General features: G+C 72.2%; 50 protein-coding genes (2 of these 50 cut by a window edge). 26 read left to right on the top strand and 24 right to left on the bottom strand.

The window, feature by feature from the left end:
- From M5362_RS07855 to M5362_RS07845, 3 genes are all read right to left on the bottom strand, one after another.
- Window positions 1-394, bottom strand: the 5' portion of a protein-coding gene (locus M5362_RS07855) for a trypsin-like peptidase domain-containing protein (RefSeq protein ID WP_260226608.1). It extends 2609 nt beyond the left edge of the window; only the first 394 of its 3003 coding nucleotides appear in the window; it begins with the start codon at window positions 392-394; its stop codon lies beyond the left edge, outside the window.
- 7 nt (window positions 395-401) lie between these two features.
- Window positions 402-713 carry a trypco2 family protein gene (locus M5362_RS07850; RefSeq protein ID WP_260226607.1) on the bottom strand — a complete coding sequence of 104 codons (312 nt, stop codon included), beginning with the start codon at window positions 711-713 and terminating at the stop codon, window positions 402-404.
- A 226-nt stretch (window positions 714-939) separates the two neighbouring features.
- Window positions 940-1215: a hypothetical protein gene (locus M5362_RS07845; RefSeq protein ID WP_260226606.1), complete on the bottom strand. Its 276-nt coding sequence runs from the start codon at window positions 1213-1215 to the stop codon at window positions 940-942.
- A gap of 148 nt (window positions 1216-1363) precedes the next feature.
- On the opposite strand from M5362_RS07845, the gene M5362_RS07840 reads away from it, so the two are divergent.
- Both M5362_RS07840 and M5362_RS07835 read left to right on the top strand, forming a co-directional pair.
- Window positions 1364-1723, top strand: a complete 360-nt coding sequence (locus tag M5362_RS07840; RefSeq protein ID WP_260226605.1) for an arsenate reductase family protein — start codon at window positions 1364-1366, stop codon at window positions 1721-1723.
- A gap of 92 nt (window positions 1724-1815) precedes the next feature.
- On the top strand, window positions 1816-2442 hold the full coding sequence (locus tag M5362_RS07835) for a septal ring lytic transglycosylase RlpA family protein (protein ID WP_260226604.1): 627 nt from the start codon (window positions 1816-1818) through the stop codon (window positions 2440-2442).
- Window positions 2443-2469: 27 nt separating this feature from the next.
- Here the strand turns inward: M5362_RS07835 and M5362_RS07830 are convergent, their stop codons facing one another.
- Window positions 2470-3390, bottom strand: coding sequence for a Gfo/Idh/MocA family protein (locus tag M5362_RS07830; RefSeq protein ID WP_260226603.1), 921 nt, complete (start codon window positions 3388-3390; stop codon window positions 2470-2472).
- 191 nt (window positions 3391-3581) lie between these two features.
- On the opposite strand from M5362_RS07830, the gene M5362_RS07825 reads away from it, so the two are divergent.
- The 4 genes from M5362_RS07825 (at window position 3582) to M5362_RS07810 (ending at window position 8252) form a co-directional block, all read left to right on the top strand.
- Window positions 3582-5003 carry a hypothetical protein gene (locus tag M5362_RS07825; RefSeq protein WP_374214422.1) on the top strand — a complete coding sequence of 474 codons (1422 nt, stop codon included), beginning with the start codon at window positions 3582-3584 and terminating at the stop codon, window positions 5001-5003.
- Window positions 5000-6142 carry a hypothetical protein gene (locus M5362_RS07820; RefSeq protein WP_260226602.1) on the top strand — a complete coding sequence of 381 codons (1143 nt, stop codon included), beginning with the start codon at window positions 5000-5002 and terminating at the stop codon, window positions 6140-6142. The genes M5362_RS07825 and M5362_RS07820 overlap by 4 nt, the downstream gene beginning before the upstream one ends.
- A gap of 132 nt (window positions 6143-6274) precedes the next feature.
- Entirely contained in the window at window positions 6275-7306 is a 1032-nt protein-coding gene (glnII, locus tag M5362_RS07815) for a glutamine synthetase (RefSeq protein WP_260226601.1), read from the top strand.
- 388 nt (window positions 7307-7694) lie between these two features.
- Window positions 7695-8252: a winged helix-turn-helix domain-containing protein gene (locus M5362_RS07810; RefSeq protein ID WP_260226600.1), complete on the top strand. Its 558-nt coding sequence runs from the start codon at window positions 7695-7697 to the stop codon at window positions 8250-8252.
- Here the strand turns inward: M5362_RS07810 and M5362_RS07805 are convergent, their stop codons facing one another.
- Both M5362_RS07805 and M5362_RS07800 read right to left on the bottom strand, forming a co-directional pair.
- Window positions 8253-9710, bottom strand: a complete 1458-nt coding sequence (locus M5362_RS07805) for a PepSY domain-containing protein (protein ID WP_260226599.1) — start codon at window positions 9708-9710, stop codon at window positions 8253-8255.
- A gap of 45 nt (window positions 9711-9755) precedes the next feature.
- Window positions 9756-10325, bottom strand: coding sequence for a hypothetical protein (locus M5362_RS07800; protein ID WP_260226598.1), 570 nt, complete (start codon window positions 10323-10325; stop codon window positions 9756-9758).
- Between the two features lie 197 nt (window positions 10326-10522).
- On the opposite strand from M5362_RS07800, the gene M5362_RS07795 reads away from it, so the two are divergent.
- Together M5362_RS07795 and M5362_RS07790 are read left to right on the top strand one after the other, a co-directional pair.
- A complete protein-coding gene (locus tag M5362_RS07795; RefSeq protein WP_260226597.1) occupies window positions 10523-11590 on the top strand; it encodes an NAD-dependent epimerase/dehydratase family protein in 1068 nt (355 codons plus the stop codon).
- 79 nt (window positions 11591-11669) lie between these two features.
- Complete coding sequence (locus M5362_RS07790) at window positions 11670-13223, top strand: DUF1996 domain-containing protein (RefSeq protein WP_260226596.1); 1554 nt, start codon at window positions 11670-11672, stop codon at window positions 13221-13223.
- Here M5362_RS07790 and M5362_RS07785 read toward each other — a convergent pair.
- Window positions 13220-13678, bottom strand: coding sequence for a hypothetical protein (locus M5362_RS07785; RefSeq protein ID WP_260226595.1), 459 nt, complete (start codon window positions 13676-13678; stop codon window positions 13220-13222). The genes M5362_RS07790 and M5362_RS07785 overlap by 4 nt on opposite strands.
- A 113-nt stretch (window positions 13679-13791) precedes the next feature.
- Here M5362_RS07785 and M5362_RS07780 point away from each other — a divergent pair, with 113 nt between their 5' ends.
- From M5362_RS07780 to M5362_RS07765, 4 genes are all read left to right on the top strand, one after another.
- The gene (locus M5362_RS07780; protein WP_260226594.1) at window positions 13792-14592 is read left to right on the top strand and encodes a tyrosine-protein phosphatase; all 801 of its coding nucleotides are present in this window, start codon (window positions 13792-13794) and stop codon (window positions 14590-14592) included.
- A gap of 60 nt (window positions 14593-14652) precedes the next feature.
- On the top strand, window positions 14653-16593 hold the full coding sequence (locus M5362_RS07775; RefSeq protein WP_261365736.1) for a hypothetical protein: 1941 nt from the start codon (window positions 14653-14655) through the stop codon (window positions 16591-16593).
- A gap of 137 nt (window positions 16594-16730) precedes the next feature.
- Entirely contained in the window at window positions 16731-17615 is an 885-nt protein-coding gene (locus tag M5362_RS07770; RefSeq protein ID WP_260226592.1) for a metal-dependent hydrolase, read from the top strand.
- Window positions 17612-18670, top strand: coding sequence for a PDR/VanB family oxidoreductase (locus tag M5362_RS07765; RefSeq protein WP_260226656.1), 1059 nt, complete (start codon window positions 17612-17614; stop codon window positions 18668-18670). Before M5362_RS07770 ends, M5362_RS07765 begins: the two co-directional genes overlap by 4 nt.
- A gap of 43 nt (window positions 18671-18713) precedes the next feature.
- Here M5362_RS07765 and M5362_RS07760 read toward each other — a convergent pair whose 3' ends face one another.
- The gene (locus tag M5362_RS07760) at window positions 18714-18980 is read right to left on the bottom strand and encodes a hypothetical protein (RefSeq protein ID WP_260226591.1); all 267 of its coding nucleotides are present in this window, start codon (window positions 18978-18980) and stop codon (window positions 18714-18716) included.
- A 38-nt stretch (window positions 18981-19018) separates the two neighbouring features.
- On the opposite strand from M5362_RS07760, the gene M5362_RS07755 reads away from it, so the two are divergent.
- On the top strand, window positions 19019-19741 hold the full coding sequence (locus tag M5362_RS07755; protein WP_260226590.1) for a TetR/AcrR family transcriptional regulator: 723 nt from the start codon (window positions 19019-19021) through the stop codon (window positions 19739-19741).
- On the opposite strand, the gene M5362_RS07750 is transcribed toward M5362_RS07755, so the two are convergent.
- Window positions 19726-20058, bottom strand: coding sequence for a 5-carboxymethyl-2-hydroxymuconate Delta-isomerase (locus M5362_RS07750; protein ID WP_260226589.1), 333 nt, complete (start codon window positions 20056-20058; stop codon window positions 19726-19728). The two genes, M5362_RS07755 and M5362_RS07750, sit on opposite strands and share 16 nt — an antisense overlap.
- A 51-nt stretch (window positions 20059-20109) precedes the next feature.
- On the opposite strand from M5362_RS07750, the gene M5362_RS07745 reads away from it, so the two are divergent.
- Window positions 20110-20628 carry a GNAT family N-acetyltransferase gene (locus tag M5362_RS07745; RefSeq protein ID WP_260226588.1) on the top strand — a complete coding sequence of 173 codons (519 nt, stop codon included), beginning with the start codon at window positions 20110-20112 and terminating at the stop codon, window positions 20626-20628.
- On the opposite strand, the gene pulA is transcribed toward M5362_RS07745, so the two are convergent.
- The 7 genes from pulA to M5362_RS07710 form a co-directional block, all read right to left on the bottom strand.
- Window positions 20615-25972 (bottom strand): pullulanase-type alpha-1,6-glucosidase, encoded by a 5358-nt coding sequence (gene pulA / locus M5362_RS07740; RefSeq protein WP_260226587.1) that lies wholly within the window; start codon window positions 25970-25972, stop codon window positions 20615-20617. The genes M5362_RS07745 and pulA overlap by 14 nt on opposite strands.
- A 67-nt stretch (window positions 25973-26039) precedes the next feature.
- Window positions 26040-27740, bottom strand: a complete 1701-nt coding sequence (locus tag M5362_RS07735; RefSeq protein WP_260226586.1) for a carbohydrate-binding module family 20 domain-containing protein — start codon at window positions 27738-27740, stop codon at window positions 26040-26042.
- 123 nt (window positions 27741-27863) lie between these two features.
- A complete protein-coding gene (locus M5362_RS07730; RefSeq protein ID WP_260226585.1) occupies window positions 27864-28949 on the bottom strand; it encodes a LacI family DNA-binding transcriptional regulator in 1086 nt (361 codons plus the stop codon).
- Window positions 28937-30604, bottom strand: a complete 1668-nt coding sequence (locus M5362_RS07725; RefSeq protein ID WP_260226584.1) for a glycoside hydrolase family 13 protein — start codon at window positions 30602-30604, stop codon at window positions 28937-28939. The genes M5362_RS07730 and M5362_RS07725 overlap by 13 nt, the downstream gene beginning before the upstream one ends.
- 50 nt (window positions 30605-30654) lie before the next feature.
- The gene (locus M5362_RS07720; RefSeq protein ID WP_260226655.1) at window positions 30655-31509 is read right to left on the bottom strand and encodes a sugar ABC transporter permease; all 855 of its coding nucleotides are present in this window, start codon (window positions 31507-31509) and stop codon (window positions 30655-30657) included.
- Entirely contained in the window at window positions 31503-32513 is a 1011-nt protein-coding gene (locus M5362_RS07715) for a carbohydrate ABC transporter permease (protein WP_260226583.1), read from the bottom strand. The genes M5362_RS07720 and M5362_RS07715 overlap by 7 nt, the downstream gene beginning before the upstream one ends.
- Window positions 32514-32533: 20 nt before the next feature.
- Window positions 32534-33811 (bottom strand): extracellular solute-binding protein, encoded by a 1278-nt coding sequence (locus M5362_RS07710; RefSeq protein WP_260226582.1) that lies wholly within the window; start codon window positions 33809-33811, stop codon window positions 32534-32536.
- A 346-nt stretch (window positions 33812-34157) separates the two neighbouring features.
- On the opposite strand from M5362_RS07710, the gene M5362_RS07705 reads away from it, so the two are divergent.
- The 3 genes from M5362_RS07705 (at window position 34158) to M5362_RS07695 (ending at window position 37883) form a co-directional block, all read left to right on the top strand.
- Window positions 34158-35834, top strand: coding sequence for a glycoside hydrolase family 13 protein (locus tag M5362_RS07705; protein WP_260226581.1), 1677 nt, complete (start codon window positions 34158-34160; stop codon window positions 35832-35834).
- A 25-nt stretch (window positions 35835-35859) separates the two neighbouring features.
- Window positions 35860-36888 carry a LacI family DNA-binding transcriptional regulator gene (locus M5362_RS07700; RefSeq protein ID WP_260226580.1) on the top strand — a complete coding sequence of 343 codons (1029 nt, stop codon included), beginning with the start codon at window positions 35860-35862 and terminating at the stop codon, window positions 36886-36888.
- Window positions 36889-36980: 92 nt separating this feature from the next.
- Window positions 36981-37883 (top strand): phosphatase PAP2 family protein, encoded by a 903-nt coding sequence (locus M5362_RS07695; RefSeq protein WP_260226579.1) that lies wholly within the window; start codon window positions 36981-36983, stop codon window positions 37881-37883.
- Here M5362_RS07695 and M5362_RS07690 read toward each other — a convergent pair.
- On the bottom strand, window positions 37880-39454 hold the full coding sequence (locus M5362_RS07690; protein ID WP_260226578.1) for an amidohydrolase: 1575 nt from the start codon (window positions 39452-39454) through the stop codon (window positions 37880-37882). The genes M5362_RS07695 and M5362_RS07690 overlap by 4 nt on opposite strands.
- Window positions 39358-40926, bottom strand: coding sequence for an APC family permease (locus M5362_RS07685; protein ID WP_260226577.1), 1569 nt, complete (start codon window positions 40924-40926; stop codon window positions 39358-39360). The genes M5362_RS07690 and M5362_RS07685 overlap by 97 nt, the downstream gene beginning before the upstream one ends.
- Before the next feature lie 105 nt (window positions 40927-41031).
- On the opposite strand from M5362_RS07685, the gene M5362_RS07680 reads away from it, so the two are divergent.
- Window positions 41032-41646 carry a TetR/AcrR family transcriptional regulator gene (locus tag M5362_RS07680; RefSeq protein WP_260226576.1) on the top strand — a complete coding sequence of 205 codons (615 nt, stop codon included), beginning with the start codon at window positions 41032-41034 and terminating at the stop codon, window positions 41644-41646.
- A 103-nt stretch (window positions 41647-41749) separates the two neighbouring features.
- Here the strand turns inward: M5362_RS07680 and M5362_RS07675 are convergent, their stop codons facing one another.
- Entirely contained in the window at window positions 41750-44737 is a 2988-nt protein-coding gene (locus M5362_RS07675) for a bifunctional [glutamine synthetase] adenylyltransferase/[glutamine synthetase]-adenylyl-L-tyrosine phosphorylase (protein ID WP_260226575.1), read from the bottom strand.
- Between the two features lie 269 nt (window positions 44738-45006).
- On the opposite strand from M5362_RS07675, the gene M5362_RS07670 reads away from it, so the two are divergent.
- Genes M5362_RS07670 through M5362_RS07660 form a run of 3 tightly spaced genes read left to right on the top strand, consistent with a single transcriptional unit; the run spans window position 45007 to window position 48133 of the window.
- Window positions 45007-47130 (top strand): PIG-L family deacetylase, encoded by a 2124-nt coding sequence (locus tag M5362_RS07670; RefSeq protein ID WP_308354861.1) that lies wholly within the window; start codon window positions 45007-45009, stop codon window positions 47128-47130.
- 60 nt (window positions 47131-47190) lie between these two features.
- Window positions 47191-47691 (top strand): pyridoxamine 5'-phosphate oxidase family protein, encoded by a 501-nt coding sequence (locus M5362_RS07665; protein WP_260226573.1) that lies wholly within the window; start codon window positions 47191-47193, stop codon window positions 47689-47691.
- Between the two features lie 10 nt (window positions 47692-47701).
- Window positions 47702-48133 (top strand): VOC family protein, encoded by a 432-nt coding sequence (locus M5362_RS07660; RefSeq protein ID WP_260226572.1) that lies wholly within the window; start codon window positions 47702-47704, stop codon window positions 48131-48133.
- A 21-nt stretch (window positions 48134-48154) separates the two neighbouring features.
- Here the strand turns inward: M5362_RS07660 and M5362_RS07655 are convergent, their stop codons facing one another.
- The 3 genes from M5362_RS07655 to M5362_RS07645 form a co-directional block, all read right to left on the bottom strand.
- Window positions 48155-48655: a GNAT family N-acetyltransferase gene (locus tag M5362_RS07655; RefSeq protein ID WP_260226571.1), complete on the bottom strand. Its 501-nt coding sequence runs from the start codon at window positions 48653-48655 to the stop codon at window positions 48155-48157.
- 68 nt (window positions 48656-48723) lie between these two features.
- Entirely contained in the window at window positions 48724-49506 is a 783-nt protein-coding gene (locus tag M5362_RS07650) for a sulfite exporter TauE/SafE family protein (protein WP_260226570.1), read from the bottom strand.
- A gap of 236 nt (window positions 49507-49742) precedes the next feature.
- Complete coding sequence (locus M5362_RS07645; RefSeq protein ID WP_260226569.1) at window positions 49743-51104, bottom strand: glutamine synthetase family protein; 1362 nt, start codon at window positions 51102-51104, stop codon at window positions 49743-49745.
- A gap of 225 nt (window positions 51105-51329) precedes the next feature.
- On the opposite strand from M5362_RS07645, the gene M5362_RS07640 reads away from it, so the two are divergent.
- From M5362_RS07640 to M5362_RS07625, 4 genes are all read left to right on the top strand, one after another.
- Window positions 51330-51710: a hypothetical protein gene (locus M5362_RS07640; protein ID WP_260226568.1), complete on the top strand. Its 381-nt coding sequence runs from the start codon at window positions 51330-51332 to the stop codon at window positions 51708-51710.
- Window positions 51711-51789: 79 nt separating this feature from the next.
- The gene (locus tag M5362_RS07635; protein WP_260226567.1) at window positions 51790-52443 is read left to right on the top strand and encodes a DUF3105 domain-containing protein; all 654 of its coding nucleotides are present in this window, start codon (window positions 51790-51792) and stop codon (window positions 52441-52443) included.
- Between the two features lie 2 nt (window positions 52444-52445).
- The gene (locus tag M5362_RS07630; RefSeq protein ID WP_260226654.1) at window positions 52446-53081 is read left to right on the top strand and encodes a DUF305 domain-containing protein; all 636 of its coding nucleotides are present in this window, start codon (window positions 52446-52448) and stop codon (window positions 53079-53081) included.
- 129 nt (window positions 53082-53210) lie between these two features.
- Window positions 53211-53630 carry a CBS domain-containing protein gene (locus M5362_RS07625; RefSeq protein ID WP_260226566.1) on the top strand — a complete coding sequence of 140 codons (420 nt, stop codon included), beginning with the start codon at window positions 53211-53213 and terminating at the stop codon, window positions 53628-53630.
- 24 nt (window positions 53631-53654) lie between these two features.
- Here the strand turns inward: M5362_RS07625 and M5362_RS07620 are convergent, their stop codons facing one another.
- A complete protein-coding gene (locus M5362_RS07620; protein WP_260226565.1) occupies window positions 53655-54509 on the bottom strand; it encodes an alpha/beta fold hydrolase in 855 nt (284 codons plus the stop codon).
- On the bottom strand, window positions 54506-55339 hold the full coding sequence (locus M5362_RS07615; RefSeq protein WP_260226564.1) for a DUF998 domain-containing protein: 834 nt from the start codon (window positions 55337-55339) through the stop codon (window positions 54506-54508). The genes M5362_RS07620 and M5362_RS07615 overlap by 4 nt, the downstream gene beginning before the upstream one ends.
- A 185-nt stretch (window positions 55340-55524) precedes the next feature.
- On the opposite strand from M5362_RS07615, the gene M5362_RS07610 reads away from it, so the two are divergent.
- Window positions 55525-56380: the 5' portion of a DUF4190 domain-containing protein gene (locus tag M5362_RS07610; RefSeq protein WP_260226563.1), read on the top strand. 17 nt of this gene lie beyond the right edge of the window; the window shows 856 of its 873 coding nt (coding positions 1-856); its start codon is at window positions 55525-55527; the stop codon falls past the right edge of the window.

Raw genomic sequence — 56380 nt, 5'->3', positions numbered from 1 at the left:
ACTGTCCGCCGTCGGGTCGGCGGCGCTGTTTCCACAGCGGGAAGCCGGCGGCGTGCACGGCGACGATCGCGTGGTGGTCCGAGGTGATGCGGCCGAACCGCGCGGGCTCGACGGCGGGGGCGTCCGGCGGCGGTACGAAGGTCAGGACGGCCACGTCGCTGCCGGGGTCGTGCCAGGCCACGATCGCGGACGCCTCCCACTGTCCGGGCCGGTCCACGTCGAAGCGGACCCGGGTCCCGGCGGTGGCGGTCACCACGTGCGCGGCGGTGAGCACCGTGGTGGCGGTGACCCGGTAGCCCGAGCCGCGCCGACGGCCGGCCGGCGTGACGACGATGACCTCGGCGATGCGGTGCGGGTCGAGTCCTCCGGCGGTGTGCCGGGTGGTGTCGGGCATGGTGCGATCAGTCCTCGCCGAGCAGTTCGTCACCGGAGATCAGCACCGAGCGGTCCGGTGCGTCGGGGTGCACGGGCTTCAGGGAGAGGGTGAGCCGCTGGGTGGCGGTGGTGGCCTGCCGCGCGGAGGCTCCAGCGTCGAAGACCCAGAACCGCACCTTCACCCCGGGCTCCCGGCTGCGCTCCACGCCGACGGTCAGCTCCAGCTCGATCTGCTCCGCCTGGAACCGCAGGTCGGTGCCTTCGCCCTCCGCCATGGCCCGGCTCAGGTCCTGGCGCAGTTGTGCGATGACGTCCGCCAACTCGACCGCGTTGTCCACCCGTATGACCCCCGTCGTCCCCCGTCGCCCCGGGCGGCCGTTCCTCCCGGGCCCGAACGGCCTTACGTCTGCCCGCAGATCATATCGGCGGGCGGTCGGTGGCAGGCCGGCTCGCCGGATCGCCGGCTCCCAAGTGACTGCGCCGTTGCCCCGGTTGCGGACGGGCCGCCGCCCCGGCATCGGGGTGACGGCCCGTCCGGTCAGGGCGGCGGGATCGGGTCCGGGGTCAGCGGCCGTACCGGATCAGGGCGCGGACCATGTGGCAGGTGGTGTCGGAGGGCGGGTGGATGCCGAGGAGTTCGGCCGTGGTGCGTATCTTCGCGTTGCCGGCCTTCGCGGGGTCGTGGACACCCGCGTCGAGGAGGACGATCGCGAGGCGCATGGCCTTCAGGCGGCGGTTGTGGGTGATGTACCACTCGCGGGGCCGGCCCGCGGGGAGCGGCTGCTTCCGAAGGGGCTTCCAGGGTTCGAGGGACGGCTTCCGGATCACGGCGACGGCCATGGGCGACCTCCTGACGAACGGTGGGTGCGGGCCCTCCCCGGGACCCTCACCTTCATCTACGATTTTACTGCCCCCCACTGACAATCGCCCCTGGCCAGAGCCGGTTTGGGGGGTGGTGGAACGGCGGCGAGGGGGTACCGTGACGGGCATGGAGATCTGGATCAACCCCGCCTGTTCCAAGTGCCGCAGCGCGATCGGTCTGCTCGACGCGGAGGGTGCCCAGTACACCGTGCGCCGCTACCTGGAGGACGTGCCGACCCCGGACGAGATCCGGGCCGTCCTGGAGCGGCTCGGTCTCGAGCCGTGGGACATCACGCGGACCGGGGAGGCCGTCGCCAAGGAGCTGGAGCTGAAGGACTGGCCCCGGGACGAGGCGCACCGGGACCGCTGGGTGGAGGCGCTCGCCGCGCACCCGAAGCTCATCCAGCGGCCGATCATCACCGCGGAGGACGGCACGGCCGTGGTGGGGCGGACCGAGGAGGCCGTCCGGGACGCCCTGTCACGCTGACGGGTCCCGTTCCCGCGTGAGCGTTGAGCAGAACCGGCCTGCTCCGCGTATCTGACGCCACAGGAACCGACAGGAAACGAACGGAGCCTCACGTGTCTCGCAGGAAAACGCTCAGCCGGAAGAAGAAGATCGCGCTGATCGCAGGTGCCCTCGTGCTCGCCGGGGGGACGGCGGTGGTGGTGACCGGTACGAGCCAGGCGTCCGTGGCCTGCGACGGCCTGACGCAGGCGCTCGCGAACAACGAGCGGTTCATCGCGGACCAGCGTGCCAACCCGGACGCGCAGTCGCAGGCAAGGATCGCCAACCGCGAGGCGGTGATCGCCCAGATCCGGGTCCAGCAGGCGGCTTCGGGGTGCGGGGGCGATGTGGCCGCCCCGGCGCCCCCGGCCACGCAGCCGGCGCCAACCCAGGCGCAGCCCGCCCCGCCTGCCCAGCCCGCCCCGCCCGCGGGTGGCGGCGACGGCGCCGCCGGGGAGGTCGTCTGCGCCGGTTCGACCGTCACGCTCTCCGGCGAGGCGGGTGCCCCGGCCGCGTCCAGCAACCAGTTCCCGCTCGGTACCCGCCTCAAGGTGACCAACCTCGACAACGCCAAGTCGACCACCGTGGAGGTCACCTCCACCTCCGGCAGCTGCGCCCTGCTCAACAACGAGGCCTTCGAGCAGGTCCGCGAACCCGGCAAGTTCCTCATCCGTAAGGCCCGGATCGAGCGCGTGGGCTGAGGCGCTCCGCCCTAGGGGGGCGGGCCTTCAGGCGGCGGGCTCCTGACCCGGGCCCGCCGCCTGCTCCGCCAGGGTCAGGATCTCCGTGAGCCGCGCGCCGAAGCGGGCGTCGCAGGGGTGCGGCACGCCGGTCCTGGCCGACTCGACGAGGGCGTCCACCGCGCGGGCGAACGCCTCGCCCGCGCCGTCCCACGACGGCATGGCCGCCCGCCCCCGCTCTCCGTACAGGGTCAGCGCGGCCTCCGCCGCCTTCGGCGGCGCGCCCAGTGTGAGCGTCGCCGTGCTGCTCGCACCCGAGGTGTGGCGCAGGACCAGGTGGTGCGTGTCCGCCGGGCCCCGTACGGCCGTCACGTCGGTGACGTCGCCGAGCACCGGCAGGTAGACGGAGAGCAGGTGCGGGCCGACATCCCACAGGCCGCCCTTCGCGCGCCGCCAGGGCGAATCGGCGTACGCGCTCGTGGAACCGGGGGCGTAGAGCGAGCCCAGCCAGTGCGCCTCGCCCAGGAACCAGCCGCCCGCCGCGGCCTGTTCGTCGATCCACCGGGACGTGGGCTCGGCGAAACGGAGGGTGCAGAAGACGACGGAGGCGACCTCGGCCAGCTCGGCCGCGCCGGCGACGTCCCTGGCGGCCTCGACCGTCGTGGCCACCGGCTTGTCCAGGAGCAGGTGACAGCCCATGGCCGCCGCCCGCAGGGCGAGCGGGGCCTGGACGTCCGGGGGCAGGGCGAAGGCGATGGCGTCGCACGCCTCGAACAGCTCCTCGACGTCGCCGTACGCGGTCGTCCCGCACGCGGCCGCGAGCTCGGCCGCCGCCTCGGGCCGTCTGCCCCACACCCCGACGAAGTCGATGCCCTCGTGCGCGGCGAGCGCGGGCGCGTGGGTCCGCGCGGCCCAGGGTCCGGTGCCGAGCAGTCCGATACGGGGCTTGCCGCCCAGGTGCGTGGTCATGCCCCCAGTCTGCCGGTCCCCACCGACACCGGGCACTCCGAATCCACTGGCGGGGCCGGGGCGCCCGTTGTTACGTTGCCTCCGCCGGCCGCGGGACTCCGGCGCGACTTCCGGGACCTGCCTTTGAAGCAACGTTTTCGCTGTTCGCGCCCCCATTCCCCGGCCGGCGCCCATGCCACCGCGAGGAAGCCATGACCACGCCGACGGAGACGCACTCCGACCTCATCGCCGCCGAGGACGTCCTGCTCTTCGTCAACGCGGCCGTGACCGCCACCGGCCAGCGGGAGTTCCGCTCCTCGGCCGGCGAGCAGCGGTTGTCGCTCGCTTTTCTGCACGCGTACGTACGGGTCAACTACCGCCCCCTGTACGCAGCCGCGCTCGCGCTCGACATCAACGACCACAACGCGGCCACGATCGTCGAGCAGCTGCTGCGCACCGCCGACGAGGCCGGCGGGGCGGAGGCGAAGCGGGCCGAGGGACGGCTGATCGCCGCCCGGCTCGCCTCGCTGCCCCCGCAACGGGTCTACCGGCTCTTCCGTGCCCTGCGCGCCGCCAAGGTCAACAACCGCCGCACGCGCGCGATCGTCCGCGACTGGCTGGCCGGCCGCGCCGACCTCGGCCACGACGCCGTGAAGTACCGCACCGGTCTGAAGACCGCCGCCCGCCATGCCCATCTGCCCTTCGCCGGGACCGAGTCGGGGGACTTCCTCTTCGCGCCCGGCCGCCGGGTCCGCTACCAGCACCCGTACCTGGACGCGTACCGCCGCGCGCACTACGAGCAGGGGGCGCTGTACGAGCTGCCGTTCACCGTCGCCGAGGGGTTCGCGGCGAGGCACGGCGTGTCGCGAGCGGTGTTCCTGGAGCGGATCGCGCCCCGGATGACCCGCCTGGAGCGGCTGCGGACGGAGCGCGCGAGCGATCTGACCGTCATGCCGCTGACCCGGCTCGCGCTCTACGTCCTGTCCCTCCCCTTCGGGGAGCGGGTGGAGCGGCGCGCCGAGCTGACCGGCGCGCTGCGGGCGGCGGCGGTCCGGGTCGCGGGGCCGTACGCCGGGAGCTGGGGCCGGGTCGCCGCGGTCCTCGACGACAGCTACTCCGCCTCCGGTTCGGCCGTGAAGCGGCGCCGCCCGCTTGCGGTCGCCCTGGGCTGCCACTTCCTCCTCGAAGCGCTCGCCGCGCCGGGGGCGTACGCGGCGCACTGGACCTCGGGCGGCACCGATCCGCTGCTCGTGCGGCCGTGGGGGCCGACCCCGCTCGGGACCCGGATCCTCGACGCCCTGGAGGACCCCGCCCCCGACCGGCTGGTGATCGTCTCGGACGGCTGGGACAACGCGCCGCCGGGCCTCGCGGGCGAGGTGCTGCGCGTCTGGCGGACCCGGCTCGACCCGGAGCGGCGCACGAGCGCGGTCCATGTGAACCCCGTATACGACGCGGCCCGTTTTGATGTGCGCCGGCTGGCGCCGAGCGTGCCGACGGCCGGGATCAGGGACGCGGAGGACCTGGCGACGCTGGTGGAGATCGCCCAGTTCGCGGAGGGGCGGACGGGGCTCGCGGAGCTTCTGGCCTATCTGGACCGGAGGGTGGAGCTGTTTCTGAGGGGGGCGCGCCGATGACCCGGATCGATCTGACCGGTCTGGAGGTCCGGTCGGCGCAGGTGTGGGGCGGTGTCCGGCTGGTGCCGCTGGTGAGGGCGGAGCCGGTCGAGGGGCTGCGGCTCCACCGTGAGGTGTACGGGGCGGGTGGCGCGGTCGACCTCGGCGAGCGTGCGACGTACGTCTCGTACATCCCGCACGGCTTCGTCGCGGACTGGTCCGGGGACGAGCGCGAGTCGGCGGCCTACGGCACCCGTCTCGGGAACGCCGCACCGGACAGCGTCCCCGTGCGCCGCCACCACCGCCTCGCCAAACGCCGACAGGGCGAGAGGCGGCTGCGTTTCCTGCCGCTCCACCTCGCTCTGGAAGGCTATCTGGCGCTCCACTTCGGCGGCCCGTCCACGGCCTGGGACGAGTGGTCCCAGCAGGCGGTGCGCCGGGGGCTGTCGCCGCGCGCCGAGGCGGCGTACGCGGGGTGGAGCGTGCCGGGGCTCGGGGAGGCGCTGCGGATCTTCGAGATCCACCCGGGGCAGTGCGGTCTCCTGCTGTACGTCGCCGACTCCCTGGCCGCCGCCTTCGTCGTCCCCCACCCGGAGGACTACCGCGTCCTGCACCCGACCTTGATCGAGGACCTGTACGGGGAGCTGATCCACCAGTACGCGTACTACGGCGGCCCGGTGCCGGAGTTCACGGCGCGTATCCGGGACGAGACGGGCTCCGTCCGTTCGCTCGCGGATCTGCGGGTGGCGGCCCGCGCGCAGGAACGGTCCTGGGCCGAGGGCCACGACGGGCTGATGGCGCGGGACCTGCTGGAGACGTCGTACGCCTTCGAGCGGGTGTACCGGATGGAATCCTATGATCTGCACCGGTTCCTCCCCCCGTTCCGGCGGGCGGGTCAGGAGCAGCACATCGGCGAACTGATCACCGACCGCAAGGGCCGGACGCTGTATCTCAAGACCTTCCGCCTCTCCGAGAACCAGATCAGACGGGGCCATCTGCTCCAGCGCCTTGCGGCCCAGGACTGGCACCTGGGCCGGACGGCGGAGGCGCTCGGAACGACGTACGCCGAGCTCGTACGGCGTATCGACAACGCGGGCCTCGGCCCACTGCTGAACGCCCACGTGGTCGCACAGCGGATCCGCGAAACGCAGGAAGGCTGAGTAACACGGGGTTCACAAACGGGCAACGACCGGGAAATGCCGTGTTGCGAAGCTGCGCGCAGACACCACGCAGCTCTCGCAGCGTCGCGAGCCGCAGCAGACCCCGCAGCAGCACGCCAAAGGATGAGGCCCGTGACCTTCAAGGCTGAGTACATCTGGATCGACGGCACCGAGCCGACCGCGAAGCTTCGCTCGAAGACGAAGATTCTGCCGGGCACGGGTGCCACCCTGGAGGAGCTGCCGATCTGGGGCTTCGACGGATCCAGCACGAACCAGGCCAAGGGCCACGCCTCGGACCGCGTCCTCAAGCCGGTCTTCGTCTGCCCGGACCCGATCCGCGGCGGCGACGACATCCTGGTGATGTGCGAGGTCCTCAACACGGACATGACGCCGCACGACTCCAACACCCGTGCCGCGCTGGCCGAGGTCTACGCGAAGTACGCCGCCCAGGAGCCGATCTTCGGCATCGAGCAGGAGTACACCTTCTTCGACGGCGAGCGCCCGCTCGGCTTCCCGGTCGGCGGCTTCCCGGCCCCGCAGGGCGGCTACTACTGCGGTGTCGGCGCCGACGAGATCTTCGGCCGTGACATCGTCGAGGCGCACCTGGAGAACTGCCTGACGGCGGGCCTGGGCATCTCCGGCATCAACGCCGAGGTCATGCCGGGCCAGTGGGAGTTCCAGGTCGGCCCGCTGGCGCCGCTCGAGGTCGCGGACCAGCTGTGGGTCGCGCGCTGGCTGCTGTACCGCACGGCCGAGGACTTCAAGGTCTCGGCGACGCTGGACCCGAAGCCGGTGAAGGGCGACTGGAACGGCGCGGGCGCGCACACCAACTTCTCGACGAAGGCGATGCGCGAGGGCTACGACGCGATCATCACCGCGGCCGAGTCGCTGGGCGAGGGTTCGAAGCCGCTCGACCACGTCAAGAACTACGGCGCCGGCATCGACGACCGCCTGACGGGTCTGCACGAGACCGCCCCGTGGGACGAGTACTCCTACGGCGTCTCCGACCGCGGCGCCTCGGTCCGTATCCCGTGGCAGGTCGAGCAGGACCAGAAGGGCTACATCGAGGACCGCCGCCCGAACGCGAACGTGGACCCGTACGTGGTGACGCGCCTTCTGGTCGACACCTGCTGCGAGGCCCTGGAGAAGGCCGGCCAGGTCTGATCCGCACCCGCACTCCCCGAAGGGGCGCCCACCGGCGAACGGTGGGCGCCCCTTCGGCGTCGCCGCTCCTCCCGGCCGCCGGTCGCCGTAAGGCGGGCCGCGAGGCGATCGAGGCCGGTCTGGGCCGGTAAAGGGGGTCGTCGTGGGCATTCCCGAGTAGTAGAGTAGGGATATGGCCATCACCCAGAACGACACCGCGACAGGTCGACTCGACCTCGAGCCGTTCTGGCCTTCCCGGCAGCACCACGACTTCGACCGGTGCTGTCGGCGCGTGCGGAACGCGTCGGCCCTCTAACGCCCCGACCGGTATGTGACCGGTCCAGCGGCCTTCGGCCGACGCGCGAACGACGTAGTACGTCTCCGACTCGCGCGAAAGAGCTGACCTCTCATGGCCCACACCCAGACCGCTTCCCTCACGGCCCTCCGTCCGGGACGTCACCGACTCCGAGCCGTCGATCCCAACGAGGTCGTCGACCTCTCCCAGGTGGCGGAGTTCCTGCCGCCCGGCGCCACCTTGCTGCCCGCCCCGCCGCACGCCCTGCCGACGCTGCCCGGGCGGCCGCCGATGGTCGGCTATCTCGTGCTCGTACCGGCCGACCGGCACGCCCCGTTGACCCCCGCCGCCGCCCCCTCCCCCTCCCCCGCTCCCCCGGTGGAGGAGGAGCAGGGGCCGGTGGCCATCGACGGCGCCCGGCGGATCGCCGTCGTGGACGGGCAGCCGATGGACCTCACGTACCTCGAGTTCGAGCTGCTCGCCCACCTCGTCGCCCACCCCCACCGGGTCCACACCCGCGACCAGTTGGTCACGACGGTCTGGGGGTACGGGCATGTGGGCGACGGGCGGACCGTCGACGTCCATGTGGCGCGGCTCCGCCGCAAGCTGGGCGCCGAGCACCGCCACACGATCCAGACCGTGCGGCGGGTCGGCTACAAGTACGCGCCCTGATCAGGCCGTCCGGGACCTCGCCCGCACCCTGGCCACCAGGCCGAGGGCGAGGTCCACGAGCAGGAACGCCACCAGGCTGAGGCCCAGCATCGGGACGAACCAGCCCACGACCGCCGTGGCCGCGAGCAGCGGCAGCAGCATCGTCGGCGGAACCTTCCGCCACGCCCCCCGCGCGACCGGCCGGCCGGGGCGGCGCAGCCACCACATCCGGTAGCCCCAGACGATCAGCAGGACGAGCGCGAGGGCGAGGGCGGCGAGCGCCAGCTGGTTGAACAGGCCGAAGGACACGCCCATGTGGACGTCGATGCCGTAGCGGGTCAGCTGGGCGAGCACCGGGTAGTCGGCGAACCGCAGTTCGTCCATGACCGTGCCGTCCGCCGGGTCCACCGCCACCGAGTCCAGGTGCACCGGGATCTGGGCGTCCGTCTCCTTGACGACGTACCCCTTGCCCTCGGAGGGCAGGACGACGGACACCTTGCCCTCGACACCCTTCGCGCGGGCCGCCTCGACCACCGCGTCGATGCCGACGTCCGGGCCCTTCGCGGCCGGGGCCTCGTGGCCGGCGCCGTGGCCCTCGTGCTCCGAGGAGCCGCCGGCCGCGCCTTCGAGGGCCGCGGAGACCGTCGGGGTGGCGCCGCCGAGCTGGTCCTGGACCGCGCCGATGTTCTCACCCGCGTACCGCGACCAGGTCAGACCGGTCGCGGAGAGCACGACGAGACCGGCGACCGCCCACAGCCCGACCGTGCCGTGCCAGGACAGCGTGCGGCGGCGGGACTTCGGGCCACGCTCGGGGACGACGAGGGACCGGCGGTTCTTCCGCTTGCGGCCGATCCAGAGCGCCAGGCCGCCGAGGGCTATCACCCACAGCCAGCTGGCCGCCAGCTCGCTGTAGTTGCGGCCGAGGTCGCCCAGGTGCAGATCGCGGTGGAGTTCGTCGATCCAGGCGCGCAGCGGAAGCGCGCCGGAGCTGCCGTAGCTGGGGAGCTGCCCCCGCACCTCCGCGGTGTACGGGTCCACGAAGACGGCGAGGGACTTGCCCTCCTCCACGTCCGGGTCGGCCATGAGGACGCGGGTGGTGGCGCCCTCCTCGGAGGAGGGCCAGACGGCGGTGACGGTGCCGTCGGGGTTCACCTTGGTGGCGGCGTGGACCTGCTGCGAGAGCGGCAGGACCGTGTCGCCGACGGGGACTTCCAGCTCGTGCGCGTAGACGATCTTCTCGGCCTGGAAGGAGAGCGCGTAGAGCAGGCCGCTCACCGCGGCGACGAGCAGGAAGGGGGCGATGAGCACGCCGGCGTAGAAGTGGAGTCGGAGGACGAGGGGGCGCAGCGCGCTCCAGCTCCCCGCCCCCTTCCCGGTCCCGGTCGCGGTGCCTGTGCCGGTCGCGGTGGCCGTCGGTTCTTCGGGGCTGGTGGGGGGCGCTTCCGCGGTGTCCGGGCGCGCGGGATCGTCAATGGTCATGACTGTCCTAGGAGTCGGTGTCGACAGGGGGAATCGGCCCCCGGGTCAGACGTGAGCTCCGAGGGCTGTGGCGCGGGGTACGGACAGCCGGGGCGGGCCGCGCCGGGAGAGGGTGTGCGCGAGGACGACGCCGTGCAGCCGGCGGGTGCGCGGGCGCGGGCGTACGGGGTTCGGAAGCTCGGGCACGCGGGTGACGGCGAGCAGCAGCCGCAGCGGGGCGAAGGCGAACGCCCCGACGGTGCGGGCGAGTGCGAAGAGCGCGGCCTCGCCCCTGGCCAGCCAGAGGCCGCAGACGAGGGCGGCGAGGGCGTGGGCGGCGATCATGCCGGCGGAGGAGTGGCCGGTGGCCGTCTCCATGGCCGGAACCATCGCCGAGACCGTCGTCGGTTCCATGGACATGTGGCCCATGGCCGCGTGGTCCGCCATCGCCGCGTGGCCGGGAGTACCCCTGCCCTCGCCCGCGGAGAAGATCATGTGCAGGGCCGCCTGTACGGCCGCGAGTCCGCCGGCGATCGCGTACGGACCGCGCCTGCGGCCGCCCGCCGTCCATGCCAGAGCTCCCGTGACGGCGAAGGCCGCGTACAGCGATCCCGCGGGTATCTGGTGCGCAGACATGGATGAATGCCCCACTGCAGCCAATGTCACGCACACCGCCGCGAAGAGTGCGGCTCGCAGGGCGCGTATCGGCGACCGGGCTTCCGTCATGATTCGGCCATGGTGACACCCCGGCGTCCGGAGCGGGAGACCACCCCGCATTTCTCCTGTGGAGGAACCGCTGGGCACCGCCCCCGTCCGCGAGGCACAGTCGTGGCATGCGACTTCTGATCTTGGGCGGAACCGAATTCGTCGGACGGGCGGTGGCCGAGGCGGCGCTCGCACGCGGCTGGGAGGTGACGGTCTTCCACCGCGGCCGCCACGAGCCGCCGGCCGGGGCCCGTTCCCTCATCGGCGACCGCACGGCCCCGGGCGGGCTCGCCGCGCTCACCGCCGCCGCGAACCCCGACACGAACCCCGGGGCGACCCCCGACGCGACTCTCGACGCGAACCTCGACGGGAACCCTGGCGGGAAGTTCACATGGGACGTCGTCGTGGACACCTGGTCCGCCGCGCCCTCGGTCGTCCGCGACGCGGCCCGGCTGCTCGCGGACCGCGCGGACCGCTTCGTCTACGTGTCGAGCCGTTCCGTGTACGCCTGGCCGCCGGCCGCGGGTCTGGCCGAGGACGGCCCGCTGACCGAGGGCTCGCCGGACGCCGGCGAGGTGCCGTACGGCGAGGCCAAGCGGGGCGGCGAACTGGCGGCCGTCGAGGCCTTCGGACCCGACCGCACCCTCCTCGTCCGCGCGGGGCTGATCATCGGCCCGTACGAGAACGTGGGCCGGCTGCCCTGGTGGCTGGGGCGGATCGCCCGGGGCGGCCCGGTCCTGGCGCCCGGGCCGCGCGCACTGCCGATCCAGTACATCGACGGCCGCGATCTGGCCGAGTGGACGCTCGACGCGGCGGAGGCCGGGCTCTCGGGCCCGTTCAACCTGGTCTCGCCGCCGGGGCACACCACCATGGGCGAGCTGCTCGACGCCTGTGTGCGGGCGACCGGCTCGGACGCCGAACTGCGGTGGACCGACCCCGAGACGCTCCTGGCGGCCGGCGTCGAGCCCTGGTCCGACCTGCCGGTGTGGATTCCGCCGGGCGAGCTGTACGACGCGATGCACACCGCCGATGTCTCCAAGGCGCTCTCGGCGGGGCTGCGCTGCCGCCCGGCGGCCGAGACGGTCGCGGACACCTGGGCCTGGCTGCGGTCGATCGGCGGTACGGCGCCGCAGCGCCCGGACCGGCCGCCGCTGGGCCTCGCCCCGGAGCGGGAGGCGGCGCTCCTTTCGGAGTGACGACCTGGGCTGACGGATCGGACTGATGTCCGTCTCGGTTCGGCTGAACACGCGGGGCCTTCCGTCCGTATGAAGTCCCATGCGACGCACAAGAAAACGTTCGACACGCGCGAAACGAGCGGTGGCCGCCTCCGTCGCCCTGATTCTGGGCGGGGGCGGCCTGATCGCCGCCAATGTCTACGCTTCGGCCGGCCAGGGCTGGGGCGATCGGCCGCAGCCGCCCGACCGGCAGAACAACGCGGTCTCCACGATCGACTGTCCCGACGTGGGCGACGAACTGAAAGAGGTGCCCGGGTCCGCACGGACCTCGGTGGACCGCGAACTCGCCACCATGGACAGCCAGATCACCGTCGCGTACCAGCGCATGGCGGACAACAAGCAGCGGGTGGAGAGCGACGCCGCGTTCGCCGAGCAGCAGATCCTGACCCCGCTGAAGAACGAGCGGGTCAACATCCTGCAGCGGATCGAGCAGATGGTCGGCGGCCAGCAGCTCACCGGTCTCGCACCGTGCACCCTGCGCGCGGACGACGACGACACGGGTGGCAACGGCAACGGCAATGCCGGCGGCGACAACGGCGACGACAACAACGGCGGCGACGGCGACAACGGAGACGGCAACAACGGCAACGGCAATGCCGGCGGCGACAACGGCGACGGCGACAACAGCGGCGACGGCGGCGACGGCGACGGCGGCGACAACGGAGACGGCGGGCAGGAGGAGGAAGAGGGCCAGGGGCAGGCCGGGAACGGCCCCGAAGCCTCCGACTTCGTCGACATCACCACCGTGCAGCCGAACGTGAACCGCCCCCAGCAGCGCCGCGGCGCCTCGCGCGGCTCGTTCGCCACCAACTGCGGCACGAACCAGAACGGCAAGTTCAACCCGGACAACGTCATCGTCGCGCCGGGCGTGAGCAACGGCGCCCACCACATGCACGACTACGTCGGGAACCAGGCCAACGACGCCTTCGCCAGTGACGACGACCTGGCCCGCGGCCAGACCACCTGCCGGAACCAGGGCGACCGTTCGACGTACTACTGGCCCGTGCTCCGGCTCCAGAACGGGCAGGAGGAAAACGACGCCCAGGCGGACGGCGGCGGCAAGGACCAGAACGTCGGCGAGATCCAGACGCCCGCGCAGGTCACCCTGAACTTCGTCGGCAGCCCGGTCTCCCGGGTCACCGCGATGCCCCGCTTCCTGCGGATCATCACGGGCGACGCCAAGGCCTTCACCAACGGCGACGCCAACGCCAACGCCTCATGGTCCTGCACCGGTTTCGAGGACCGCCAGCTGAAGGACAAGTACCCGATCTGCCCCGAGGGCAGCAACGTGGTGCGAACGTTCCGCTTCCAGAGCTGCTGGGACGGGCAGAACACCGACAGCGCCAACCACCGCACCCACGTGGCCTTCGCCGACCCGGCGAGCGGGCGCTGCGGCAACGGCTTCCGCGCCATCCCGCAGCTCGTCCAGCGGATCGTCTACGACGTTCCCCCGGGCCCCGGCTTCGCGGTCGACTCGTTCCCCGAGCAGCTGCACAAACCGATCACCGACCACGGTGACTTCATCAACGTCTTCGACCAACGGCTGATGCGGAAGGTGGTGAGCTGCATCAACGAGGGGCGCCGCTGTTCCTAGTGGTGCCCGGAGCCATGTCCGGACTCGTGTCCGGACCCGTGTCCGGAGGAACCGGAGGAAGGTGACGCGTGCGGGGCGTGCGGCTCGGTGGTCTCTATCCGACCACCGAGCCGTTCGCGTACCTGCTCCACCGTCCCGGCGTCGCCCGAGACGGTCCACTTGCGGCCGACGAGGTACGAACCGCCGTAGTCCTTCGACTCGTTGAGCCACTCTCGCTGCCCGCGGTCGGTCGCGAAGGTCGTCAGGACGTACTTCCCGTCGTCCGTCGCGCACTGCGCCTGGCGCAGCTCCGCGGCGTCCGTCTGGAGGTCCGGGGCGCAGCCGGCGCGCTCGGCTATCTGCTCCAGGCTGCCGCTCGCCTCCTCGGGCGCGTCCGGCGCCGCCTGGCACGCCGTCACCGCGACCGTCGTCGCCAGAAGGAGCGCGGCCACCGTCGCCGTTCGTCGCGTACGCATCAGCATCCGCCCATCCTGCCCGCCCGGTCGCGTGAAGGCGAGAGTCGAATCCGATCGGTTACGGTTTGGTCTGATACGTCCCGATGACGTACCGATCCGGAGGAGTCGACACCATGCCCGCCATCCCCGCAGCCAGCGTCGCCAACCTCCGCGACCTGGGCACCCTCCCTCTCGGCCGGGGACGCAGTGTCCGCTCGGGACGGGTCTTCCGGTCCGCGCAGCTCGACCGGCTCGATCCGGCCGAGCCCGCCGTGGCCGGACTCGGCATCCGCACCGTCGTCGACTTCCGGACGGCGCTGGAGCGCGCGGAGCGGCCCGACCACGTTCCGGCCGGCGGGCGGCTGCTCCTCGCGGACGTGCTCGCCGACCATCTGGCCGTCAGCGGCCTGCCGCCGGCCGCCCGGCTGAAGACCCTGCTCACGGATCCGACGCTGGCCGAGCAGGTGCTCGGCGGCGGGAAGGCGCAGGAGGCCTTCGCCCGGACGTACCGGGCCTTCGTGTCGAGCGACTCCGCCCGCCTCGCCTACGGGGCGTTCCTCACCGAGCTGGGCGATCCGCACGGCGGTCCGCTGCTCTTCCACTGCACGGCGGGCAAGGACCGTACGGGCTGGGCGGCGACGGTCGTGCTGTCGCTGCTCGGCGCGGACGAGAAGACGGTCCTCGCGGAGTACCTGTCGGTCAACCCGGCGGTGCGGCAGGCGTTCGCGCCGATGATCGAGGGGTTCACGGCGCAGGGCGGCGACCCGGAGCTGGCGCTGGCCCTGATCGGGGTCGTACCGGAGTATCTGGCGGCGGCGCTGGACGAGGTGGCGGTCCGGCACGGGTCGATGGAGGCGTACGTACGGGACGGGCTCGGCATCCCCGACGAGGTGACGGGCGTGATCCGCGAGCGGCTGACGGTGTACGAGGCCTGAGGCGCGACGGCCGGGCGGGGCGCCCGTCCGCCGGGGTGACCATCGGATGATTCGCTCGTTCTGCTGAACGTGAGCACCCAGGAACTCGCCTCCTCCCCCCTCGGCCCGGTCGATGTCGAACAGGCCGAGGCCGCGCTCGTCGAGCACTATCCGCGGCTGGTCCGGATCGCGTACCTCGTGCTGCCGCCCTCGCTGGGGCGCAACCGGCGGGTGCTGACGGCGCACGCGCTCGTCCAGCGGTCGCTGCCGGGCCGCCGGACCTCCGCAGCCCGCGCTCCGGGCCCGCGCAGATCCGAGGACGCGGTCGACCCGGGGTACGCGTACGTCCGGGGCGAGGTGCTGCGGCAGGCGCTGGTCGCGGGTCTGCCGCTGCGCCGGCGGGCGCTGCCGCAGCGGGCGCAGTTCCCGCCCCTGCTGCCGCACGTGTGGGGGCTACGGCTGTTCCCGCGCGCGGGCGGGGCCGACGAACTGGCCCTGGACCAGAAGCTCTCCGCCCTGTCCGGGCCGGCGCGCGCGGTGTACGTGCTGCGGTGTCTGGAGCGGCAGGGCGACCCGGGGGTGCTGCGGGTGCTCGTGGCGGCCGGTGTGGCGGAGCCGGAGGCGCGGGCGGCGCTCGCCGAGGCCGACGAGGTGGAGGCGGCGCTGGGCATCGGGGCGGCCGGCCTGCTGGACTCGCCCGAGTTCGACCCGTGTTCGCTCCAGGCCAGGCCGACGGATCTGATGCGCCGACGTCAGCACGGCAGGGCGGCGCTCGCCGCCGCGGCGGCGGTGCTGGTGTGCGGGACGCTGCTCGGACTGCCCGGCGACGGGTGGGGGCGGGGCGGGGCCGCCGCGCCCTCGTACGCGCGCAATCCGGCGGCCGAGGCGGCGCTCGACCCGGGGAGGCTGAGACGCGTCCCGGCGGGGTTCTGGCAGAGCTCGGCGCGGACGGACTTCTCGGTCTGGCCGGCCCGGGGCGACCTGGTGGACGACCGGTCGCTGCTGCGGCGGGCGCTCGCGGTGTGGGCCCGGCCCGGCGGTTCGGTGCGTTCCTCGGCGACGCCGGGGACGCCGGTGGGGCCGCCGATGGGCTCGCCTCAGCTGCTGTACGCGGGCGAGGTGGACGGGTCGCGGGTGGTGCTGTTCCACGACGGGCTGCGGGCGGTGCGGTACGCGGAGCCGACGGCGGGGACGGCCGGGGCGGCGCTGGACTTCGCGCGCACGGACGGGGCGGACACGGTCGGCTCGGCGGCTCTCGTCCTCTCGCGGACCACGGCCAACGTGCGCTATCTGACGGCCCCTTGGGTACGGGAGACGACCGTACGGGACCTGTTGGCGCCGGCGAAGGAGCCCTGGCGCCTGGAGCGGGACGCGCACGGGGTGACAAGTGCGATGCTCAGCCCCGCGCAGGCTCGGGGGTGCACGGTGTGGAACACGCTCCAGGTGCGGGACGCGACCGGGGTGCGGCTCCTGGCCGACCTGGGCGAACTGGCGCCCGCCCGGCTGACCTCGGGCCCGCCGACGGCGCCCGTGGACGTGACGGGGAAGGCGGCGCGATCGGTGTGGGAGCGGGCGGCGTGCCGGCTGACGGCGGTCCGCTCGCACGGGGTGCGGTCGGTGAACGCCTGGGCGTTCGCCGAGCAGCGGCTGCCGGAGGACGGCGGCCGTGCGGCCTGGGTGTGCGCGCGGGCCGAGACCTGGCGTGGCACGGGCAGCCGGGTGCTCGCCCAGTTCCAGGTCCCGGCGCCGGGGGTGGCCGCGGCCGTCGTGGCGCGGGCCGAGGAGTCCCCGGCGTGCGGGGCGCACGAGCCCCGGGTCCTGGCCGGGGTGCTGTGGCAGGCGAAGAGCGGCCGGTGGTACGTCCTGGCGGCGGGCAGCGGGGACTTCGTGTCGCTGCGGACCACGGGCGGGGTGAAGGGCGAGGCGGAGGGACCGCTGCTGGCGGTACGGGCGAAGGCGGGCGCGCGGGCGGACCTCGACGGCACGCTGAGGAACGGCACGAGGGTGGGAGCGCTGCGGTAGCCCGCAGGGCTAGGCAGGCGCGTACGGGCGCGCACGCCACAGGGCTCCCCAGGCGCGCGTACGGGCGCCCGTGTGACCGTGGGAAATCTCGTGCACGGCTCTGTTGCCAACTGCTTACCCCTCAGTACATTGACGGCATGTCTAATACGCAGCCTGCACCGGTGGCGTCGGAGCACATCGAACTCAAGGCCCGCAAGGTCTCCTTCGACTGGGAGGAGACCCCGCTCCACTGGGTTCCCGGCGACCCGTTCACCACCCACACCATCAACGTGCTGCACCTGCTGCTCCCGGCCGGCGAGCGCTGGTTCGTGCACGTCTACAAGCAGGTGCTCCCGTTCATCACCGACGACCGGCTGCGTAGGGACGTCATCGGCTTCATCGGCCAGGAGGCCGTCCACTCCCAGGCACACGACGACGTGCTCCCGCACCTCAAGAAGCTCGGCCTGGACCCCACGCCGTACACGGCGCAGGTGGACTGGTTCTTCGAGAAGCTGCTCGGCGACCGGACCCTGCCGCCCGGCCGGGCCCGCCGCTGGTGGCTGATGGAGCGGGTCGCGCTCATCGCCGCCATCGAGCACTACACCGCCTTCCTCGGCAACTGGGTGCTCAACGCCGAGGAGCTGGACCGCCGCGGCGCCGACCCGACGATGCTGGACCTGCTGCGCTGGCACGGCGCCGAGGAGGTCGAGCACCGCTCCGTCGCCTTCGAGCTGTTCATGCACCTCGACGGCGGCTACAGGCGCCGGGCCCGCACCTGGGCCACCGCGTTCACCGCGATGGTCTTCCTCTGGCAGCGCGGCACCCGCTTCTTCATGGAGAACGACCCCACCCTCATCGACGGCAGGGCCTCGGTCGGCCAGCTCGTCCGCAAGGGCCGGGAGGGTGTGCTGCCGTCCACGCCCGACCTGCTCCGGGCCATCCCCCGCTACCTCAGCCGCGCCTACCACCCCTCCCAGGAGGGGAACACCGCGCAGGCCGTCGCGTACCTGGCCGACTCCCCCGGCGCCAACGGAGGTCGCTGACCATGCCCCGACTGCGTACCGTCGTCCTGATCGCCGGGGCCGCGGTCCTCGCCAAGCGGGCCATGCGCCGCCGGATCAACGCCGCCCCGCTGTGGCCCATGCCCGCCCTCGACAAGCCGGTCTCGGGCCGGGGCCGGCTCGCGACCGTGACCCGGAGGGTCGTGGTCACCGAGCGCACCGAGCCCGCCGAGGGCGTGGTCAGGCTCCGGCTCGAAGGCACCGGCCTGCCCGCCTGGCAGCCGGGTGCCCACGTCGACCTGGTACTGCCGTCGGGACTCGTACGGCAGTACTCGCTGTGCGGGGACCCGGCCGACACCGACGCGTACACGGTGGCGACCCGTCTCGTCGAGGACGGCCGCGGCGGCTCGCGCGAGGTGCACGAACGGCTCCACGAGGGAACGGAGATCGAGATCCGCGGCCCGCGCAACCGCTTCCCGCTCGTCGACGCGCCCGCGTACGTCTTCGTGGCGGGAGGCATCGGCATCACCCCCGTACTGCCGATGCTGCGCGCGGCGGAGGCGGCGGGGGCCGACTGGCGGCTGCTGTACTGCGGGCGCAGCCGCGCCACCCTGCCGTATCTGGACGAGATCGAGAAGCTCGGCGGCTCCCGGGTGACGGTCGTCGCGGAGGACGAGTCGGGCCGCCCCGACCTGGGTCTCCTCGCCGAGGTTCTCGAGGAGACGGCGGTGTACTGCTGCGGGCCGGAGGGGCTGATGGACGCGGTGGCCGCCGCGATGCCGGCGGGCCGGACCCCGCGTCTGGAGCGGTTCGCCCCCGCCGCGACGGCCGGCGGCGGCGCCTTCGAGGTCGAACTGCGCCGCAGCGGACGGACGTTGACCGTGGCAGCGGACCAGACGGTGCTCGCCGCGCTCCGCACCGAGGTGCCCGGGGTCGCGTACTCCTGCGAGCAGGGCTTCTGCGGGACCTGCCGGCTGCGGGTCCTGGAGGGGGAGGTCGATCACCGGGACGAGCTCCTCACGGACGCCGAACGCGGTGACTCGATCCTGATCTGTGTCTCGCGCGGTGCCGGAGAACGGCTGGTTCTCGACCTCTAGAAAGCTGGTTCTCGACCTCTGGAAGAGGGGGCCGGATCCTGCCTCAGGGCAGGATCAGCCAGTCGAAGGCGAGCGCGGCGGCGAGGCCGCCCACCAGGAGCCAGGTGCCCAGACGGGTACGGCCGTTTCGGGAGAGCTCGATCACGACGCCGCAGAGGATCATGGCGAGCCCGTAGACGCCGACGACCAGGACGGACGTGCGGCTGGCCAGGCGGATCACCAGGACCGCCGCCATGGCGACCAGCAGGACGGACGCGGCGGCTATGCGCAGTTGGCGGGCCTGCTTCGGGCTCAAACCGTTGGTGCTCATGTCGTGGGAGCGTAACGGACGCCCGTTAGGCTGTTCGCATGACGACCGGGGTACGCCGCAGGATGGGCGTCGAGGAGCGCAAGCAGCAGCTGATCGGGGTGGCCCTGGAGCTGTTCAGCCACCGCTCTCCCGACGAGGTGTCCATCGACGAGATCGCCGCGGCCGCGGGGATCTCGCGGCCGCTGGTCTACCACTACTTCCCCGGCAAGCAGAGCCTGTACGAGGCGGCCCTGCGGCGGGCGGCGGACGAGCTGGCGGCCCGGTTCCTGGAGCCGCCGCAGGGCCCGCTGGGCGCGCGGCTGCTGCGGGTGATGGGCAGGTTCTTCGACTTCGTCGACGATCACGGCCCGGGTTTCGCGGCGCTGATGCGCGGCGGGCCCGCGGTGGGCTCCTCGACCACGAACGCGATGATCGACGAGGTGCGGCAGGCCGCCTACGAGCAGATCCTGGCCCATCTGGAGGTCGGGGAGCCCTCGGCCCGGCTCGAACTGGTCGTCCGTTCCTGGGTGTCCCTGGCCGAGTCGACGGCGCTGATCTGGCTGGACGGGCGCCGGGTGCCGCGTGCGGAGCTGGAGCTTCAGCTGGTGCACGACTTCGCGGCGCTCGCGGCGGTGAGCGCGGCGTACGACACGGAGATGGCGGGCATCCTGATCCGCATCCTCGCCGACGAGCCGGCCGACGGGCCGTTCGGCGAACTGGTCGGACGGCTCGTGGCGCTGGCGCCGCGGGTGCCGGCGCAGGGCGGTCAGGCCTTCCGGTAGGAGGGTTCGAGGTCGCGGATCTCGGCGGAGAGCCGGACGCCGTCCGTCTCCTTGAGGTACGCGGGCAGCAGCGCGAGCACGGCCTCCGCGAGGCGGGCCTTCGTCTCGTCGGTGCGGCCGGGCAGCAGCGCGATCTCGACATGGACGAGGCCGTCGTCGGTCGCACCGTCCCCGACGACGGCCTCCCCGACCTCGCGGAAGCGGGTCTTGCAGGCCTCGATCCGGGTGTCGACGGTCTCCACGACGAGCGGGTGCAGGGCGAGCGCGAAGCCGCGCCGGTCGAGCGGCGCGGAGTGGTCCACGGTGATCTGCGGCATGAGTCGCTCCCGGTCGAACGGATGTCTGGCCCCACCCTTACGGTGATCGCCATGAACGCACAAGTGACCTTCCAGCAGGCGGACGAGCGCGATCTGGAGCTGCTGGTGGGGTTGTTCGACGGGGCCGCGCGCTGGATGGTGCGCAACGGGATCGACCAGTGGAAGCCGGGCGGCAGGAGTGCGGCGCACTTCCGCGAGCGGATCGCGGCCGGTGAGGTGTGGCTGGCGTCGGCCGCCGGCCGGGCGGTCGGGGCGTACGAGCTGTGGTGGGAGGACGAGCAGGCGTGGGGCCCGCAGCCGCCGGTCGCGGGGTACGTCCACCGGTTGATGACCGACCGGGAGAGCGCCCCCGCCGGCGCCGGCCGCGCCCTCCTCGCGCATGCCGAGGAGCGGATCGCGGCCGGCGGGCGGGGGGTGGCCCGGCTGGACTGTGTGACGGGCAACCCGCGGCTCCGTACGTACTACGAAGCCGCGGGCTACACGGTCGTCGGCGAGGAGCTCGGGAAGCTCGCCGCCGACGGCACGCGTTACGGGGTCACGCTGCTGGAGAAGGCGCTCACCGGGCCGTGAACACCGCCACCGTGCGGGCCGGGACGGTGAAGGTGCCCGAACCGGACGCGTAGGAGGCGGACTTGACGGTGGCGTCCGAGCCCCCGGCCTGGACCGGGTGGAGGGCGTAGCCCTTCCCGGCCAGGGCGGCGACCCGCTGGGTCTGCCGCTCCGGCGTGGCGTTGAAGACCACGACCAGGTCGCCCAGGCGCATGGTGATCACGCCCGGGGTCTCACCGGTTCCGGAGAGGGGGAAGGACAGGGCGTCCTGGACCTGCCCGGCGGTGGCGAGGGAGAAGGCGGACTCGGTCGTACGGATCTTCTGCAGGTCCCGGTAGGCGGCCGAGGCGCCGTCGATCTGCGCACAGCCGACCGTCAGGGACGGGGCGGTGAGCAGCGGCTTCCCGAAGCCCCACTTGGCCTTGTTGTCGGCCGCCGGCGGCAGGCCGCGGCCGAAGCCGTTGCCGTCCCGGCAGTCCCAGTGGATCGCGTTGAACCAGTCGCCGCTGTCGTACGAGTTGCGGTCCAGCGACTTGGAGCGCAGCAGGTCCGAGCCCGCCTGGGAGAGCGCCGGGCCCTGGGAGAGCGTGGCCGTCGCCATGGCGAGGACCTGCATCCTGGCCCGGTCGGTGGCCGAGGTGGCCGCCGGGAGCTTGAAGGCGAGCGCGTCGTACAGGGTCTCGTTGTCGTGGGCGTCGGCATAGGCGAGGGCGTCGCCCGGGGCGGCGGCGTATCCCGCGGGGGCGCCGTTGTAGTCGACCTGGCTGCCCTTGACCGTACGGCCGGAGGTGTCGGTGAAGGTGTAGCCGGCGAGGTTGCCGGACAGGCCCACCTTGATCAGGTCCTGGTAGTGGAGGAGGCGGGCCTTCTGCTGCTCCGGGGTGCCGTTGGCGGTCGAGGAGTTGGGGTCGGTGAAGAGGCCGGAGGCGAAGCCCTGGACACCCGGGTCCTCGTCGAAGGGTCCGCCGCCGCGAACGGCGTCGCGGGCCCGGTCGGAGAAGGTCGCGATGCCGGTGCCGGCCATGTTCTTCTGGGTGGCCTGGACGAAGCGGGCGTCGTCGGCGATCTCGCCGAAGTTCCAGCCCTCGCCGTAGAGGACGATCGCCTTGCCGTCGACGCCGTCCTTGGCGACGGTCAGCGCGTCCAGGGCCTTGCGGACGGCGAGGATGTTCTCCTTCGGGTGGTGGCCCATGAGGTCGAAGCGGAAGCCGTCCACCTTGTACTGCCTGGCCCAGGTGACGATCGAGTCGACGACGAGCTTGCCCATCATGGCGTTCTCGGGCGCGGTGTTGGCGCAGCAGGTGGAGGTGGCGACGGAGCCGTCGGCCTGGAGGCGCTGGTAGTAGCCGGGCACGATCCTGTCCAGGACGGACTTGTCGGCCTGGCCGCTCGCGACGGTGTGGTTGTAGACGACGTCCATGACCGTGCGCAGCCCGGCGCCGTTGAGGGAGGCGACCATCTGCCGGAACTCGACCGTGCGGCGGGTGCCTTCGGGGTCGGTGGCGTAGGAGCCCTCGGGGACGGTGTAGTGCAGCGGGTCGTAGCCCCAGTTGTAGGCGTCCTTGGCCGCGGCGGCGGACACGCAGGCCTGCTGCTCCTCGGAGTCGGGGGCGAGGACCTTGAGGTCGCAGGCCGGTTCGGTCTGCGCGGACTTCTTCTCGGGGATGGTGCCGATGTCGAAGGCCGGGAGCAGGTGGACGTAGGAGGTGCCGGAGGCGGCGAGCGCCTTCAGGTGCCGTGAGCCCTTGCTGCCGGTGTCGGTGAAGGCGAGGTAGGTGCCCTTGTGGGCCGGGACGGCCGTGGTGTCCGCGATCGAGAAGTCGCGGATGTGGAGCTCCTGGATCTGGGCGTCCCGCAGCGGTACGGCGGCGGGCTTGGCCAGGCTCTTCCAGCCGGCGGGGGCGAGCTTCGGGTCCGCGAGGTCGACGATCAGGCTCTGGGCGGAGTCGGTGGTCAGGGCGGTGGAGTAGGGGTCGGTGACCTTGTTGGTGACGATCTGCCCGACGGAGGGCGCCCAGACCTTGACCACGTACCGGTACGGCTTGCCCGTCCACGCGCGCGTGCCGGTGACCGACCAGACGCCGGAGGCGTCGTCGCGGCGCATGGGCACGGTCCTGCCGTCGAGTTCGAGGGCGACGGACTGGGCGGTGGGGGCCCACAGCGACAGCGTGGGACGGCCGTTCCGGAAGACCGGGCCGAGGTCGGCCCGGGTCGCCTTCGGGGCGTAGAGGTCGTCGAGGACGCCGGCGAGCTGGACGCCCGTGGCGGTCAGGACGGCGCCGTTCGCCGCGTACTGGGCGGCGACGAGCTGGCCCCGGAGCGCCGCGCGGATCCGGTCGCGGTCGCGCGGGTCGACGGTGAAGGCGCCGTACGACTTCAGGTGCGGGAAGGCCGCCTTCTGGGCGTCGGTCAGCCGCGCCGGGTTCAGGCGCAGCACCTGGCGGTCGCCGGTGAGGGACCCGTCCTTCACGGCGATCGATCCGGAGCGCGAGGAGAGCAGGACGCTGGAGGCTGCGGCGTCGCTGCCGTTCCAGGCGAGGGTGGTGTCGTCGATCCAGACGGCCTGGGCCTTGGTGAGGTCGAGCGCGGCGCCGCTGCCCTTGGGCTGCGGAAGCAGGTACTTCTCCTGGCCCCCGAGCATCCACACCTCGTGGCCCTGGGCCTTCAGGTCGAGGGACTGGTCGGTGGGCAGGTCCTTCTCGTCGCCCTTGTGCAGGATGTACGAGAGGGAGGTGGCGCCGGCCGCGAGCGGGACTTCGTAGACCGCTCCGTAGGCGTCGGTGCGCACCGGCTCCAGGGGCTTGCTCCAGTCGGTGGGGTTGGCGGCGCCGGTCCAGGTGTGCAGGCCCCAGCCCGTGTGGTCGCCGTCGGCCCGCTTGTAGTGCAGGACGGCCTTCGTCGTGTCCTGGGGCGGGTACGCGCCCTCGGGCGCGGCGTTCAGGACCTCGGGCCTGCCCTGCTCGATCCAGACCTCGCCGGTCTTGGAGAGGTCGACGGCGCGGTCGGCGTCGGTGTCCTTGACGCCGTCCTTGTTCACGGCGATGAAGCCGACCGAGGAGGCGCCGGGCTTGAGCTTGACGTAGGCGAAGGCGCCGTAGGCGTCACGGCCGGTGAAGGGCTTGCCGGCGGGCCAGGTGGTGCCTTCGCCGTCGGCGATGTCGCCCCAGGTGTACAGGCCCCAGTCGTCGTAGTTCCCGTCGGCGCGCTTGTAGTGGACGATCGCGTAGTCGCGCTGGGTGGCGGTCGGCGGCTGTTCGACGGCCGGGGCGCCGCTGGTGGTCGTGGCGGTCGCGCTCGCGGTGCGGCCGGCGCTGTCGACGACGACGGCCTTGTAACGCAGGGCCGTTCCGGCGGGCGCGGTGATCTTCTGGGTGACCTTGTAGGGGGCGTGGTCGGCGGAGCCGAGGACCTGCCACCTGCCGTTGCCGGTCTGGGCGGCGAAGACGACGCGGTTCAGCTGTCCGCCGGTGACGTCGGCGGAGAGCTCGACGGTGCCGGTGGCTCCGGCCTCGGGGCCCTTCAGCGTGATCTTCGGCGTGGCGGCGGGCGCACCGAGCGGCTTCTCGGCCTTGAGCACGAGGGAGCCGAGCGCCGGGACGGTCACCTTGATCTTCGTGTCACCGGCGCTGGTGACACGGGCGTCGCCGCCGTGGATCGCGGTGAAGCGCATGCCCGCGGAGCCGGTCGGGATCTCGACGGTCTTCGCCTCGGTGGAGCTGTTGACCGCGACGACATACGCGTTCTTGGTGCGGGCGTCGGTACGGGAGAAGGCGTAGACGGAGCCCTCGGCGTACCGCTGCTCCTGGACGCCGTCGCGCAGCGCCGGGTGCTCGCGCGTGAGCCTGGAGAGGGCGGCGATCTGCCGGTACAGCGGGTGCGAGGCGTCGTAGGCGTCGCTCGCGTGGGTGCGGTCGGTGCCGAGCTGGTCGTCGTCCAGGTAGTCGGCGGTCTTCGACGCGAAGAGAGTCTGGCGGGAGTCCTTGTCGCCGCCGGCGCCGGTGTAGCCCTGCTCGTCGCCGTAGTAGACGACGGGGTTGCCGCGGGTGAGGAACATCAGCTCGTTGGCGAGCCGGTAGCGCTGGAGGAGTTCGGCGTCGCCGGCCTTGGGGTTGTCCTGCGTGAGGAAGGTGCCGAAGCGGCCCATGTCGTGGTTGCCGAGGAAGGGCACCGACTCGTAGGCGTTGGCCTTGTCGGTGGTGTAGCGGTAGTCCTGGCCGAAGAGGTTCGCCAGCTTGTCCGCCGTACCGCCCTGGGAGGCGAAGGCGCGGGCGGCGTCCTGGAACGGGAAGTCCAGGGTGGCGTCGAGGCGGCCCTCGGTCACGTAGGGGGCGGTGACCGCCGGGTCGGCCGAGTAGACCTCGCCGAACATGAAGAAGTCGTCACGGCCGCGCCTGGCGGCGTACTCGTCCAGGGCGGTGGCCCACTGGGTCCAGAACGCGGTGTCGACGTGCTTGACGGTGTCGATGCGGAAGCCGTCGATGTCGAAGTCGCGCACCCAGCGCTGGTAGATCTTCTCCATGCCCTCGACGACCTCGGGACGCTCGGTCCACAGGTCGTCCAGGCCGACGAAGTCGCCGTACTGGGAGGACTCTCCGGCGAAGGTCGAGTCGCCCCGGTTGTGGTACATCGTCGGGTCGTTGAGCCAGGAGGGGACCTTGAGGTTCTTCTTCTCGGCGGGGACGACGGGGGTGCGGGGGAAGGAGTCGGTGTCGACGCGCGGGAACGTGCCGCTGCGGTCGTCGAAGGGGACGCCGTCCTTCGTCAGGTAGGGGAAGGCTCCCTTGGAGAGGTAGGAGTAGGTCTTCTCCTGGTAGTCGACGACGTCGGCGGTGTGGTTGGTGATGACGTCGAAGAAGACCTTCATGCCCTTGGCGTGGGCCTGGTCGATCAGCCGCTCCAGGTCGGCGTTGGTCCCGAAGTGCGGGTCGACCTGGGTGAAGTCGGTGATCCAGTACCCGTGGTAGCCGGCGCTCGCGTCCTTCCCGGTGCCCTGGACGGGCTGGTTCTTGAAGATCGGCGCCATCCAGATCGCGGTGGTGCCGAGACCCTTGATGTAGTCGAGCTTCTTGGTGAGCCCCTTGAGGTCGCCGCCCTGGTAGAAGCCCTTGTCGGCGGGGTCGAAGCCGGTCTGGAGCCGGGTGCCGGTGAGGCCGCCGCGGTCGTTGGCGGTGTCGCCGTTGGCGAAGCGGTCGGGCAGGACGAAGTAGAACTGCTCGCGGGTGAGGTCGTGGCGGGCCGGCTGTGCCGCGAGCGCCCGGTCGGACGGCGGGGGCGGGGGCGGCGGCACGGCGGCTGCCGGGAGGGCGGGCACCAGCGCCGCGCACAGGGCGGTGGCCACGACGGCCGCCGTTCTCTTGCGTATCACGGGGGTTCTCCCTGGAGGTACGGGAAGGGGGGCCGCCCCGGCGGGGCGGCCCTGGTGGGAGGTGTGGTCAGTTGCGGAAGGTGTCGTTCAGGACGGTCCGGCCGGAGGCGGGGACCGTCGCGACGCGGTTCGCGCCGGACTCCCAGGTCACGTTGCCGGCCGCGTCCTTGCGGAGGTACTTGTACTCGAAGCCGGTGCCCGCCGGGAGGGAGACGTCGAGCTTCCAGACCGGGTACGAGGCCGGGTCCAGCTTCAGGGCCGCGGACGGGGACCAGTTGCCCAGCTCCGCGCGGTTGCCGGTCACGTAGATGTTCTGGCCGGAGACCGTCGTGGCGCCGACGTTGAAGGAGGCGCCCGTGGCGGCCGGCGGCGGGGTCGTCGTACCGCCGCCGCAGCTCTTGGCGTTGACGTGCAGGGCCAGGGCCGTGTGGGCACCCAGCGTCGCCGTGAACTGGCCGGCCGCGTTCACCGTCACGCCCGTGTTCGACTGCACGTCGCAGTAGGTTCCGGCCGGCAGCCCCGTCTGGAAGGTGCGGGTCAGCGACGAGCCCTCGTGGTTGAGGGCGACGTACGCCTTGCCTCCCCGGCCGAAAGCGATCGCGTTGTTGCCGTTGTCCCACCAGTTGCCGACCGCGGTGCCGCGCGCGGCGTTGCGGAAGCCGACCATCGAGGCGATCTCGCGCCAGGCGTGCTGGCACTTCCAGCCGTCGCTGTAACAGGCGTTGACCTGGCCGCCGTTGGGTGCGCCGGCGTCCTTGTCGGACCACTCGTAGCCGGAGTGGACGTCCGGAGAGCCGTACGGCCAGGCGAGCATGAAGACGCTCGCCAGGGTGTAGGCGGAGCCGTTCTTGTAGTTGAGGGTGTCGCCGCCGCGCTCCGTGTCGTGGTTGTCGACGAAGACACCGGACTTGCCGGAGGCCATGTAGCCCCACGACTCCCCGAAGTTGCTCAGGTACGCGAGCTTCTCCGAGCCGAAGATCCGCTTGAGGTCCCGTGCGTAGCGGAACTCCTGCACGTCTCCGTTGCCCAGGTACTCGCTCGGGGAGACCGCCTCACCGGCCCCGTATATCGCCTCCTGCTTCCAGTAGACGCCCGGGTTGCTCAGCCGCGACCTGATGTTCGCGAGGTCCGCGGCCGGCATGTGCTTGGCCGCGTCCACGCGGAAGCCGTCCACACCGAGGGAGAGCAGGTCGTTCAGGTAGGCGGCGATCCGGCCGCGCACCCAGTCCTCGCCGGTGTCGAGGTCCGGCAGGCCGACGAGCTCGCAGTTCTGGACGTTGGCCCGGTCCTGGTAGTTCGAGATGGTGGCCCGGCAGTCGTCCATGTCGCCGCCGGAGTACAGGCCGGGGTAGTCGTACTTGGAGAACGAGGTCCCGCCCGTTCCCGTACCCGACGCGTTCGCCATGTGGTTGATGACGGAGTCGGCGACGACCTTCACGCCCGCCGCGTGACAGGTGTCGACCATGAACTTGAATGCGGTGCGGTCGCCGAGAGGTCCGGCGATCTTGTAGCTGACCGGCTGGTACGCGGTCCACCAGGTGGAGCCCTGGATCCGCTCCTGGGGCGGCGAGACCTGGACGTAGCCGTAACCGGCGGGGCCGAGCTGCTCGGTGCAGGCCTTCGCCACGGAGGCGAACTTCCACTCGAACATCACCGCGGTGACGTCCTTCTCACCGGGCGGGGCGGCCTGCGCGGGGGTCGGCGCCGTGACGGCCACAGCGGCTCCCGCCACGAGGGCGAGTGCAGCGGCCACGGTCTTTCTGGCCATGTTGTCCTCCTGCTGACTTCACTGTCGCAAGATGTTGCCGAAACTAGCAGCAACTGTTTTCAGCCGTGACCGTACGAGTGCCCCGACCCCCGGTCAACCCTTGGGACCCCTCAATGCAGGGAGTTACGCAAGGAGTTGCAGCGAGGCCCCGGCCGGCGGCTGCGCCGTGGACCCGCGGACCACCAGCTCCGGCTGGAAGACGAACTCCGTGCGCTGCACGGGGTTGCCCTCGACCTCCTCCAGGAGCGCCCCCACCGCCGCCGTCGCCATGGCCTGGACGGGCTGGCGCACGGTGGTCAGCGGCGGGTCGGTGAAGGCGATCAGCGGCGAGTCGTCGAAACCGACCACCGAGACGTCACCGGGCACGTCGAGGCCACGGGCGCGGACCGCGCGGACCGCGCCGAGCGCCATCAGGTCGGAGCCGCAGACGATCCCGGTGCAGCCCTGGTCGAGCAGGATGTCGGCCGCCGCGTGCCCGCCCTCCACACCGAACAGCGTGGGGCGGACGTACCGTTCGGCCTCCGCGCGCTCCATCCCCAGGAGCCGGTGCAGCTCGGCGGCGAACCCCTCGGCCTTGCGGCGCGAGGGTACGTAACGGGTGGGGCCGATCGCCAGGCCGATCCGCTCGTGGCCCAGCTCGACCAGGTGCCGTACGGCCATCCGCGCGGCGGCCCGGTCGTCGGGCGAGACGAAGTTGGCGTCGATCCGCTCGTTGAAACCGTTGATGAGGACGAACGGGACGCCCCGCGCGGCCAGCCGGACGTAGCGTTCCGGATCGGCGCTGGCGTCCGCGTGCAGCCCGGAGAGGAAGATGATGCCGGTGACCCCGCGCTCCTCCAGCTGCTCGACCAGCTCGTCCTCGGTGGCACCGCCGGGCATCTGGGTGCAGAGCACCGGGGTGTAGCCGTGCCCGGCCAGGACCTGTTCGATGACCTGGGCGAACGCCGGGAAGATCGGGTTGGTCAGCTCGGGCACGAGCAGGCCGACCAGGCCCGCGCTGCGCCGTTTCAGCCGTACCGGACGCTCGTAGCCGAGCACGTCGAGCGCGGCCAGGACGCGGTGCCGGGTCCCGCCGGCCACGCCCGCCTTGCCGTTGAGGACCCGGCTGACCGTGGCCTCGCTGACCCCGGACTGGGCCGCGATGTCCGCGAGCCGCGGGGCGCCGTTCCCGGCGCCCCCCCGCGGCAGGGGGATGGTCACACCGCCCACCAGACGGTGGTGTCGGCGGGCAGCTCCACGACGCCTTCCCCGTGGGAGACGGGCTCGTTGGAGAGGAGGAACCGGCCGGGCAGCGGGACGGAGATGGCCCGACCGGTGGTGTTGGCGGTGCAGACGAAGCCGTCGCGGCGGAAGGAGAGCACACCCTCGGGTGCCTCCAGCCACTCGACACCTTCGCCCGCACCGAGTTCGGGGCGCTCGCGGCGCACGGCGAGCGCGCTGCGGTACAGCTCCAGGGTGGAGCCCGGGTCGCCGGCCTGCGCCTCGACGCTGAGCCCGCCCCAGCCGGCCGGCTGGGGCAGCCAGCTGCCACCGCCGCCGAAACCGTACGACGAGCCCTCGACGGTCCACGGGATGGGCACGCGGCAGCCGTCGCGGAAGCCGTCCTGGCCGGTGGCCCGGAAGAACGACGGGTCCTGGCGGACCTCGTCGGGCAGGTCGGTGACGTCCGGCAGACCGAGCTCCTCGCCCTGGTAGACGTAGGCCGATCCGGGCAGCGCCAGCATCAGCAGCGTGGCGGCCCGGGCCCGGCGCAGACCGAGCGCGCGGTCGCCGGGCTCGCGCAGCTGGGTGCCGAGGCCCGCCGGGTTGGCGAAGCGGGTGGCGTGCCGGGTGACGTCGTGGTTGGAGAGCACCCAGGTGGTGGGCGCGCCGACCGGCCGCATCGCGGCGAGCGAGGCGTCGATGACCCGGCGCAGCTCCTCGGCGTCCCAATGGGTGCCCAGGTACTGGAAGTTGAACGCCTGGTGCATCTCGTCGGGGCGCACGTAGTTCGCGGTGCGCTCGACGGTCGGGGTCCACGCCTCGGCGACGAGGACGCGCTCTCCGTCGTACTCCGAGAGGACCTGGCGCCAGGAGCGGTATATCTCGTGGACGCCGTCCTGGTCGAAGAACGGCATGACGTCGTTGCCGAGCAGCTTGAGCTGGTCGTGGGCGCCGATGTCCGGCAGCCCCGGGGCCTTCACCAGTCCGTGGGCGACGTCGACGCGGAAGCCGTCGACGCCCATGTCCAGCCAGAAGCGGAGGATGGAGCGGAACTCGTCGCGTACGGCGGGGTGGTCCCAGTTGAAGTCGGGCTGCTCGGGGGCGAAGAGGTGCAGGTACCACTCTCCGGGGGTGCCGTCGGGGTCGATGGTCCGCGTCCAGGCGGGGCCGCCGAAGATGGACTCCCAGTCGTTGGGCGGCAGTTCACCGTTCTCGCCCTTGCCCGGGCGGAAGTGGTAGCGCTCGCGCAGCGGGGATCCGGGGCCCTCGCGCAGCGCGCGCTGGAACCACTCGTGCTGGTCGGAGGAGTGGTTGGGCACCAGGTCGACGATGATCCGCAGGCCCAGCTCGTGCGCCTCGCGGATGAGTGCGTCGGCGTCGAGGAGGCTGCCGAACATCGGGTCGATGGCCCGGTAGTCGGCGACGTCGTAGCCGGCGTCCGCCTGCGGGGAGGCGTAGAAGGGGCTCAGCCAGACGGCGTCGACGCCCAGCTCCCTGAGATACGGCAGCCGGCCGCGGATGCCCTCCAGGTCGCCCATGCCGTCGCCGTTTCCGTCGGCGAAGCTGCGTGGGTAGACCTGGTAGATCACCGCGTCTCTCCACCAGCCCGTGTGCGTGCCGGAGGTCGGGGCGGCGGCGGGGGCAGCGAGATGCTGGGTCATGTCTTCCTTGATCGGTAAGGAGATGCGTACGTACGACGGGGCGCTGGGCCCTAGCCCTTGACGGCGCCGGCGGACATGCCGGTCACCAGGTGCCGCTGGGCGAAGAGGAACACCAGCGCCGCCGGGACGGCGATGAGCACGGAGGCCGCGGACATCGGGCCCCACTGGGCGCCGTACTGGTTGACGAACTTCTGCAGACCGCCCGCGAGGGTGAGGTTCTCGTCCCCGACCATGAACGCGGAGGCGTAGGCGACCTCGCCCCAGGCGGTGATGAAGGAGTAGAACGCCGTCACCGCGATGCCGGGCTTGGCGAGCGGCAGGATCAGCCGCCAGAAGGTGCCGAACGGGTTGAGGCCATCGACCTGGCCCGACTCGTCGATCTCGCGCGGGATGGTGTCGAAGAAGCCCTTCATCATCCAGGCGCAGAACGGAACGGCGATGGTGAGGTACGTGATGACCAGGCCGGCCGACCTGTTCAGCAGCCCCAGCGACGACATGATGTTGTAGATCGGCACGATCAGGACGGCGACCGGGAACATCTGGGTGATCAGCAGCGTCCACATCAGCCCGCGCTTGCCGGGGAAGCGGAAGCGGCTGACGGCGTAGCCGGTGGTGGAGGCGATGAAGACGCCGAGGACCGTGGTGAGTCCCGCGACGAGCAGCGAGTTGCCGAACCAGGTGAGGAACTCGGTGTTCTCCAGCAGGTCCGTGTAGTTCGCGAGCGTCGTCTCCTTGAAGAAGTCGGTGGTGGTCGCGTACTTCGCCGGCTTCAGGGAGGTGAGCAGGACCCACAGCACCGGGAAGACGGCGATCACGGAGGCCACGATCAGCGTGGCGTGCAGACCGACCGAGGCGAGCGGCGAACGGCGGCCGCGGATCGGGGTGTTCGTGGCGGTGGTCACCAGACTTCTCCCTGCTTGCGGAGGACTCGCCGGTAGATCGCGGCGAAGGCCATCAGGAGGACCAGGATCAGGACGCCCCAGGTGGACGACTGGGCGAAGTCACGGGGGCTGATCTCGAAGGAGAACTTGTACGCCTGGGTGACCAGGATCTGGGTGGCCTCGCCGGGCCCGCCCCGGGTGAGCAGGAAGATCACCGGGAACATGTTGAAGGTCCAGATGGTGCTCAGGAGGATGACCGTGGTGGACACGGACCGCAGACCGGGCATCGTGATGTTGCGGAAGCGCTGCCAGGCGTTCGCGCCGTCCATCTCCGCGGCCTCGTAGAGCTCGCCGGGGATGGACTGCAGGCCGCCGAGCAGGGCGACCATCATGAACGGCACGCCGAGCCAGACGTTGACGGCGATGACCGAGAACTTGGCCCAGGTCGGGTCGTTGAGCCACGGCACGGCGTCGAGGCCGCCGCCCGCCAGGATCTGGTTGAGCATGCCGCGGCGCTCGTCGTACAGGAAGCGCCAGGCGAAGACCGAGACGAAGCCGGGCACGGCCCAGGGCAGGATCAGCAGCATCCGGTAGGCGGAGCGGCCGGCGATCCTGCGGTTGAGGATGTTGGCGAGGGCCAGGCCGAGGACGAAGGTGACGGAGACACAGGCCACCGTCCACACCAGCGTCCAGCCGAGCGTACCGAGGAACTGGTTCCCGGTGATCGCGTCGGCGTAGTTGTCCAGGCCGACGAACTCGTAGGTGGCCGGGATCTCGTTGACACCGATGCTGCGGGCGACGTTCCGCTCGTTGGCGTCGGTGAGCGAGAGGTAGATCCCGCGGACCAGCGGATAACCGATGATCACGCCGATCACCAGCACCACCGGGGCGACCATCGCCCAGGCGTACCAGTGGGTCGAGAGGGAGCGGCGAACCTTCCCCTCGGAGTTGCCAGTACCACGGTGCCGGCCGCGGGCGATGTCGCCCGCGGCCTTCACCGCCGACTGGCTGCTGGTGTCCACAGCCATCAGCCGGCCTGCCTTCCTTGTTACTTCCAGTCCTTCAGGAGCTTGCGGTAGGCGTCACCCGTCGCCTTGGCTCCCGCTTCCGGGGTGGCCTGACCGGTCAGGACCTTGGTGTACTCGGTCTGCAGCGGGGCGAAGAGGCTGCCGCCCTCGGGGATCCACGGGCGCTCGACGGCCTTGTCGACGACCGGCTTGAAGAACCCGATCATCTCGTTGCTCGCGACGTCCGGCTTGATGTAGACGGACTCGCGGGTCGGGAGCAGGCTGAGCTCCTTGGCCGTGGTCGCCTGGGCCTCGGCGGAGGTCATGTACTCGACGAAGGCGTAGGAGGCGTCCAGGTTCTTGGAACCGGCGTAGACGGCGAGGTTGTGACCGCCCTGCGGGGCGCCCTGACCGGCGGAGCCGGCGGGAACCGGGGCGATGCCCAGGTTGGCCTTGTCGGCGAACTCCTTGCCCGCGAAGGTGTCGGCGACGGCCCACGGGCCGTTGATCATCATCGCGACCTTGCCGTCCTTGAAGGCGGCCTGCATGTTGTCCCAGCCGTTGGTCGCGTCGGTGATCGCGGCCTTGGAGTCGACCAGGTCCTTGACGGTGGCCAGGGCCTTCACACCGGCGGCGTTGTCGACGGTGATCTTCTTCTGCTCGGCGTTGACCAGGTCGCCGCCCTCGCCGTACAGGAAGGAGAGGAACCAGTAGGCGTCGTCACCGCGGAGGTACAGGCCGGTCTTGCCGGTCTTCTCCTTGATCTTGGTGGCGACGGACTTGAGCTCGTCGATGGACTTCGGCGCCTCGACACCGGCCTCCTTGAAGATCTTCTTGTTGTAGAAGATGCCCATGGAGTCGATGACCTGCGGCACGCCGTAGGTCTTGCCGTTGTACTTGGTGGAGGCGGCGGCCTGCTTCAGGAAGTCCTTGTCGTCCTTCAGCGCGGCGGTGCCGTCGAGCGGGGCCAGGTAGCCGAGGTCCGCGAACTCGGGGGTCCAGGCGACCTCGGAGCGGATCACGTCGGGGGCGCCGGAGCCGGACTGGGCGGCGTTCTTGAACTTGTTCTGCGCCTCACCGAACGGCACGTTCACGTACTTGACGGTGACCTTCGGGTGCTTCTTGGTGAAACCCTCGGCCAGCTTCTTGAAGACCTTGTCCTCGCTGCCCACGTTCGAGGTGTCCCACCAGGTAACGGTGCCGGACAGCTCGCCGGAGCTCTTCGAGCCGCCGTTCGTCGAACCGTCGTCGCTTCCGCACGCCGCCAGGGTCACGCCCAGGGCCGCGACCAGCGCGGTGGCCGCTATGCCACGCCGCATGTGAACTCCTTCAACTGATCCCGGGGGGACGAGGGGCTGGAACCTGCCTCATGCGACCGCTCCCTCGCGGCGCGCCGGGTTGCCAGGAACGTAACAGGGATGAAAACGAGCCGAAAGAGCTTGCGAGAACTTTCTGCAAGGAGCGGCGATCGTTACATCGGCGTGTCCTGAAGGTTGCCGACGAGTCGCTTGACACCCGACCTCAGGCCCCTCTCAGGCCCTCTTGCGGCTACCCACAGGGCCTGCAAGTCTTTGCATCATCTCTTGCAGGACCGTTTCACGCACGGCCCGACCTCGTTGTCAGTACGACGCCCCGTTCCCGGAACACGCGAGAGGGACACCGCACATGGCCCATGAGCTCACCTCACCGTCGCCGTCGGACTCCGCAAGCTCTTGCGCAAGCGCCGCCGGCACCGGCTGGTGGCGGGACGCCGTCATCTACCAGGTGTACGTCCGCTCCTTCGCGGACAGCGACGGCGACGGCATCGGGGACCTGCGGGGCGTACGGGAACGGCTGCCGCACATCGCCCGGCTCGGCGCGGACGCGGTCTGGCTGACGCCCTTCTACGCCTCCCCGCAGGCGGACGGCGGCTACGACGTGGCGGACTACCGGGCGGTGGACCCCGTCTTCGGAGACCTGGCGGACGCCGACGACCTGGTGCGAGCGGCGCACGAGCTGGGCCTGAAGGTCATCGTGGACATCGTGCCGAACCACACCTCGGAGCGGCACGCCTGGTTCGAGCAGGCGCTCGCGGGGGTGGGCCGGGACCGGTACGTCTTCCGTCCGGGGCGGGGGCCGGACGGCTCCGAGCCCCCCAACGACTGGGAGTCGGTCTTCGGCGGCCCGGCCTGGACGCGGGTCGCGGACGGAAGCTGGTACCTCCACCTCTTCGCGCCCCAGCAGCCGGACCTGAACTGGCGGAACGACGACGTACGGGCCGAGTTCGACTCCGTGTTCCGCTTCTGGCTGGACCTGGGGGTGGACGGCTTCCGCATCGACGTCGCCCACGGCATGGTCAAGGCGGAGGGCCTGCCCGACATCGGGCAGGGGCAGCAGGCGAAGCTGATCGGCATCCAGCGGCTGCCCTTCTTCGACCAGGACGGGGTGCACGAGATCCACCGCGGCTGGCGCCGGCTCCTGGAGTCGTACGGCCCCGATCGCATCGGGGTCGCGGAGGCGTGGGCGCCGACACCGGAGCGGCTCGCGCTGTACGTCCGCCCCGACGAGCTGCACCAGGCCTTCAACTTCCAGTTCCTCAACTGCCCTTGGGACGCGGCCGCGCTGCGGTCGGTCATCGACGAGTCGCTGCGCGCCACGGCCTCGGTCGGCGCCCCGACGACCTGGGTGCTCTCCAACCACGACGTCGTGCGGCACGCCACCCGGTACGGAAGCCCGGCGCGCGGCCGGGCCGCGGCGCTGCTGATGCTGGCGCTGCCCGGATCGGCCTACGTCTACCAGGGCGAGGAGCTGGGCCTGCCCGAGGTCATGGACCTCCCGGACGAGGTACGGCAGGACCCGGCGTTCCTGCGCGGGGACGGCCAGGACGGGCTGCGCGACGGCTGCCGGGTGCCGCTGCCGTGGACGGCCGACGGACCGTCGTACGGCTTCGGGCCGGGCGGGACCTGGCTCCCCCAGCCCCCGGAGTGGGCAGCCCTGAGCGTCGCCGCCCAGGAGGCCGACCCCTCCTCCACCCTGGAGCTCTACCGCCGGGCCCTGCGCCTGCGCGGGGAGCACCCCGCCCTGGGCGCGGGCGACGCGGTGGAGTGGCTGGACGGCCTCCCGGAAGGGGTCCTCGCCTTCCGCCGGACCGCGCCCGGCGGAGGCGTACTGGTCACCCTGAACACGACGGAACGGGAGGTGGAGCTGCCCCTCTCCGGGGCCCCGCTGCTGACCAGCGCACGGCTCGGCGACGATGCGGGCGGTCCCGTACTCCCCTCCCCCGCAGGCGAGTTCGCCGCCCGCGTCGCGTATGCGCCGGGCGTCCGGGTTCCCGCCGACTCCTGCGTTTGGTGGGCAATCTGACGTGCGACCGGTACAGTCCAATCCCATGACCGCGCGGCTTGCCGACATCGCAGCCCAGGCGGGGGTCAGTGAAGCCACAGTCAGCCGCGTGCTCAACGGCAAGCCCGGTGTGGCCTCGGCCACCCGTGAATCCGTGCTTGCCGCACTCGACGTCCTCGGATACGAGCGTCCGGTGCGCCTGCGTCAGCGCAGCGCCGGACTGGTCGGGCTGATAACCCCCGAACTGGACAACCCGATCTTTCCCGCGCTCGCGCAGGTCATCGGGCAGGCCCTGACCCGGCAGGGCTACACCCCCGTGCTCGCCACGCAGACCCCCGGCGGGTCCACCGAGGACGAGCTCACCGACATGCTCGTCGAGCGGGGTGTCTCCGGGATCATCTTCGTCTCCGGGCTGCACGCCGACACGACGGCCGACATGACCCGCTACGACCAGCTGCGCGGCAAGGGCGTCCCGTACGTCCTCATCAACGGCTTCTCCCCCAAGGTGCAGGCGCCCTTCGTCTCGCCCGACGACCGGGCCGCGATGCAGCTGGCGGTGACCCACCTCGCCGCGCTCGGCCACACCCGGATCGGGCTCGCGGTGGGCCCGAAGCGGTTCGTGCCCGTCCTGCGCAAGATCGAGGGGTTCCAGCGCGGGATGAAGGAGCGGCTCGGGCTCTCCCCGGAGGAGTCCGAGGAGCTGATCCAGCACTCCCTCTACACCCTGGAGGGCGGCCAGGCCGCCGCGGGCGCCCTGATCTCCGCCGGGTGCACGGCCGTCGTCTGCGCGAGCGACATGATGGCGCTCGGCGCGATCCGGGCCGCCCGCCAGCAGGGGCTCCAGGTCCCCAGGGATGTCTCCGTGGTCGGCTTCGACGACTCCCCGCTCATAGCGTTCACCGATCCGCCGCTGACCACGATCCGCCAGCCCGTGCAGGCGATGGGGCAGGCGGCGGTCCGGGCGCTGCTCGAGGAGGTCGGGGGCACCCCGGCCCCGCACAGCGAGTTCGTCTTCATGCCTGAGCTGGTCGTTCGTGGTTCAACCGCTTCCGCCCCGAGTCAGGGGAACCCCTGACCGTCCCTCCCTCTCAAGGCGGAGCGTGTGCGCCTCGAACCCGTCGGAGGGATGATCGGACGGAGAGATTGGATCTGGCAGACTCTCCTCCCATGGGTGAAGCGACCGTGAAAACTTTGGAAGGCAGTACGGCGGCCGGCCCGTCACCCATTCCGGACGGTGACGGGCTGCGGGCCCGCCTGCGTACGCCACGACGCCCCAGGATCTGGTTCGAGATCCTGCTCATCGGCGTCAGCTACTGGACGTACTCGCTCATCCGCAACGCCGTGCCGGAGCAGAAGGCCCAGGCGCTGAAGAACGCCGACTGGATCTGGGACGTCGAGAAGTCCCTCGGGCTCGCCTTCGAGCAGACCGTCAACCACGCCGTGAACTCGGTGACATGGCTGATCGTCTCGATGAACTACTACTACGCCACCCTGCACTTCGTCGTGACGATCGGTGTGCTGGTCTGGCTGTACCGATGGCAGCCGGGCCGTTACGCCGCGTCCCGTACGGTCCTGTTCGCCACCACCGGTGTGGCCCTGGTCGGTTACTACCTGTATCCGCTCGCGCCGCCCCGGCTGATGAACGGCCAGTCCTTCGTCGACACGGTCCTGGTCCACCACACCTGGGGCTCGATGGCCTCGGGCAACCTCAAGCACATGTCGAACCAGTACGCGGCGATGCCGTCGATGCACATCGGCTGGTCGCTCTGGTGCGGTCTGATCATCTTCACCCTGGCCTCGGCGCCCTGGGCGCGCATCCTCGGCCTGCTCTACCCCGCGGCCACGCTGGTCGTGATCGTGGCCACCGCCAACCACTTCTGGCTGGACGCGGTGGGCGGCATGATCTGCCTCGCCTTCGGCTTCACCGTCTCGTACTTCTGGTACGGCGCGCTGCCGCACCATCTGCCCAAGCTGGTCGAACCGGCGCCGCCGGTGGCCAGGGGCGGCCCGTCCCCGCGGTCCCGTACGGACCGCGAGGACGAGCAGGAGAGGGCTGGGCTCTCCCGCTAGGCCCTGTGGGTGACGCGGCCGCCCGCGACGGTGAGCCGGATCGGCGCCTTCTCGGTCTCGTCGGCGGGCGCCTCGACCGGGTCGACCGTGAAGGCGGTCAGGTCCGCCCTCAGTCCCGGCGCGATCCGGCCGCCGAGCCGCTCCTCCCCCGCCGCGACCGCCGCGTGCGTGGTCAGGCCCTCCAGAGCCATCAGACCGGTCAGCCCGTGCCGTGCGGAGGCGGCGCCGCGGGGCGCCTGGGCGGTGGCGAGGACCTGACGGGCGTCGTAGTGGGCGATGGGCCAGTCCGACCCGAGCGCGAGGTGGGCCCCTGCCTCCCGCAGGTCACGGCAGCGCCAGGCGCGGTCCGCCCGTACGTCACCGAGCCGCCTGGACCATTCGTCGGTGTGGTCGGCTCGGGTGTACGCGGTGTGCGGGGGCTGCATCGACGCGACGACGCCGAGGGCCGCGAACCGTCCGAGCTGGTCGTCGGGGACGGTCTCGATGTGCTCGATGCGGTGCCGGGGCCCGCCGCCGCCGAGCGACTGCACGGTGTCGAGGACGTGCCGGACGGCCGCGTCGCCGATCGCGTGCGTGGCGGTGCCGATCCCGGCCTCGTGGAGGTGGCGGACGGCGGCCGAGTAGGCGGCCGGGTCCGGCCAGAAGGCGTCCGTGCCCTGGCCGTGGCAGTCGGCGTGCTCCAGCCAGGCGGTGCCGCCCTCGACGGTGCCGTCCATGAAGAACTTGACGCCTCCGACGCGCCACAGCCGTCCGGACCGCTCCTGGAGCCGTACCAGCTCGTCCAGCTCCTCCGCGGTCGCTCCGGGCATGCACCAGGGCGCCAGCCGGAGCCGTAGCGGAAGGTCGCCGTCCGACTCCAGGGCGGTGAGCAGCCCGGGTACGTCCTGGCCGCCGAGGTCCATGACGTGCGCGCCGGTCAGCCCGGTGGCGGCCATGGCGGTCAGCAGCTCGACGAGCCGGTCGCGCCGCTCCGCGTAGGGCTGGGCGGGCAGGACGGGGGTCATCAGGTCCATCGCGGCGTGCTCGATCAGGTGGCCGGTGGGCCGCCCGTCGGCGTCGCACACGATCTCGGAGCGCTGGGCGAAGGTCCGGGGGCCTTCGATGCCGGCCGCCTTCAGGGCCGTCTCGCTCGCGAGGGCGGAGTGTCCGTCGTAGAGACGCAGGAGGGCGGGGGCACCGCCGAGGACGTCCTCGACGAGCTCGCGGTGGATCGGCCGGCCGCCGAAGACGTTGTGGTCGAGGGCGGCGCCGATGATCCAGCCGTCGCGGCGTTCGGCGGTGGCGAGGACGGAGCGGAGCCCGTCGAGGTCGCGCACGGCGGAGAGGTCGGTGCCCGTGAACATCTCCAGGCCCCAGACGGGGTGGCTGTGGGCGTCGGTGAGGCCGGGGGTGAGCGTGGCGCCGCCGAGGTCGATCGTCTCGGTGCCGGGCCCGCGCCAGTCGCGGGCGTCGGTGGCGTCGCCGACGGCCGTGATCAGTCCGTCCCGGACGGCGACGGCAGTGGCGTGCGGACGGGCGGGGTCGAGGGTGCGGACGCGGGCGTCGACGAGGACGAGGTCGGGTGCGGGCACGACGGCTCTTCTCCAGCGGTGGGTGCGGGTTCGGCGGGTTCGGCGGGCTCCGCGGCGAAGGCGGCGTAGACCTCGGGGCGCGTGCGGCGGAGCCGGAGCGCGAGGAGGAGCCCGAGGACGAAGACGGTGGGGACGAGGGAGATCAGGACGGTGTTGACGGTGGTGGAGGCGCCGGTGAAGAGGTCGACGTGGGTGACGACGAGGCCGATCGCCCCGCCGAGCAGGACGAGGGCGGCGACGGGGGCGACCACCGTGCGCAGCTTCCCCTCGTCGTGGCTGATGCGGCGGAAGAACAGCGGCACGGCGAGCGCCGCGAGCAGCTGGAGGACCATCAGTCCGATCATGCCCGGTGTGTTCACCCAGAGCAGCAGTTGCCGGTACGGGTCGGCTCCGGCGGCCGCGAAGGCGAGGACGACGACGGCGCCGAGGGCGGTCTGCGCGATGCCCGCGACGTACGGGGAGCGGTGGCGCGGGTGGACGCGGCCGAAGGCGGCGGGCAGCACGCCCTCCTCCGCGAGCGCCAGGCCGTAGCGGTTGATCGCGTTGTGGAAGGCGAGGAGCGAGGCGAGGACGCTGGTGACGATCAGGAGGTGCATCAGGTCCGCGGCCCAGGCGCCCACATAGGTGGTGATGGCGGCGAAGAAGAGCCCGCCGGGGTCGTCGGCGGCGGCCTGGACGACCTTGTCCTGGCCGAAGGCCTGGATGACGGTCCAGACGACGAAGGCGTAGAAGAGGCCCAGGAAGCCGACGGCGAAGTAGGTGGCGCGGGGGACGGTGCGGTTCGGGTCGCGGGCCTCCCGTCGGTAGATGACGGTCGACTCGAAGCCGGTGAAGGCGGCGAAGGCGAAGGCCAGGACGGCCGCGCTGCCCGGGACGAGCACGTTGCCGGGGGCGAACGAGTCCAGGGAGAGGCCGTCCGCGCCGCCGTCGATCAGCACGCCGCCCGCGAGCAGGACGAGGATGCCGGTCTCGGCGACGAGGAGGACGCCGAGGAGCTTGGCGCCGAAGTCGATCGAGCGGAAGCCGCCGTACCAGATGAGCAGCAGTCCGGCGAGGGAGACGGGGAGCCAGGGGATGTCGACGCCCCCCAGGGCGTGGCCGGTGTCGGCGGTGGCGGTGCCGAGCAGGCCGTAGACGCCGATCTCCATGCCGTTGTAGCCGAGCATGGCGAGCAGGGCGGCGGCGATGCCGACGGGCTTGCCCAGGCCGCGGGTGATGTACGCGTAGAAGGCGCCGCCGCTTCGGACGTGGCGGCTCATGGTGGTGAACCCGACGGCGAAGACCGCGAGCGTGATTCCGGCCAGGAGATAGCCGGCGGGGGCGCCGATGCCGCCGAGGACGACGGCGATGGGCGCGACGCCGGCCATGACGGTGAGCGGGGCGGCGGCGGAGACGACGAAGAACGAGATGTCGGCGGTGGAGAGCGTGCCGGTTCTCAGCCCCTCGGGAGCGGTGGTGGTCGGTGAAGGCATGGGAGGGGAAGCCCTTCCGCGGCAGGAAACCTAAAGGCTTTCGGTTCGCGCAATGTAACCTCGCGTCCAACGATTCGGGAAGACCTGACCAGGGGGAAACCATTCATGGGCCGACCGCGCAGACCCCTCCTCGACCGCGAGCGGATCACCACCGTGGCGCTCGAACTCGTCGACGAACGAGGTGAGTTCAGCGTCCCGCAGATCGCCAAGCGGCTCGGGGTGCAGACCGCGTCGGTGTATCACCACGTGGACGGCCGCGACGGAATCGTGGAACTGCTGCGCGAGCGGGTCAGCGAGGCGATCGACGGCTCCACGCTGGACGCGGAGCCGTGGGACGCGGCGATGGCGGCCTGGGCCCGCTCCTACCGCGCGGCCTTCGCCGCCCACCCCCGGGCCATCCCGATGCTGATGACCTCACCGGTCCGCGCCCCGAAGGTGCTCGCCCAGTACGAGGCGGCGGTGACCCTGCTGCTCGCCGTCGGCTTCGACAACGCCGACGTCATGACGGTGATCGTCGCCCTGGAGAACCTGGTCCTGGGATCGGCGCTCGACCTCGCGGCCCCGGACGCCATGTGGGAGCTGCCGGACGAGAACACGACCCCCCGCCTGGCCAGGGCGCTGGAGGCGGTGGGCCCGTCCCGCGCGGACGCCGCCTTCGATCTGGCCCTGGAGGCGTTCCTCATCCACTGCCGGGCGCTCCTGGAGCACGCGGACGACTGACGCACGGGGCCGGCGCCCCGGAGCGGGGCTCGCCCTTACGCCCCGGCGCGGGGCAGCCGCCCTCGACGCGGGCTCGCGCCTACGCCCCGGAGGGGGCTCGCGCCTACGCCCCGTAGAACAGCTCCTCGACCACGGCCCGGGCCCTGCGCGTGATGCGCCGGTAGTCGTCCACCATCTCCCCGACGTGGCCGGGGCCGTAGCCCAGGTACCGGCCGACCGCGGCCAGTTCGCGCCCGTCCGAGGGGAAGGTGTCGCCCGGCCGTCCCCGTACCAGCATCACCGCGTTGCGGACGCGGGTCGCCAGCACCCAGGCCTCGTCCAGCGTCTGGGCCTCGTCCGTGGGGATGAGGCCCGCCGCGTGGGCGGCGGCCAGGGCCTCGCGGGTACGGGTGGTGCGCAGGCCCGGCTCGGCCCAGCCGTGCCGCATCTGCAGCAGCTGGACCGTCCACTCGACATCGCTCAGACCGCCCCGGCCGAGCTTGGTGTGGAGGGTCGGGTCGGCGCCGCGCGGCAGCCGCTCGGTCTCCATACGGGCCTTCAGACGCCGTATCTCCCGCACCGCGTCCTCGCCGAGCCCCTCGGCCGGATAGCGCAGCGGATCGACCAGCTCGACGAACCGCGCGCCCAGCTCCCGGTCGCCCGCCATCGGTTCGGCGCGCAGCAGCGCCTGGCTCTCCCAGACGAGCGACCAGCGGTGGTAGTAGGCCTCGTACGACTTGAGCGAACGGACCATGGGGCCGCTCTTGCCCTCCGGGCGCAGATCGGCGTCGATGAGCAACGGCGGGTCGGCGGTGGGGACCTGGAGGAGCCGGCGGATCTCGGAGACGACCTGGTTCGCCGCCTTGGCCGCCTCCTGCTCGTCCACGCCCTCGCGCGGCTCGTGCACGAACAGGACGTCGGCGTCGGAGCCGTAGCCGAGCTCCTGACCGCCGAAGCGGCCCATGCCGATGACCACGAACCGGGTCGGCAGGGTGTCGCCCCAGCCCTCCCGCACGGCGGCCCGCAGCGCGCCCGCGATCGTCGCCGCGTTGAGGTCGGTGAGCGCCAGGCCCACCCGGTCGACCAGCGCGCCCGGGTCGAGCTCACGGGGGCTGTCCTCCGTGCCGTACGAGCCGATGAGATCGGCCGCGGCGGTACGGAACAGCTCACGGCGTCGCACCCCGCGGGCCGCGGTGACGCCCTGCTCGGCACCGCCGGCGCGGCCGACCGCCGCGAGGATCTCCTGCTCCAGATGGTCACGTCCGCGCGGCTTCAGCCCCTCCGGATCGCCGAGGATCGCCACCGCCTCCGGCGCGCGCAGCAGCAGGTCGGGGGCGAGCCGTCCGGCGGAGAGGACCCGGGCGAGGTTCTCGGCCGCCGCGCCCTCGTCGCGCAGCAGCCGCAGGTACCAGGGGGTCTTGCCGAGCGCGTCGGAGACCTTGCGGAAGCCGAGCAGTCCGGCGTCCGGGTCGGCGGAGTCGGCGAACCAGCCGAGCAGCACCGGCAGCAGCGTCCGCTGGATCGCGGCCTTGCGGGTGACCCCCGAGGCGAGCGCCTCCAGATGGCGCAGGGCGGCGGCGGGATCGGCGTACCCGAGCGCTTCGAGCCGCTGGCCCGCGGCCTTCGAGCTGAGCCGGCTCTCGCCGGGGGTGAGCTGGGCGACGGCGTCGAGCAGCGGCCGGTAGAAGAGCTTCTCGTGGAGCCGGCGGACCACCGAGGCGTGCCGCTTCCACTCCTTGTTCAGCTCGGCGACCGGGTCGGTGCGCAGCCCGAGCGAGCGGCCGAGGCGGCGCAGATCGGTCTCGCCCTCGGGGACGAGATGGGTGCGGCGCAGGCGGTAGAGCTGGATGCGGTGCTCCATCGCGCGCAGGAAGCGGTACGCCTCGTCCAGCTGGGCCGCGTCGGCGCGGCCGACGTAGCCGCCGGCGGCGAGCGCCCGCAGCGCGTCGAGCGTCTTGCCGCTGTGCAGCGTGGCATCGCCCCGCCCGTGCACCAACTGCAGGAGCTGGACGGCGAATTCGACGTCCCGGAGCCCGCCGGGGCCGAGCTTCAGCTCACGGTCGACCTGGGCGACCGGGATGTTGTCGACGACCCGGCGGCGCATCTTCTGCACGTCGGGGACGAAGTTCTCGCGCTCGGCGGCCTGCCAGACCAGCGGGGAGACGGCCTCGATGTACTCGGAGCCCAGCTCCGGATCGCCCGCCACCGCCCGGGCCTTGAGGAGCGCCTGGAACTCCCAGGTCTTGGCCCAGCGCTGGTAGTAGGCGAGGTGGGAGGAGAGGGTGCGCACGAGGGGGCCGTTGCGGCCCTCGGGGCGCAGGTTGGCGTCGACGGGCCAGATGGTGCCCTCGACGGTCGTCTCGGAGCAGATCCGCATGAGGTGGGAGGCGAGCCGGGTCGCGGCCTGCATCGCCTTGCCCTCCTCGGCGCCCTCGACGGGCTCCGCCACGAAGATCACGTCGACGTCGGAGACGTAGTTCAGCTCGTGGCCGCCGCACTTGCCCATGGCGATGACGGCGAGCCGGCAGTGGGCCGCGTCGGCGGGGGCGGCGGTACGGGCGATGGCGAGGGCGGCGCGCAGCGTCGCGGTGGCGAGGTCGGCCAGCTCGGCGGCGGTCTGGGCGACGTCGGCGGTGCCGCAGACGTCCCGCGCGGCGATGGCAAGGAGGCAGCGGCGGTAGGCGACCCGCAGGGTGACGGCGTCGACGGCGTCGACGAGCCCGTGCTCGAACTCGGCGACCCCCGGGTTCAGGTCGACGGCCTCGTAGGTGACCAGGGCCTTCCAGTCCAGGGGGTGCCGGGCCAGATGGTCGGCGAGGGCCTCCGAGGCCCCGAGCACTCCGAGGAGCCGGTCCCGGAAGGGCTTGGCGGAGAGCAGCGTGGAGGCGAGCGTCTGGCGCTCCTCCTCGGGCTGCGCCTCGACGAGCCGGACGAGACCGCGCAGGGCCAGGTCGGGGTCGGCGGTCGCCCCGAGCGCGTCGAGGAGCACCGGGTCGCCGCGCAGGGCGGACAGCTCCGGGAGGTCGAGCAGCCGCTCGGCGCCGGACGGATCGGTGAACCCGTGCCGCAGCAGGCGGCTGAAGGTACTGCTCCTGCGCCCCGGCACCGTCATCCGCCGCTCCCTCCGCCCGTTCCAGCTCCGCATTCGAGCGTATCCGCAGCCGGTGGCCCGGTCGCCCCGGGGCGCGCGGCCCGCCCCACGGAAGCCATGGCCTTCGTTTCGCCTCAGATCACACGTGACGCCTCACACATTCCTCACCGTTCACCCGCGATGAACCGTATTCCTTATAGGTCCGTCTTCCTGACGCACGCCACCTGATCCGTTCTTTGAAAGCGCACACACAGCAGATGCCCGTCCGCCGCCGCCTCCGTCCTGTCTCCGTGCTGACGACGACCGCCGTCGTCGCCGGTTCCTTCGTGGGACTCCTCCAGCTGACCTCCGGCTCCGTCCTGGGGGCCCCGGCGACCGGGAGCCGGGCGGCGGAGCCCACGCCCGCGGTGAAGCAGGCCGGGAAGAACAGCGTCGAGCGGGCGGGGAGCAAGGACGCGGATCCGTCCCGTACCCCCGAGGTCTCCGTGGCGCAGATCGTGGCCCACCCGGACGACGACCTGTACTTCATGAATCCGGACACCGCCCAGTCGATACGCTCCGGCCGGCCCCTGACCACGGTGTACCTGACCTCCGGCGAGTCGGACGGCGTCAACGCCCCGCGGGGCGCCGCCGAGCGGCCCGGGCCCGACAAGGCCGGCTTCGCCGCGGCCCGGCAGAACGGCATACGCGCGGCGTACGCCGAGATGGCCACCGGCAGCCGCACCAGCCCCTGGGACCGCGTGTCCGTACCCACCGTCGGCGGCGGGGCCGCCGAGCTCGACACCCTGCGCGCCGCACCGCAGATCAGCCTGGTCTGGCTCCAGCTGCGCGAGGCCGGCGCCATCAACGCCGACCGCCCGCACAGCCTCAACGGCCTGTGGAACGGGCGGGTCCCGGTCCTCGCCTCCCAGCGCGCCACGGGCACGCCGGTCGCCACGGACTTCACGTACAGCAAGCACCAGGTGATCGAGGCGCTCACCGGGCTCCTGAAGCGGATCCGCCCCACCTTCGTCCGGATGCAGGACCCGACACCGGGCCTCCACCCGGAGAGCGGGAAGTTCAGGGACCACCAGGACCACCTGTACGGCGCGCGGTTCGCCCAGGCGGCACTGGAGCGGTACGCGGCGGCGGCGGGGTCCCGCCCGCACTTCGGCGTGCAGAACTACCTCGGCTACCCCACCGGCTCGCTGCCGCACACCCTCGACCCCGCGTCGGCCGAGGCCAAGCTGCGCACCGTGAGGACGTACGCCTGGTCGGACGGGATCAACGACTGCGCCGACCCGGCGGGCTGCGGCGATCTCAAGGTCGCGGGGCGGCCCGCCGGCGACGGCTGGACCCAGACCGTCCGGTACGCCCGGGGCACCTCCACCTCCTGGGTGCAGCGCGACGCGGACGGCGCTCTGCACGCCTTCTCGGTCCTCGACGGGCGCCTCGCCGTGTGGACGAGGCCCGCGGGCACGGCCGCCGAGTGGCGGGGGCCGGTCCTCCTCCCGGGCGAGGGCCTGGACAGCGGCGTGACGTCCGTACGCCTCCCGGACGGGCGGATCTCCGTCTTCGGTACGCGGACGACGATCGGCGGGTCGGCACGGTCGTACGACCGTGAGGTCGTGACGACCGAGCAGGCCGCCCGGGGCGGCGCGTTCGGGCCGTGGCGGTCGCTCGGCACCCCGGAGGAGAGCGACGCCCGGGGCACCTCCGACATCAGCGCCCCGACGGTGGCGGTGGACGGCTCCGGCCGGGCCACGGTCGTGGTGCGCGACAGCGGCCACCGGCTGACCGCCCGCGAGCAGCGGCCCGACGGCGGCTGGGGTCCCTGGCGGCAGCTGAGCGGGCCGGCCACCGAGGCCGTCCACGGCGACCCGGTGGCGACGACGGACGCGGCGGGCCGCATCCATGTCCTCGCCGGCACCGCCACGACCGTCCTCACCTGGTCGCAGGAACACCCGGGCGCCCCGCTGGGCGGACCGCGGCCCACCGGTCTGCCGGCGACGACGCTGGCGTTGAACGCGAGCCCTTCGCCGGACGGGCAGGGCGTACGGCTCTGGTTCCGCAAGCCCGCCTCGGGCGACCTCCGCACGGCCGACCTCCCCGGCACGGGCGGCGGCCCCGCGTCACCGGTCACCGAACTGGCGGGCGGCGTCGCGGGCTTCGGCCCGGTGGGCGGCGGACCCGGCATGCTGGCGGTCCGCGCCCGTACGGGTGTCCTGGCGACGGCCCCCGAGGCGCTCGGGCGGGCGGGCACGGGGACGGTCACCGGGACCGGCGGGGGCGGGCGCACGGCCGCGACGCCGCTGTGGACGCTGCAGAACTTCCTCTTCTCGGGCGCGCCCGGCGGGGTCGTGGACGGGGTGGCGGCGATGGGTCTGGACGGGACGCTGCACTGGACGCCGGCGGCCACGCCCGCGGTGCGATGAGTCCGGGGCGGGTCCAGGGTCTTACGTACGGACACCCGTACCTCTGGAGAGGGAGCCGCCATGACCCCCGTACCGACGCTGGACGCCCGTTTCAGTGACCCGAAGGCCCGCCCCGCCGAGTGGTCGGCGGCGGCCGGCCGGCTGGCCGAGGCCGAAGTCTTCTGGCTGACCACCGTCCGCCCGGACGGGCGCCCGCATGTCACCCCGCTGATCGCGGTCTGGTCGGCGGACGCGCTGCACTTCTGCACCGGCCCCGACGAGCGCAAGGCGCGCAACCTGGAGGAGAACCGGGAGGTCGTCCTCACGACCGGGACGCCCTCGCTCGGCGAGGGGCTCGACCTGGTGGTGGAGGGCGAGGCCGTGCCGGTGACGGACGAGGCGCGGCTGCGGGTGCTGGCCGACGCGTATGTCGGGAAGTACGGACCCGATTGGCGATTCGACGTGCGCGACGGGGCGTTCGTGGGCGACGGTGGGACCGCCCTGGTGTTCGCCGTCGCGCCGCGCACGGTGTTCGGCTTCGCCAAGGGCGAGCCGTTCGGCCAGACCCGCTGGCGTTTCTGAGGAGACCTCCATGAACTGGACGCTCGAAGTCGTCCTCGTCCCCGTGACCGACCTCGACCGGGCGAAGGAGTTCTACGGCGACAGGTGCGGCTTCACGGTCGACCTCGACACGGAGGTCGCGCCCGGGATCCGCATCATCCAGGTGACGCCGCCCGGCTCGCGCTGCTCGATCTCGATGGAGAGCGGCATGCCGCCGATGCCCGGCACGAAGCCGATGGCCCCGGGCAGTCTGCAGGGCCTCCAGCTCTGCGTCACGGACATCGAGGCGGCGCGCGAGGAGCTGGCGGGGCGGGGCGTGGACGTCACGCCGATCCGCCATGTCGGGGCCACGGGCTGGGAGGACGGCAAGGGCGAGACGTGGAACTCGTTCATGACCTTCACGGACCCGGACGGCAACGGCTGGGTGGTCCAGGAGGCCCCGTCGGAACTCTCGGAACGCTGAGGGGAGGGGCGGGGCAGCCGCTCAGGTCCTCGGCGGGAAGGCCACCAGGTAGTACCGCACCCGCTCGTCCTCCCCCGCGTACCGCATTCCGGCCGCCTCCATGACCCTCTGCGAGGCGACGTTCCCGAGATCGGCGTCGCCCTTGGCGCCGGCGGCCCCCTGGTCGCGGGCCAGGGCGAGGAGCGCGCGCAGCGCCTCCGCGGCGTACCCCTGCCCCCGCACGCCCGGAATCAGCCCGTACCCCACGGTCACGAACCGCCGGCCGTCGGGCGGCCCGTGAAACCCGATCCCCCCGATGGCGACCCGGTCCACCCGCCGCCGTATCTCGTACGCCCCGAACACCCCGGGGTCGCCATGGGTGACGCACCCGTTCAGGAACCCCCGCGCCCCGGCGATGTCCCCCTCGGCGGGATACCCCTCGGCCCACCGGTCCCCGGGGGCGGGGGCCATGCCGACGATGCGCTCGGCCTCGTCGGGGGTGAGGGGGTGCAGCGCGAGTCGCTCGGTCAACAGCTCATCCATACAGGCTGGCTACCAGCCGCCCACCACCCGGCGCAGCCGCTTTTCCGGCCGATCCTGCCCCCCGCGCGTCAGTACAGCGCCTGGACCGCGTACATCGCGCCGAGGGCGGCGGCGAGGGTGCCGAGGAGGAGACGGAGCGCGGTCTCGGGCAGGCGGGGCTGGAGCCGGGCACCGAGGTATCCGCCGACGAGCCCACCCGCCCCGCAGGCCAGACCCAGCCACCAGTCGGGCGCGACGGGACCGGAGCTCGCCGGGGCCAGCACGGCGTACGCGGCGGCGCCGACCACGGAGGTGCTGAAGGTCGCGGCGAGCGTCGCCGGTGCGACGCGGGCCATGGGCATGCCGCGCGCGGCGAGGACCGGCCCGAGCAGGGAGCCGCCCCCGATCCCGTAGATCCCGCCCACCGCTCCGACCGTCAGGGCGAGGACGGCGAGCGCCTTCGGCGACGGCTCGGCCCCGTCCGGACGCTGCCGGGGCGGGCGCAGCGTGCGCAGGCACAGCCACGCGCCGAGAGGCAGCAGGAGGGCGGCGACCAGCACCCGGAAGACGCCCGGGCCGGGCAGGGCGAAGACCCGGACGGCGGCGCCGGCGACGACACCTGGCAGGGTCCAGGTGACGAGACGCCGGGCGAGGCCGGCGCGCAGGGCGCCGTCGCGGCGGTACCGCCACAGGGCGCCCGGCCCGGCCACCACGTTGAAGAGCAGGTTGGTCGGCGTGACCGCGGGGCTCGGGACCCCGAGGACGCTGAGCTGGACGGGGAGGAGGAAGACCGCGCCGGACACACCGACCGGAGCGGTCACCGTCGAGATCAGCAGACCGGCCGCGAACCCCGCCCAGATCGTCCAGTCCACCCTCGCACCCCTCGTCGACTGCCGGGACAGTATCGACGGCCCGCGCCCGTGGGCGCGGGCCGTCAACGAGATGTTCACGAGCACCACGCGCGATCCGGCCCGAGGACGGCCCAGGGCGGGTGAGACGGCTCAGGGCCGGTGAGACGGCCCAGGGCGAGGGAGACGGCTCAGGGCCCGGTGAGACGACTCAGGGCCGGCGGCTGCGTGCCACCGGCCCTGACCGTCCCTGCCCGCGCCTACAGCACCGGCAGGCTCTTCCGCAGCTCGAAGGCGGTGACCTCGGAGCGGTACTCCTCCCACTCCTGCTTCTTGTTGCGCAGGAAGAAGTCGAAGACGTGCTCGCCCAGCGTCTCCGCCACCAGTTCGCTCTTCTCCATCAGGGCGATCGCCTCGCCCAGGTTCTGCGGCAGCGGCTCGATGCCCATCGCGCGGCGTTCCGCGTCCGAGAGCGCCCAGACGTCGTCGTCCGCGCCCGCCGGGAGTTCGTAGCCCTCCTCGATGCCCTTGAGGCCCGCCGCCAGGAGGACCGCGTAGGTCAGGTACGGGTTGGCGCCCGAGTCGATCGAGCGGACCTCGACGCGGGACGAGCCCGTCTTGCCCGGCTTGTACATCGGGACGCGGATCAGGGCCGAGCGGTTGTTGTGGCCCCAGCAGATGTACGAGGGGGCCTCGCCGCCCGCGCCCGCGCTGCGGGCCGAGCCGCCCCAGATGCGCTTGTAGGAGTTGACCCACTGGTTGGTGACGGCCGAGATCTCGGCCGCGTGCTTCAGCAGACCGGCGATGAACGAGCGGCCCACCTTGGAGAGCTGGTACTCCGCGCCCGACTCGTAGAACGCGTTGCGGTCGCCCTCGAAGAGGGAGAGGTGGGTGTGCATGCCCGAGCCCGGGTACTCCGAGAACGGCTTCGGCATGAACGTGGCCTGCACGCCCTGCTCCAGCGCCACCTGCTTCATCACCAGGCGGAAGGTCATGATGTTGTCCGCCGTGGACAGCGCGTCCGCGTACCGCAGGTCGATCTCCTGCTGGCCCGGCGCGCCCTCGTGGTGGGAGAACTCCACCGAGATGCCCATCGACTCCAGCATCGTGATGGCCTGGCGGCGGAAGTCCATGCCCACGTTCTGCGGGGTGTGGTCGAAGTAGCCGGAGTTGTCGGCCGGGGTCGGCTTCGTGCCGTCCAGCGGCTTGTCCTTCAGCAGGAAGAACTCGATCTCGGGGTGGGTGTAGAAGGTGAAGCCCAGGTCCGAGGTCTTGGCCAGAATGCGCTTGAGGACGAAGCGCGGGTCCGCGAAGGACGGGGAGCCGTCCGGCATCAGGATGTCGCAGAACATCCGGGCCGTGCCCGGGGCCTCCGCGCGCCACGGCAGGATCTGGAACGTCCCCGGATCCGGCTTGGCGATCATGTCCGACTCGTATACACGGGCGAAGCCCTCGATGGCCGAGCCGTCGAAGCCGATGCCCTCGTCGAACGCCTGCTCAAGCTCGGCGGGCGCCACGGCCACCGACTTCAGGAAGCCCAGCACGTCGGTGAACCACAGCCGCACGAACCGGATGTCGCGCTCTTCGAGCGTCCGGAGGACGAATTCCTGCTGCTTGTCCATTTCCACACCCATCTTTGCTGGTCAGGCCGCCTGTTCCCACCGCCTCGGGCACATCGGGGGGCACCTGAGCATCCCACCACATGGTTTCGCGCACGTTGCACACCCATAGTGCCTGCTCGGGTGTGACTCAGGTAACGGTGGACCGGCCGGTTCCGTGCGTCTGTTCCCCTCACAGTTGCCCCCGACTCCCCACTCCCGGCCCTTTGGCCACTACGATCTCCGCACATGGGGGGCCCTCCACTCGTACGCCTGTCCCGGCGCGCGCGTCCCATGGCACTGGCGAGTGCCGTGGCGACGCTCCTCGCCGCGCTCTTCGTCTGTCTGGGTGCGGGCGACACGGCCGCCGCCCATCACGAGTCCGCGCCGGCGCACGAGCGGGTCACGGCCGCGGTGGACGAGTACGTCTGCCCGTACGACCGCGGCGGCTGCACCCTCTTCCCCGCACTGAGCCCGGCGGTGCTCACCGCGCCGCCGCTCGACCCTCCCCCGCACACGGAGGGCCGGCTCCCGGGCCTCGTACCGGCGTACGACACCGGTCGGGCACCCCGTCCCGGCGCGCAGCCCCGCGCGCCGGACCTGCACGTCCTTCAAGTACTGCGGACGTAGCCGGCGGGCCGCATCCGCCCACCCCCGGCTCACGCCCGACGCCTGACGCCACCCCACATCCGAGAAGGACGACATCACCATGGCCGCCAACCGCTCCTCCAACGCCGACCGCCGCGCCCGAATAGAGGAGATGCGCCGCGCCGAGCAGGCCCGCGAGCGCCGCAACCGCTTCCTCACGATCGGCATCTCCGCCGTCGTCGTCCTGAGCCTCGTCGGCTTCGGCGGCTACGTGCTCAACCAGCAGTCCGAGAAGAAGGAAGAGCAGGAGGCCGCCGCCAAGGCCCCCATCACGGACGAGAAGTCCTGGGACGCCAAGAAGCTCGGCCGCAACCACGTGACCACCCCGGTCACCTACGAGATGAAGCCCCCGGTCGGCGGTGACCACGACCAGGTCTGGCAGAACTGCGACGGCGACGTCTACACGACGAAGATCGCCGAGATGAACGCCGTGCACTCGCTGGAGCACGGCGCCGTCTGGGTCACGTACAGCAAGAAGGCCGCCGAGGCCGACGTGAAGAAGCTGGCCGAGAAGGTCGGCAAGACCCCGTACTCGCTGATGAGCCCGGTCGACGACCAGGCCGGCGCGATCATGCTGAGCGCCTGGGGCAAGCAGGTGACCGTGGACAGCGCGAGCGACCCGCGGATCGACGCGTTCTTCACCAAGTACGTGCAGGGCCCGCAGACCCCCGAGCCCGGCGCGGCCTGCACCGGCGGGGTCGGAGCGGCCCAGTGAGGCTGACCCGCACGCACGGGGCCTCGATCGCGGCCGTCGTCCTCGCGCTGCTCTTCGCCGGAGGCGCCGTCACCGTCGCCTCCGCCGAGCGCGACGAGGCGCCCGCGTCCCCCGTGTCGCGGTCGGCGGACGCGGGCTTCGCCCGTGACATGTCCGTCCATCACCAGCAGGCCGTCGAGATGTCGTTCATCGTCCGGGACCGCACCGAGGACGAGGAGGTGCGCCGGCTGGCGTACGACATCGCCAACACCCAGGCCAACCAGCGCGGCATGATGCTGGGCTGGCTGGACATGTGGGGCCTGCCGAAGGTCGAGTCGGGGACCGAGCCGATGTCCTGGATGGGCATGGGCGGGCACGGCGACACCGGTCCGCTCGACGGCGCGCTGATGCCGGGCATGGCGACGAAGACGGAGCTGGACCGGCTGCGGAAGGCCAGTGGCAGGGAGGCCGAGGTCCTCTACCTCCAGCTGATGACCGACCACCACAAGGGCGGCGTGCACATGGCCCAGGGCTGTGTGGACCGGTGCTCCGTGGACGTCGAGCGGAACCTCGCGCAGGGCATGGTCGACGCCCAGGAGTCGGAGATCGCGCTCATGGCGGATCTGCTGAAGGCTCGGGGCGCGACACCGCGCGCCTGACGCCACCCCGCCCCACGGCACGCGCCGGCCCCCGTGACCCCAGCGGTCGCGGGGGCCGCCGCGTACGCGGACAATGGTTGACGCTCGGGGACGTACGTACGACGACGTTCTTACGGAGGTACGCACCCCATGACCACGGCGAAGGACATCATGCACCCCGGGGCTCAGTGGATCCCCCGGCACGAGACTCTCGACCGCGCGGCGCAGCTGATGCGCGACCTCAATGTGGGCGCGCTGCCCATAGCCGACGAGAACGAACGGCTGTGCGGCATCATCACGGACCGCGACATCGTGGTCGGCTGTGTCGCCATGGGCCATGACCCGGCGAAGGTGACCTGCGGAGAGATGGCGCACGGCACGCCGCGCTGGATCGACGCCGGTTCGGATGTGGGTCAGGTTCTCGACGAGATGACGGGGCACCAGATCAAGCGGCTCCCGGTCATCGAGAACAAGCGCCTCGTGGGGATGATCAGCGAGGCCGACCTGGCGCAGCATCTCAACGACGAGCAGATCAAGGAGTTCTGCGCGACCGTCTACGCGACGTCCTGACCGAGGGTTCCGCGCCGCCACGCCTCACCGGAACAGCGCGCCCGTCCACGTGACGTCCTGATCCCGTACCGCGCGCGCCACGGCGTCCGGGCGGTCCCACATCATCAGATGGCCCGACGGTTCGACCGCCTCGTAGCGGGCGTCGAGCCGCCGGGCCAGTGCGCGCTGGCGCCGCGCCCAGCGGGCGGAACCGTCGGGGGCGGCGAGGACGGTGACGGGGCGGCCGGGTGGCAGCGGGAAGCGCTCGCGCAGGGCGAGGAGTTCGGCGGCGACCGCGCGGTAGTGGGTGTTCTCCAGGAGCGTGCCGTGCAGCACGCGTGAGGTGGAGTAGACGCGGCGGACGAGGTCGGCGGGTGCCGGGTCCCCGCCGCCGGCGCGGGAGAGCCGTACGGTGGCGTGCCGGACGGCCGGGCCGAGGGCGGCCGGGGCTCCGGCGGCCGAGAGCAGGCTGCCGAGGCCGCGGGCGGCGGCGGTGCGCAGGGCGGGGGCGGCGGGGGTACGGGCGTGCTCCTCGACGGACGGGTCGACGAGGACGATCCCGGCGGTGCGGCCCGGGTGCAGCCGGGCGAAGGCCTCCGCGTGGAACCCGGCGATGGAGTGCCCGACGACAGTGACGGGCCCCGTCTCGTCCAGCGCGTCCAGGAGGCCCGCGATGCGGTGGGCCTCGCCCGCGGCGCTGGGCGGCACGGCGGCGGGGGCGGAGAGGCCGTGGCCGGGGCGGTCGAAGCGGACGACCGTGCGGTGGGGGGTGAGCAGCGGGACGACCTGGTCCCAGTCGAACCAGCTCATTCCGAGGCCGGCGCTGAGGACGCAGACGGGTCCGGCGCCCTCGGTCACGACGTGGTGGGCGACGCCCCCGACCCGTACGAACACGCTCACGTTCTCTCCCTGGCCACGGAGACGGCGAGTACTGCGAGCCAGACTGCCACGAGGAGGACCTGCAGCCGCTGGCCGGCGCCGAGCGCCCAGTTGCCGCCGCCCGTCTCCGACGCGGCGACGGCGGCCAGGGTCCAGGCGGTGGCGGCGAGTTCGAGGACGACGAGAACGGAGCCGGTGCGGCCGAGGAGCCGGGGAATTCCGTAGCGGCGGGCCGCGAGGGTCAGGACGACCATGGCGGCCAGGGCGGCCGTCATGGCGAGGCCGGAGCTGACGACGTGCGCCGTGTGGGTGGCCGGGACGAGCCCGGCGGCCTCGCGCGCGGCGCACTCCGGGTCGACGGTGGGCGAGCAGCTGAGCGGCAGCCGGGAGTCGAGCGCGGTGGCGGCCCCGAAGACCGCGAGGGCGACCCAGCCGAGGAGGACGAGCCGACGGGTCCGGCGGGCCCCTGATCCGGCCGTACCCGGCCCTGCGGCGGAGCCGGTTGAGGGCCTCCGCATGCGGGACCCGGATCCGGCCGTACCCGGCCCTGCGGCGGAGCCGGCCTCCGGGCGTGCCTCGCCGGGGCCCGTGGCGTCGTGTGTGTCCCGTCGTGTCGCCCACAGCGCCGTCGTCGCCGCCGCGAGGACGAGAAGGCCCGCCGTGAGGTCCGCCGCGCGGAAGAAGCCGCCGAAGGGCTGGTCGGTGGCGGCGAGTTCGGAGACGTACGTCCGTACGGGGTCGAGCCCGGTACGGACGACGGCTTCGAGGACCCAGGCGCTGTACGCGAGCGCGCCGAGCGCGAGAAGCGCGGCGGTGACGCGCGCGGCACTGCCGGGCAGGGAGGGGGACATAGTGGTACGGATGCTATGCGGGCGCCTTCGGGTCCCGGCGGCCGGGGTGGGCATGGCCCGGACATTTCCACGGTCCCGGCGCCGCCGCGCCCGGCTTCACCCACACCGGTCGATCACAAAATCCGTGGCTCCTCCATAATCAGCTGGCTTAACGTCAATCCCTCAGCCATCTCGGAGGATGCCGCATGACCACGCCCACGAACACCCCCGGCCAGAACCCCTGGGGGCCGCCGGCCGGCGTGCCCGGGATGCCCGGGATGCCCGGGATGCCGCCGCAGCCGCCGTTCCAGCAGCCGCGCAACGGACTCGGCGTCACCGCTCTGGTCCTCGGCATCGTGGGTCTGCTCTTCGCGCTCTTCCCGTTCTCCTTCTGGCTCGGGGCGATCCTGGGCGTGCTGGCCCTCATATTCGGCATCATCGGCCACTCCCGCGCCCGCAAGGGTGAGGCGACGAACAAGGGGATGGCACTCACGGGCCTCATCCTCGGCGCGGTCTCGATCGTCGTCTCGATCGTGTGGCTGATCGTCGTCGCCACGGCGGTGAAGGACATCGCCGACGACATCGACGAGGAGATCAAGAAGCAGGAGAAGGCCAGCGCCGCTCCGGCCGATCCCGGCACGGACGACGCCCCGGAGGCCGAGCCGACCGAGACCGCCCCGGCGGCGCTGAAGTTCGGCGAGGCCTTCACGTACCCGGACGGGGTCAAGGTCACCGTCTCCAAGCCGCGTGCCTACAAGCCCGACCAGTTCGCCGCCGGCCACACCAAGGGCAACAGCGCGTTCCAGGTGACGATCACGATCGTCAACGGCAGCGACAAGGCCATCGACGTCTCCACCGCCCTGCCGGACGCGAGTGACGCCCAGGGCGCCCAGGCCGAGGCGATCTTCGACGGAAGCAACGCGACCGAGATGTTCCGCGGCAAGGTGCTCCCGGGCAAGCAGGCCAAGAGCGACTTCGCCTTCTCGCTCCCCGCGGACGCGGACGACGAGATGCAGATCGAGGTGGGCCCGACGGTCGTCGAGTACGAGAACGCGATCTGGA

This window comes from Streptomyces sp. Je 1-79, from assembly GCF_025195125.1.
GTDB lineage: Bacteria > Actinomycetota > Actinomycetes > Streptomycetales > Streptomycetaceae > Streptomyces.
This window is presented reverse-complemented; position numbering and strand designations above follow the sequence as displayed.

Bases quoted from the DNA above. Each gene is read 5' to 3' on its own strand.
- M5362_RS07845 (WP_260226606.1), bottom strand. From the start codon at position 1,215: ATGGCCGTCGCCGTGATCCGGAAGCCGTCCCTCGAACCCTGGAAGCCC.
- M5362_RS07840 (WP_260226605.1), top strand. From the start codon at position 1,364: ATGGAGATCTGGATCAACCCCGCCTGTTCCAAGTGCCGCAGCGCGATC.
- M5362_RS07830 (WP_260226603.1), bottom strand. From the start codon at position 3,390: ATGACCACGCACCTGGGCGGCAAGCCCCGTATCGGACTGCTCGGCACC.
- M5362_RS07825 (WP_374214422.1), top strand. From the start codon at position 3,582: ATGACCACGCCGACGGAGACGCACTCCGACCTCATCGCCGCCGAGGAC.
- M5362_RS07820 (WP_260226602.1), top strand. From the start codon at position 5,000: ATGACCCGGATCGATCTGACCGGTCTGGAGGTCCGGTCGGCGCAGGTG.
- M5362_RS07810 (WP_260226600.1), top strand. From the start codon at position 7,695: ATGGCCCACACCCAGACCGCTTCCCTCACGGCCCTCCGTCCGGGACGT.
- M5362_RS07805 (WP_260226599.1), bottom strand. From the start codon at position 9,710: ATGACCATTGACGATCCCGCGCGCCCGGACACCGCGGAAGCGCCCCCC.
- M5362_RS07800 (WP_260226598.1), bottom strand. From the start codon at position 10,325: ATGTCTGCGCACCAGATACCCGCGGGATCGCTGTACGCGGCCTTCGCC.
- M5362_RS07795 (WP_260226597.1), top strand. From the start codon at position 10,523: ATGCGACTTCTGATCTTGGGCGGAACCGAATTCGTCGGACGGGCGGTG.
- M5362_RS07790 (WP_260226596.1), top strand. From the start codon at position 11,670: ATGCGACGCACAAGAAAACGTTCGACACGCGCGAAACGAGCGGTGGCC.
- M5362_RS07785 (WP_260226595.1), bottom strand. From the start codon at position 13,678: ATGCGTACGCGACGAACGGCGACGGTGGCCGCGCTCCTTCTGGCGACG.
- M5362_RS07780 (WP_260226594.1), top strand. From the start codon at position 13,792: ATGCCCGCCATCCCCGCAGCCAGCGTCGCCAACCTCCGCGACCTGGGC.
- M5362_RS07770 (WP_260226592.1), top strand. From the start codon at position 16,731: ATGTCTAATACGCAGCCTGCACCGGTGGCGTCGGAGCACATCGAACTC.
- M5362_RS07760 (WP_260226591.1), bottom strand. From the start codon at position 18,980: ATGAGCACCAACGGTTTGAGCCCGAAGCAGGCCCGCCAACTGCGCATA.
- M5362_RS07755 (WP_260226590.1), top strand. From the start codon at position 19,019: ATGACGACCGGGGTACGCCGCAGGATGGGCGTCGAGGAGCGCAAGCAG.
- M5362_RS07750 (WP_260226589.1), bottom strand. From the start codon at position 20,058: ATGCCGCAGATCACCGTGGACCACTCCGCGCCGCTCGACCGGCGCGGC.
- M5362_RS07745 (WP_260226588.1), top strand. From the start codon at position 20,110: ATGAACGCACAAGTGACCTTCCAGCAGGCGGACGAGCGCGATCTGGAG.
- M5362_RS07735 (WP_260226586.1), bottom strand. From the start codon at position 27,740: ATGGCCAGAAAGACCGTGGCCGCTGCACTCGCCCTCGTGGCGGGAGCC.
- M5362_RS07725 (WP_260226584.1), bottom strand. From the start codon at position 30,604: ATGACCCAGCATCTCGCTGCCCCCGCCGCCGCCCCGACCTCCGGCACG.
- M5362_RS07715 (WP_260226583.1), bottom strand. From the start codon at position 32,513: ATGGCTGTGGACACCAGCAGCCAGTCGGCGGTGAAGGCCGCGGGCGAC.
- M5362_RS07710 (WP_260226582.1), bottom strand. From the start codon at position 33,811: ATGCGGCGTGGCATAGCGGCCACCGCGCTGGTCGCGGCCCTGGGCGTG.
- M5362_RS07705 (WP_260226581.1), top strand. From the start codon at position 34,158: ATGGCCCATGAGCTCACCTCACCGTCGCCGTCGGACTCCGCAAGCTCT.
- M5362_RS07700 (WP_260226580.1), top strand. From the start codon at position 35,860: ATGACCGCGCGGCTTGCCGACATCGCAGCCCAGGCGGGGGTCAGTGAA.
- M5362_RS07695 (WP_260226579.1), top strand. From the start codon at position 36,981: ATGGGTGAAGCGACCGTGAAAACTTTGGAAGGCAGTACGGCGGCCGGC.
- M5362_RS07685 (WP_260226577.1), bottom strand. From the start codon at position 40,926: ATGCCTTCACCGACCACCACCGCTCCCGAGGGGCTGAGAACCGGCACG.
- M5362_RS07680 (WP_260226576.1), top strand. From the start codon at position 41,032: ATGGGCCGACCGCGCAGACCCCTCCTCGACCGCGAGCGGATCACCACC.
- M5362_RS07675 (WP_260226575.1), bottom strand. From the start codon at position 44,737: ATGACGGTGCCGGGGCGCAGGAGCAGTACCTTCAGCCGCCTGCTGCGG.
- M5362_RS07665 (WP_260226573.1), top strand. From the start codon at position 47,191: ATGACCCCCGTACCGACGCTGGACGCCCGTTTCAGTGACCCGAAGGCC.
- M5362_RS07660 (WP_260226572.1), top strand. From the start codon at position 47,702: ATGAACTGGACGCTCGAAGTCGTCCTCGTCCCCGTGACCGACCTCGAC.
- M5362_RS07655 (WP_260226571.1), bottom strand. From the start codon at position 48,655: ATGGATGAGCTGTTGACCGAGCGACTCGCGCTGCACCCCCTCACCCCC.
- M5362_RS07645 (WP_260226569.1), bottom strand. From the start codon at position 51,104: ATGGACAAGCAGCAGGAATTCGTCCTCCGGACGCTCGAAGAGCGCGAC.
- M5362_RS07640 (WP_260226568.1), top strand. From the start codon at position 51,330: ATGGGGGGCCCTCCACTCGTACGCCTGTCCCGGCGCGCGCGTCCCATG.
- M5362_RS07635 (WP_260226567.1), top strand. From the start codon at position 51,790: ATGGCCGCCAACCGCTCCTCCAACGCCGACCGCCGCGCCCGAATAGAG.
- M5362_RS07625 (WP_260226566.1), top strand. From the start codon at position 53,211: ATGACCACGGCGAAGGACATCATGCACCCCGGGGCTCAGTGGATCCCC.
- M5362_RS07615 (WP_260226564.1), bottom strand. From the start codon at position 55,339: ATGTCCCCCTCCCTGCCCGGCAGTGCCGCGCGCGTCACCGCCGCGCTT.